The organism is Legionella sainthelensi, from assembly GCF_900637685.1.
Classification (GTDB): domain Bacteria; phylum Pseudomonadota; class Gammaproteobacteria; order Legionellales; family Legionellaceae; genus Legionella; species Legionella sainthelensi.
This window is the reverse complement of the sequence record NZ_LR134388.1, coordinates 2,050,242-2,107,912: the sequence shown is the minus strand read 5'-3', so window position 1 is coordinate 2,107,912 and position 57,671 is coordinate 2,050,242. Positions and strand designations below refer to the sequence as shown.

Sequence of the window (57,671 nt, the reverse complement as noted above, 5' to 3'; positions counted from 1 at the left end):
TAACCGAATCTGCTAATGCTTTTCGGAATCAATTTTACGATACAATTCTTCGTGTTGTCGAGCTTCTCAAATTTTTGCCTGATTATAAAATTGATCCATCACAAGATGCGATTAATAGAGAGCCTCTATATTTTGATAAGAGTATAGGGTCTGGCAATTAGAGAGTAATAAATCCCGTTTAAAAAATAAACCAATCATTGACTTAAAAATCAATTTATATTAGCCATAGAACAAGGATTTCGTGTATAATGTTGCACTTTAACATAACCCCTATGGAGTGCGTAATGACAAAAGAATTAACATTGTCAATTATTAAACCTGATGCAGTAGCTAAATCTGTAATTGGTCAAATTTATACACGTTTTGAAAATGCTGGTCTAAACATCATTGCAGCAAAGATGATGCAACTTTCACGTGAGCAAGCAGAGAATTTTTACGATATTCATCGTGCACGCCCATTTTTTAAAGATTTAGTTGAATTCATGATTTCTGGTCCAGTAATGGTTCAAGTATTACAAGGTGAAAACGCTGTCTTGAAAAATAGAGAAATTATGGGAGCAACTAATCCTAAAGAGGCAGCCCCAGGAACTATTCGAGCTGATTTTGCTGACAGTATTGATGCGAATGCAGTACATGGTTCGGATAGTTTAGAAAATGCAACTCGTGAAATAGCGTTCTTCTTTGAGCCACATGAAATTTGCGAAAGATAAAATTTTAAAGGCATTAAGTGATTGTTTTAAATAGCCGGGGTGAATGAAGCGTAGCCCAGGCTCATTATTTTGATTAAAGTCCAGAGATGTACACTTTCAACCTTTGCTACCTGATCCTTTAATCATATCCTTACTTAGTGCCATTAAATTTGGAGTGAAAAATTGACTGCAAAAAAAGTAAATCTTCTGGATTACAATTATCAACAAATGCGTGAACTATTGAGTAGCTGGGGTGAGCAATCATACCGAGCTCAGCAGATAATACAGTGGATTCATCAAGCAGGCCTAATTGACTTCGCTCAAATGACTAATTTAGGAAAAACTCTCAGAGAAAAATTATCGCAATTGTCTTACATCAAATTACCAGAAATAATCGCCTGTCAAAAATCTAATGATGGAACTCATAAGTGGTTATTAAAACTTGAATGTGGAAATTGTATTGAAACTGTATTTATCCCTGAAGCTAATCGAGGCACTTTATGCGTCTCCTCTCAAGTTGGATGTGCGCTGAATTGCTCTTTTTGTTCTACAGCAAAACAAGGTTTTAATCGAAATCTAACAACAGCCGAAATTATTGGACAGGTTTGGTTGGCTGTTCGTGAACTGTCACAAAGCCATGGAAGTCATGACAAAAGAGTCACTAATGTGGTGATGATGGGGATGGGGGAACCGTTACTTAATTTTGATAATGTTGTTTCGGCAATGGATATTATGATGGATGATTTTGCATATGGATTATCAAAGAGGAGGGTGACTTTAAGTACCTCAGGGGTTTTACCGGATCTAGAACGTTTAAGAGAGGTAAGTCCTGTCGCGTTAGCCGTTTCTCTTCATGCACCTAATGACGAATTGAGAAATGAACTTGTCCCAATTAATAAGAAATATCCATTAGCTCAATTAATGGCTTTGTGTAAAATTTATTTTAAAAATGAACCTAGAAGAAAGGTGACTTTTGAATACGTGATGCTAAAAGGAGTAAACGATCAACCTGAGCATGCAACTCAATTAATTAAGCTATTACGTAATATTCCTGCAAAAGTAAACTTAATCCCTTTTAATCCATTTCCTATGACACAATATGAGCGTTCTCCCCAGGAGACAATTGATGCATTTAGGGAAAAATTAATGGCTCATGGAATTAACACGATTACTCGTAGAACACGAGGTGATGATATTGACGCAGCATGTGGTCAATTAGCAGGGGATGTAAAGGACAGAACAAGGCGCTCTGAAAAATGGCAAAAAATGCATTTTATATCCAAGTCTGACCAAGAACAGCGTACAAATGAATAAAATTCAGAGATATGTAGAAGATTCAGTGCATTGAGGGAAGAATGAATTGTCAACAAACCTTATTATTTATGACAAATCATTTTTAATTTATCAGTAAGCGGTTATAATGCCCAATCATTTTATAACCTTAATGTGGGATATTGTGCTAAAAAGGGTTTATTCCTTGTTGATTATGGTTTGCTTGTTGATGCAAGCCTGTACCCATAATGAAGAAAGTGAAAAACAAAATTTTAAAAAGCCCAATCTTGGCAAGGCTGCATCATACAATGTTCAGCTTGGGCTAGGTTATTTAAAACAAGGAGACAGGCCGCGAGCGAAAAAGAAATTGCTTACTGCATTTGAGCAAGAGCCTGCATCGCCCGATGTAAATTCAGCATTGGCTTATTATTTTGAACAAACTAAAGAATTCGAACAAGCAGAAAAGTATTATTTAAAGGCAATATCTCTAACCGGGAGCGGAGGAGCTCAGCTTAATAATTATGGTGCATTCTTGTGTCGCCAAGGTGATTATAAAAAAGCTGAAAAATACTTTTTAAAAGCAGTCAATGATTTACAATATATTCATACTGCTGGTGCTTATGAAAATGCAGGACTATGTGCGTTATCTGTTCCTGATGATGAAAAGGCAATGTTTTATTTCACAAAGGCATTAAATCAAGATCCTTCACGGAAGGTCTCCTTATATGAATTGCTGAAATTAGAAATTAAAACGGGAAAAGAGCAGACTGCTTTTGCTTTAGTACAGAATCATCCCGATTTAGTTTTAAATGACAAAATACTGTTGTCTTTAGCTAAAGAAATTTCTGAGAAAGTAGGACAGCATCATATTGCTGCACAATATGAGCAAAGCATGAACAATTTAAATTCCTATATTGATAACAGTGGAGTAAATAATGAACACAATAACCACTCTGGATGAAAATATACTAGAAAATGATAGGAATCCAGGAGCGCATCTTGCCTCTATACGAGAACAAAAGGGTTATACTATCGAATATGTTGCGAATAAACTTCATTTAAGAGCTCGTATAATTGAATTAATTGAAAATAATGAGTTTCATTTGTTGCCTGAACCTGTTTTTGTTAAAGGATATTTGCGCGCTTATGCCAAGTTATTGGGCACGTCTCCCGAGCCTTATTTAGCTATATTTAATAAGCAATACCTTATTGAGAGAAAACCAGAACGTGCTTTGTGGCAACAAAGTAAACGCGAGTCTCATAAAGCAGAACATATTATTCGTTGGTTTACTCTTTTATTTGCTTTGGGAGTGATTGTTGCTGTTGGTATTTGGTGGCAAAAAAATAGAGATAATCAACAACTATTTTCGGCAAATAACCCTGCTCCTGTCGATTTATCGTTGAATCAACAAACACCAGTAAACAAAAATTTAGAAATTAAGTTAACAGATATCTCTAAAATGCAATCTTTGCTCAATCCAAAGCCTGAAATGTCTCCATTGGAGAAGAGCAGTGACTGAGCGAATTCAAGCAATCCGTGGAATGAATGACGTCCTCCCTGAAACAACTGCTCTATGGCGTGCCTTAGAAGAAGTGTTTATTAAGGTGCTCACACGCTACGGCTATCAAGAAATACGTTTTCCCATTGTCGAAAATACACAATTGTTTAAACGTACTATCGGTGAGGTCACTGATATTGTTGAAAAGGAAATGTATACTTTTAACGATCTCAATGGCGACAGTATTACCCTTAGACCAGAAGGAACTGCAGGTTGTGTTCGTGCTTGTCTTGAGCACGGTCTTTTACATAATCAGCAACAAAAATTGTGGTATATGGGACCTATGTTTCGTCATGAACGACCTCAGAAGGGACGATATAGACAATTTAATCAACTTGGTGTCGAAGCATTTGGAATGCCAGGCGCACTAATTGAATTAGAATTGATTTCTATTTGCCGTAAGTTCTGGGAGCAGTTGGGTTTTGATGAGTTAGTTCAATTGCAGATCAATACTTTAGGTGAATTATCTGAGCGACATCATTATAAGAAAGTTTTAGTGGAATATTTATTGGATCATAAAGACCGATTGGATGAAGACAGTAACCGAAGATTAGATCGAAATCCATTACGGATTTTGGACAGTAAAAATCCTGAAATGCACAGCTTATTAGCTAATGCACCAAAATTAATTGATGTGTTAGGAGAGAACAGTCGAGCACATTTTCAGTCTTTTTGCGAGGGTTTAGATGCATTGAACATTTCTTATGAAATTAATCCTGTATTAGTGCGTGGACTTGATTATTATGGGCATACAGTATTTGAATGGGTTACAGATAAATTAGGCAGCCAAGCAACTGTTTGTGCTGGAGGTCGTTACGATATACTCGTAGAACAACTAGGTGGTAATCCAACACCTGCAGCTGGTTTTGCATTAGGCATTGAAAGAATTTATTTATTGATGGAAACTTTAAGTCTATTAAAGCTAGATGAGAAAAAAAATACGTTATATATCATTGCCACTAATGATCAGGCAGTGGTTCGTGGACTTAAGATTGCTGAATCAATCCGTAATGTATATCCTAAAGTAGAAGTATTGGTAAATACTGCGGGAGGAAGTTTTAAAAGCCAATTTAAAAAAGCGGATAAAAGTGGTGCACTCTTAGCTTTAATTTTGGGTGACGATGAAATGATCCAGGAACAAATTGGCATTAAAAATTTACGTAGTGGAACAGAGCAAATTACAGTAAATCAAAATATGCTTCATCAAGTTTTAAAAGATTATTTAGAATGAGTGTGGGAGAGTGCTATGTCAGTGTATATGACTGAAGAGGAACAATTAGAATCAATAAAAAAATGGTGGAAGCAATATGGTAATCTAATTACTATTGTATTATCGCTAATACTCTTTGGTGTTGCTGGATACAGGTATCTCCATTGGCATCAAGATAAATTAACCCAACAAGCTTCAATTGCATATGAGCATATGATGGTTGCGCTTTCGAACCACAATATTAAGGCAGTAAGATCTTATGCTAATGAATTAACCCATGAACATAGTGGATCGGTTTATGCTGATGTTGCACATATGACTCTTGCCAAGATTTATGTTTCTAAAAATAAATTAAACAAGGCAAAAGAGGAGCTGCAAAGCGTTGCTTCTAATAGTCAAATGCTGGCTTTAAAGCAAATAGCAAAAATTCGTATAGCACGCATCTACGCAGCAGAAAAATCTTATACTAACGCCTTAAAAGAGCTGAGCAGCATTGATGATAATACCTATTTGCCAGTTATTAATGAATTAAAAGGCGATATTTATGGGGCAACAGGTCAATATCAAGAGGCCATGAATTCTTACAAGTTAGCATTAGACGAAGTAAAAACAAATGGGATGGGTAACTTATTTTTAGAAATGAAAACGAATGAGATCGCAAGCAAATCGCATTCAATGATTTCAGGAGATAAGAAAGTACAGTCTGCATAATGGATCATTATGAGGTTGATAAATTTATATAAGAATTTTGTATTACTTTATTTTGGCGTTCATAGCTTTATAGAAAGAGGAATCCTAAAGTTTCTTTAGTTCCAACTTTTCTCTCTAATCACAAGATTAAACGCTTAGTAGAGAATCAGATTTGAGAACGGGTTGGATTAACTATGTCATCTAAAGATATAAATATGACTTTTTGGTGAGCTATATAAGAATATTTAGGGCATAATTGAGCGATAGAAGTTAACAAATTCGGGTAGTTCAAACTGAGGTTTTATTTTCATGAAAATTAAATATTTTATTTTACTTTTCCTTATTTTGGCACAGGGATGTTCCAAGCTTGATGATTATATGTTAGGCAAAGACAACACCCCTAAACCTAAAGATCTCAAAGAAATTCAAGATAAAGTTAAAGTAGCCAAGAAATGGACCGTCTCTGTGGGGAAGGTGTCTAAAAATAAAGAGTACTTAAGACTTAAGCCAGTAGTTCAAGGTAGCATTATATACATTGCAGATGCCAGTGGGCTGGTTCAGGCAGTGAATAAAAATAACGGTGAAATAAAATGGACTACCTCCCTGAAACATGGTTTAGTAAGTGGCCCTACAATTGCAAATGGATACATTGCTGTGGGTTCGAGTAACTCTTCAGTCGTTGTATTAAATCAGAACAATGGTAAAAAGTTATGGCAGGCCAAGGTTTCCGGTGAAATTTTATCTCCACCTACCATTGCGCACCGCAAAGTAATCGTCAAAACAATTGATGGTAAGGTCTATTCATTTGATGCTGCAAGTGGTAAACAATTATGGACAGCGGAGCATGGTTCACCTAGTTTGATTTTAAAGGCAAGCTCATCTCCAATAGTGATGGGAAATTTGCTGCTCATTGGTTTTTCTGATGGGAAATTAGATGCACTTGATATAGATTCGGGTCGTGTGATCTGGCAACGAAGTATCGTTTATGCTGCTGGATCAAGCGATGTAGAACGTTTAGTCGATATAGATGCAGATCCAATTGTTGAAAACAATGTGGTTTATTTAGCAACTTATCAAGGTTTTATTGGTGCATTATCACTTTCTGATGGACAATTCCTTTGGAAAAAACCAGGATCTGTATACAAGAACATGGTTTTAAGTGGAAATACTTTATATGTTACTGATAGTCATGATGTAATATGGTCGCTTGATAAACATAGTGGTCGAGTAAATTGGAAGCAAACAGGTTTGAAAGCAAGGATATTGACTGAACCTACTTTAATTAATAATGATATTGTTGTAGGTGACAAAACAGGATATCTCCATTTTCTAGACACACAAACTGGTGAAGTATTGGCCCGTGCCAAAATTTCGGGAGGAATAAGTATTTCTCCGACTGTGATAGGAAGCAAGTTATACGTATTAACGGACAATGGAATGCTTAATCAATTATCTGTGAGTTAAACATGATCCCTGTGATTGCACTTGTTGGACGTCCTAATGTTGGTAAGTCTACTTTATTTAATAAACTGACAAAAACACAAGATGCTCTTGTTGCGGATTATCCTGGCTTAACTCGTGACAGACAATATGGCCAAGCACATCATGATGACAAGCATTATATCGTTGTGGACACTGGTGGTATCGGTGTTGACGATATTGCTGTTGATGGTTTAATGTCGAAACAATCTGAAGTAGCATTGCATGAAGCTGATATTGTTTTGTTTTTAGTTGATGGACGCGCTGGTTTAACAGGTATTGATGAAAAAATCGCAAGCAATTTACGAAAATTAAATAAACAGGTGCATCTTGTTGTAAATAAAACTGAAGGTTTAGACGATGATATTGCTTGTGCTGATTTTCAATCTTTAGGTATTACGAGCGTTCATTCGATTTCTTCATCTCATGGTAGTGGTATACGAACTTTATTGGATGATATTTTATCACCTTTTGCTCCTCAATGTGATGATATTGAAGAGGAACATGCGATTAAAATTGCCTTCGCTGGTCGTCCCAATGTTGGAAAATCAACATTAATTAATCGAATTTTAGGCGAAGAAAGAGTTGTTGTTTATGATATGCCAGGAACTACCAGGGATAGCATTGCCATTCCTTTTGCCAGAGATAATCAAAAGTATATTTTAATTGATACTGCGGGAGTGCGCAGAAAATCGCGAATAGATGAAAAAATAGAAAAATTTTCAGTGATTAAAACGCTAAAAGCAATTGAAGAGTCAAATGTATGTTTGCAACTCCTGGATGCTAATGAAGGAATTACCGATCAAGACATGAATTTGCTTGGTTTTATTATTGAATCAGGTAAAGCTTTAGTGATTGCCGTGAACAAATGGGATGGATTGGATGAAGAGCATAAAGAAAAAATTAAAAGCGATTTATCAAGAAGATTACACTTTGCAAATTTCGCTAAAATTAGATTTATTTCTGCACTCCATGGAAGTGGCGTAGGAAATCTGTTTAAAGATATTAATGAAGCTTATACTTCCGCAATCCAATCTTTTTCTACACCAAAATTAACCCGGTTACTGCAAGATCTCAGCATGAAACATACTCCTCCATGTGTGAATGGACGCAGGATTAAGTTGCGTTATGCTCATCTTGGGGGGCATAATCCTCCTGTCATTGTGATTCATGGAAACCAATTGGCTGACTTGCCTGATAGCTATAAACGTTATCTCAATAATGAATTCATTAGGCATCTTGGATTAGTTGGGACTCCTTTGAAACTCGAATTTAAAGGGGGAACGAACCCCTTTGCCGATAAGAAAAATAAGTTATCACAGCGACAAGTTAATAAAAAAAGAAGATTAATGAGTCATGCGAAAAAAAACGCCAAAAAAAAGAAATAGATTGTTTGTAAAAACAATCTATTTCCCTCCAATATTGATTTAGTTACATGAGATAGTTAAGTCACCTTGCTCAATAACCTAAATCAGTCTAATCTTTGAATTAGATAACAAATTTATCATTTATTAAATCTATAGAGCTTAAATAGATTAGGGCATATATTTTTAGATAGCCTCAATTGAACTTAGTTTTCATGCCTTCAGCAGGAGAAGCTTATGGATAACCCGATCTCTGAAAACTTGGAATTATATAATTTCATGAAAGAACTCGATTTATTTAAAATGCTAAATAAAAACGCCTTGTGGCCGCTAGTTAGTTTGGTAACACTTCGTCATTACGAACCGAATGAATTAATTATCGCTGAAAACAGTGATCCGACTGGCATCTTTGTCGTTTATAAAGGTACGGTTCAAGTTTTTAAAAACTTACACGATGGGAATGAGTTGATAATTACTCAATTAGAACCGGGACAAATTATTGGAGAAATTTCTGTAATTGATAAATTAAAAACTACTGCTTCAGTGAGGGCCTTAGAACCAGTGGAGTGTATCTTTATTTCAGAATGGGACTTTACCACTCAAATACATGCTTATCCGGCTATTGGTCTCCAGCTTCTCCCTGTTCTGACTCATAGAATTCGCATTATGTACGAGAAAATAAAATGAAAGAGTCAGATCTCTATCGTAAGCAGGCAGTAGAGTCATTTTATGAGCGTGAAGATTTTCAGCAAAATATTAGAATTATTACACCAAAGTCATGGATTTATTTAATCATCTTTTTCTTGCTGATCGTATCCGGTGCTCTTTGGTTGATATTTGGCCAAATCTCCACTTTAGTTGAAGGACAGGGGATAATTTTTGCTAAAAATGCGGAAATTATTAATGTGATGTCACCTATTTCTGGAGGGTATGTAAAGCAACTTTGGGTTAGCCCTGGAGTTAAAGTAAAAAAGGGACAATTGCTTGCTACTTTAGTAAATCCAAATATGAATGGTGAAGCTAAAGAACTAAGCAATTATATAGAACAACAGAAAATTAAATTGGCCGAGCTGACAACAACTGCAAAATCCGAAATAGATATTCGCTTAAAACAAATTCAAGATTCTATTAATCACACACAAACAATTAATGACAGTTTACAAGAAAAAAGAATCGTCTTGAGTCCTTATTAAAAATTCAGGAAGCTGCTTTTAAAAAGGGAATTTTATCACGTTTGGAGTTAACGGATATACAAGTTGCATACTATGATTCGAAAGAACAAATTACTAAAAATGAAAATACACTTATCGAATTGAATCAAGACAAAAATGACTATATTGAATCATGGAATACAAAAATCCGTGATCTACAGGAAAAATTGGCGCAATCACAATTTAATTTAAAAAAACTGATAGAAAACATTAAGTTAACTGAAACCGTTGTGAGTCCAGAAGATGGAATTGTTTCAAATGAGTATGTGAAGCCAGGTGATTTCTTAACCGAAAAGCAAACACTCATTAATATCATCACTCATAATAAAGATTTAGAGGTTATTGCCTTTTTTAATGCTGATGTTGGTAAAAAAATTGTTGTGGGTATGCAATCTAAAGTTTTCCCTAAACATGTCAATGTACTTGAATATGGTGGAATAGTTGGCAAAGTTACTTTTGTGAGTGAGCTACCTATAAGTCCTGAAGGTCTTGAAAGTATTTTAGAAAATCAAAAAATGGCTGAGGTATTTGAACAAAATGGGCCTGTTTTTAAAGTAAAAATAGAACTAGAACATTCGTCTGATACCCCAACAGGGTATCTTTGGACTACCTCGTCAGGCCCCAAAGAAAAGCTATCAATTGGTACTGTTACGAAGGTGGAGATTGTCGTTAAAAAAGAACATCCTCTTTCTATAATTTTACCAATTTTAAAATCGACAAAAAACTGGGTAATGAATAAAAATGATTAAATTTGATCTTGATCCTGGTTTATTAAATACTCCGCATAAGCGAGTTAAAACTACCACTATTCTACAAATGGATGCTATGGAGTGTGGTGCCGTTTGTCTTGCAATCATTCTTTCTCACTATGGTCTATATATTTCTGCCGAGGAAATGCGTGAAGCCTGTGGTGTTACTCGTGATGGTTCAAAAGCAATCAATATCATCAAAGCCGCTAGATCTCTAGGCATGAATGCTGAAGGTAAACGAATTCAGGAAATAGATACCCTTCGTTATATGCAAACACCATTTATTATTTTCTGGAAATTTGAGCATTTTATGGTAATTGAAGGGATTATAAAAAATAAAGTATATATCAATGATCCGGCTACAGGTCCTAGAGTTATTACTATTGAAGAGTTTGATAAAGGTTTTACTGGTGTGGTTTTGCGCATTACACCCAGTAAAGAGTTTAAAGCTGGAGGTAAAAAAGAAAAAACAGTTCTTGATTTACTGCGTGATCATTTAAAGGGAGACTCAACAGAAATTATTTATATTGTTCTTGTTTCGGCTCTTTTGTCAATTCCGCAAGCATCTTTGGCTTTGTTTATTGAGTTTTTTGTTGACAATATTATTGTTAAACATCAAAAGCAATGGATGCCAGGTTTTATTATTGGCATGACGATCACTTTAATTATTACGATAATCCTTTTGTGGATTCAGCAATATTATGTAGTCCGCTACAAATTAAAATTTTCAATCAAACGAATTCCAGAGTTTTTCAATAAACTTCTGCACTTACCTATGAACTATTATCTGCAAAGGGCTACTGGTGATATTGCAAATAGGGTGCATATTTTTGATGAAATAGCGGCAAAAACAACTGATTTTTTATCCGAATCAATCATTGGGATTTTAAGTATATTAATTTATTCTGCGCTGATTCTCTTAATTAATCAAACCATTGGATTGATTACAATTTTTATTACTATATTAAATTTTTTAGCAATTGTACTTACCAAGAGAAAAATAATAGATCTTGGTCGTCGTTACTCACAAGATCATGCAAAAATATACGGCATTGAATATAGTGGTGTCCAAATGATTGAGACCCTAAAATTTATGAATGGAGAAAATCGTTTTTTTTCTCGATGGTTAAGTTATAAATCTAAGCTCATTGAATCAGAACAAAAAATTGATTTTTATACCGCGCTTATTTCTTTATTACCTAGCGTTTTGTATTTCTTCAATCTAGTTTTTCTGGTTATCTTGGGTCTTCATTTTATTATACAAGGAACGATGACTGTTGGTGGTTTAATTGCGATTTATACTTTATTGCTTCTTTTTTCTGGTCCAGTGATAGAAATTGTGGATAATTTTTTGAAAATCAATGAGCTTAAAGCAGATTTAATTCGAGTTAATGATGTTTTACTGGCGCAACAAAATGATAAGGCAATAGAGGAAAATGATATAAAATCAAATAACTTGGTCGATATAAAAGATCTCTACTTCGGTTATTCAAAACTAGAGGCTCCTATCTTGTCGGAAATTAATATTCATTTGAAAAAGGGCGGTACAGTTGCGATTACAGGTCTTTCAGGTGGTGGAAAATCTTCACTGCTCAATTTGATTTGCGGACTTTTTGAGCCTTGGTCAGGTCAAATTTATCTCAAAGGAAAAAGCATAAAAAATTATACGCCCAAAGAACTGTTTAAGATGGTTTCCTATGTTGACCAACATGTTTTTCTATTTGAAGGAACTATTCGCGATAACCTTACCATGTGGGATAGAAGTATTGATGAAAAAACCATCATTGAGGCTCTAGAGGCTGCCTGTATTTATGATTTAGTTAAATTAAAAGGAGGCCTTGACTACCCTATTCAGGAAGGGGGAAGTAATATAAGTCTTGGACAAGCACAAAGAATTGAATTAGCACGGGCTTTGCTAAAGAAACCTGAATTGATTCTTCTGGATGAGGCAACCTCAGCTCTCGATTCTCTCAGCGAGGCCAAAATCTATGAGAATTTGCGTAAAATGAATTGCAGCTTTCTCATTGTCACTCATCGTTTGAGCGCCATAAAATATTGTGATGAAATTATTGTCATTGAAGATGGAGGCGTTATTGAAAGAGGAGATCATGAACAATTAATGAAGCTCAACGGACGCTATAAGGGATTTATCGAAAGGGATTACTTATTATGAATGATTCAGAACTTGAGGATATTGCCCCCGGATTATTAAAAATTCAGCAAGTATTGGGTCATAAAGATACCAAAACCCATTCCATTTCAGATAATAAAAAATTATTAATTGACGCTTTATTGCATTTAGCTGAATTGATGGAGGTTAGTCTTAAAATACCTAGTGGCGATCTTGGCGACGATCTCGATGATTTAATGGAGAAAATTTCAACTCACTCAGGTATTCGAATACACAAAATGACACTTGAAGAAAAATGGTGGAATCATGATCTCGGTATTTTTCTTGGGTTTATGGATAATTCTCCATGTGTTTTAGTACCTAAAAAAAATGGTGGTTATCAATGTTCTACTCCAACTGAAGTTATTACTTTATCTCCAAATCAATTAAATAAAATAGACACTTATGGTTTTTCATTTATTAAACCGCTTCCTAAAACAGCAACCAAACTCTTAGATATTCTTAAATTTTCATTCAGTACTCTAAAAAACGAATTGCAATCAATTCTATATTTGCAATTAGGATTAAGTCTTATATTGATGAGTTTACCTATATTAATGAGTTACTTTTTTAATAATTTTAGTCAATTTATAGAATCTGGACAGATTACACTTTTAGCAATTCTCTTAATTATCAATACATTAATTTTCTTCTTACTATCAATCAATCAAACGGTTCTCATGTTAAATCTTCGTTTTAAAATACAAAGACGGCTTGAACCAGCGATTTGGGATAGGCTTCTTAAATTAACACCCACTTTTTTTCGCCAATTGAATGCCGGAGACATTGCTTATCGTGCAGGGGTTGTTTCAACCATTCAAGAAATGCTTACCCAATCAACAATTTTATCTCTCTTTAGTGTGATCGTTGCTTTTTTATCTTTTATTTTAATGTGTTATTACAACCTGATGCTTGCAGTTTTGGCGTTAGTAAGTGTTTTTGTAATTAGTTCTGCAATTCTTTTCATTAGCCATCGTTTGCTTATTCATCAGCGCAAAGTCTACGAATATCTGACCAAGCTATCTGGTTTTGTTTTTCAAGTAATCAGTGGCATTATGAAATTTAAGGCATCAGCAAGTGAATATCGAGCGTTTAATATTTGGTCTGATTATTTTTCCAATCTTTTAATTGCAAGATACAAAGCAGATAAGATAAGGATTAGTATACATATTATTCATGGCTCCTTACTCTTGCTCATGACTCTTATTCTCTTCTGTATTTATTTTTACTTCAACAAGCAGATGCAAATTGGTACTTTTATTGCTTTTAATGCAGCATTTTCGCAATTTTTTTCAGCTTTGCTTACGCTGACTACGTTTATTTCGTCAATTTTGATTATCGTGCCTCTTTTTGAACAATCACTAATTATTTTTGAAGCAAAAGTCGAACCGTTGCAGCTTGGAGGTAGCCATATAAAGATAGAAGGAAAAATTCAAATCAAGAATTTATCTTTTCGCTATGAAGACAATCAGCCATTAATTTATAAAAACATTAATTTATTAATTAATCCTGGCGAAGTCATTGGGATCACTGGAAATTCTGGATGTGGTAAATCAACTTTATTCCGAATTTTATTGGGATTAGAAAAACCATTAGATGGTCAAATTTTTTATGATGACATTAATATGGACATGATTAATTTAGCCAATTTGCGACAACAAATCGGGGTTGTTACCCAAAAATCAGTACTTACACCGGGAACAATACTCGAAAACATTATTGGTAATGACAAACATCTCACGAGAAATGATGCATGGAATATTGTTTATCACCTGGGTCTGGAACAAATGATCTCAGCTTTACCTATGGAGATGGATACTTTCATTAATGAGGGCATGCAATCTTTGTCAGGCGGAGAACAACAACGAATTGTTCTTGCACGTGCTTTGATAAAAAAACCAAAAATTTTATTTCTTGATGAAGCAACAAGTGCTCTTGATAATCAAAATCAAACAAAAATTCAAGAGTATTTGGCAAAACTAAACATCACACAGATTGTTATCGCTCATCGTCTCTCCACATTAAAAAGTGCATCACGAATTTTGGTGATCGATGAAGGACGGATTATACAGGAAGGCAATTTTGAGCAATTAATTCAAACCGAGGGATATTTTGCAGAGCTTGCCAAATTCCAATTTCCTGATTTTGAGAATAAAACTCAAAAGACTTGATGTTAGCGTAAAATGTGTATGACAAATTATCTAAATATAGCAAATCTTTAATTGATTATTTAAAAGTATCATTTAAAGTCACTGAAAAATAGGGGCGGCTTTCTTTACAAAAAAAGTATGGGATCGAATCATATATTTTCACATTTTCAAAAAAATACATCTATAGTTAACAATAGCTAGTTTATTTAGGATTGAAAATTAAATATCTGTTAAACAAGGAGATGTATATGGAATATGTACAAGTTGATGATTGCACTCGCGTTTTTGTACAGGATTGGGGCTCTGGTAAACCAATTGTATTTATATCTGGTTGGCCTTTTGACCATCGTTGCTATGAATATCAATTTACTCAGATACCGAAACATGGCTTTCGTTGTATTGGCATCGATATGAGAGGCTATGGAAAATCGGATAAACCTTGGGGCGAGTACAATTATGATGTTTTTGCGGATGATATTTTAAAAGTTTTACGTCATCTTAATTTATATAATGTCACACTGGTAGGTCATTCAATGGGTGGTGCAATATGTATTAACTACTGTGTACGCCATCATAATGAGCGAGTTTCTGGGATGGTATTGCTAGGTGCCGCAGCGCCTATTTGGACGCAGCGCTCAGATTACCCTCATGGTTTAACTATTGATCAATGTAATGAATTGCTCAAATTGTGTTATTCCGATCGACCTCAGTTATTGGAAAATTTTGGAAAGCTCTTTTTTCATAAAGAAGATTCTGTCAGTCCCAAATTTGCGGATTGGATGCAGAATATGGGTATGGAAGCATCTCCCTACGCAACTGCGGAATGCATCATTGCTCTGAGAGATACCGATCAACGTAAAAATTTAGAACAAGTTAAAGTACCAACCGCTATTTTTCATGCTCCTGCCGATAGAGTTTGTCCTTTTGGCTTGGGTGAAGCAATGCATAAGGGCATTAAAGGTTCCAAACTTATCCGTTTTGAAAATAGTGGGCATGGGTTATTTTATGATGAGTGGGAAAAATGCAATGACGAGCTGATGAAGTTTGTTAATGAACAGAACTAATAAGATCATAATGCTTTCCCCCGGGTTATCTGGGGGACAACACTTGGGATAGATCATTAGATGAAATCCAAAACCGTACTAGATCCTGTAGCTCAGACTTTTTTAGACCAAGTGAATAGCCAGCCCGGCCCCAAATTTCATGAGCTTACACCCCAACAAGCACGGGATGCATTTAAGCATCTACAGACATTAGTTTCTGTTAATAAAGAACCGGTAGATACTGAAAAACATGAGCTTCCTGTGGGGCCAAATGGTAAAGTAAGTATACGCATCCTTCGTCCACCTGGTACCCTCGGAGTTTTGCCAGTATTGGTTTATGTACATGGAGGGGGTTGGGTGCGAGGTGATTATAAAATGTACGAACGTATGTTAAGCGCTTTGACGAATGGCTCGGGTGCAGCTCTAATTTTTGTGGAGTTTCAAAGGGCACCAGAAGGACAATATCCAATCCCGATCGAAGAAGTTTATGCTGTGGTCCAATGGATTGCAGAAAATGGGAGTCAACTCAATTTGGATGTTTCACGGTTAGCTATTGCTGGAGAAAGTGCAGGAGGAAATATTGCTGCTGCAGTAACTCTTTTAGCAAAAGAGCGTAAGGGACCAAAAATTGGTTTTCAGCTTCTTCTCTACCCTGTGACAAGTGCAACGTTCACTCAGGCATCCTATCAGGAATTTGCAAATGGTTATTTTCTTTCTGTAGAGGCAATTCAATGTCTTTGGGATTTCTATTGTCCTGATATCACTATACGGAATCAACCGACCGCATCACCACTCATGGCTACTCTTGACCAATTATCCGGGCTACCTCCTACACTTATTATTAGTGCTGAGTGCGATGTAACGCGTGATGAATGTGAGGCTTATGCTCACAAACTTATTGAAGCAGAAGTTCCCGTTTTGTCGGTACGGTTTGAAGCTACTGTCCATGCTTTTCTTATGCTGGATGCACTCGCAGAAACCCAGGCTAGCAGGGGGGCAATGGCTCTTATATTTTATAAACTACGTGATTTTTTTGAGAATTAGAAACCCGGGATAAATTACGGATCTAATAGGTTTTTAATTTTATGCCAAATTACACAATAACTTCAATGTTGTATTGATTCATGCTTATTGCAAATAAATAGACCGAGATATGTATCGTCACACATCACGGTCTTAAGTAGGGACAAAACTAGATCTTCATCAATCTATCCGAAACCTGAACTTGTTTAGCTTGAGCAGTTTTAGTAAGTTCAGCGCTCTTCAGTGCAGTGGCTCGGGCTACTCCAGCTCCTCCTGCTTCTTTGCCAACAGCGGGGGTTAAACTGATTACTAATTTACCAGACTCAACATCCTGTAACGTTTCATCGGATAAGTTTTTTATATTTTCAGCAAATTGATTTACCAACGACTCAATAATGTGTTCGCGTTTCATCTTTTAATACCTCTAATTTCTTGCATCTGGAATAAAACTTCAAGATGCTAACAACTTTAGTCAATTTTTAAATAGTCCAATGACCATTTAAGGTAGATCCGTCTGGCTTCTCACAATAGAAAAAGAAAAGTCATATCCTTAAAATTTTCTCTCAATTAAAAACCCAATGGCAATGCAAAATAAATCCATTATGGTTTATTATGAATCAATCTTCAAATTAAGTTTAGTTCACCCAGTGAATTAATACAAACGCATTCAGCTCTAGATAATTAATTTTTATACCGTGAATTTGTGAATCAGTTATAGGACAAGACACTCAACATATCCATGATGTAGGGTATGTTAATTGCAAGAAGAACCAGATATGGATTATCCACATCTGGTTCAAAAATGGAAGCTCTCCGTCAAGAAAATCTATTTGATTTCTCTTTTTTGTTTAACGGCAAGAGCAGGGCGTGCTGCTTCAGGGAGTTTTCTAGCTGGTTCTACAGCTTTTACTAATGAGGCTCTGCCTCCTGCTTCTTTGCCAACAGAGGGCGTTAAACTGATTACCAATTTGCCAGATTCAACATCCTGTAACGTTTCATCAGATAAGTTTTTTATATTTTCAGCAAATTGATTTACCAATGATTCAATGATGTGTTCGCGTTTCATTTTATGATACCTCATGCTCACTTACATCAAAAATAAGTCAAGATGCTACAAACTTTAGTCCACTTCTGACGAACATAATGGCTCTAATTACTTACCTCAGCGCTTTTGCTCTTTCCGCAATAGCTGGTGACGCTGCTCTTTTTGCCTTTGCAGCATCTAGTGCTGACTCTTTAGTAAGAATATACCCTTTGCCTCCTGCCTCTTTACCAACAGCGGGGCTTAAACTGATTACCAGTTTTCCAGACTCAACATCCTGTAACGTTTCATCGGATAAGTTTTTTATATTTTCAGCAAATTGCTTTACCAATGATTCAATAATGTGTTCACGTTTCATTTTATGATACCTCATACTCACTTACATCAAAAATAAGTCAAGATGCTACAAACTTTAGTCCACTTCTAACGAACATAATGGCTCTAATTACTTACCTCAGTGTTTTTACTCTTTCCGCAATAGCTGGTGACGCTGCTCTTCTTGGTTCAGCAATACCCTTTGCAGCAGCTAGCGCTGGCTCTTTAGCAATAGGTCCCTTGCCTCCTGCTTCTTTACCAACAGCGGGGGTTAAACTGATTACTAATTTACCAGACTCAACATCCTGTAACGTTTCATCGGATAAATTTTTTATGTTTTCAGCAAATTGATTTACCAACGATTCAATAATGTGTTCGCGTTTCATCTTTTAATACCTCTAATCTGTTGCATCAAGAACAAACTTTCAAGATGCCTCTTTACTTTAGTCTACTTCTGAGCAATATCATGGCCTTAACAGAGTAACCTTTTTGGTTTCTAGGAGTAGAAGAGACATGCCCTATACTCTTCTTTAGTAATTAACAACCATTTTATGGTTAAAGTCTGACCATATTCAAGTTAAGTTTAGTTCACCAAGCGAACTAATACAAACAAACCATATTTTAAAATGAGTCTACCTTTTATGGTTCTAAGTTGAAAAAGATCACCTGTAATAAGTAATGAGTCTTAATATTAGAAATAATAAATCGATGTTTCTCGCCGATTTATATTAAGTTACAGTCGTAAAGTGAGTACATCACATGGAGCGTGATTTACAGTAGCATGCGCTGTGCTTCCTAAAAAAGTGTGGAGTGTAGAAGAGTGACTGCCTAAAATAATGAGCTGACAATTTAATTCTTTTACTTTATTGAAAATATGTTCTTTGACGGAGCCTACTTCAACAAACTGTTGCTCAATGGGAATATTAAAATTCTCACCTATCAAAGCTAAAACAGTTTGTGCGTCATCTTTGGCAGGATTTGCCAGCTCTGTAAATCCTAGTCCTTGGGCAAGTTGGAAGCTTGCAGGTAATTCAATGACATGCAATAAAAAGAGTTTGGCATTAAATTGTTGTGCGATAGTAATTGCTTTTGCTGTGAGATGATTATGTTCTTTAAGCAAATCCGTAGCAAATAAAATATTTTTATACATGACAACCTCACAAATGAACTGTTATTGTAAATTGTAGTTGATTCTACACTATAATTACCTATTTTATTTCATAAATTGAAAAAAATTGGCGAGAAAGAGCTTAATGCCAACTTAGCTCCAAGGTATAGAAACCTCATTAATTTTGTTCAGCAAACAGGTGCCTAAGCTGCAATTTTATATAGGTTTGGGGTTTATTTCGTTTAAGGGAATTAACACAAAATCCCTCAACTGGATGTATGGATGAGGAATAATGAGCTTTTTTGATTGGATAATTCGTTTTTCATAATACAGAATATCAATATCAATTATTCTTGGTCCCCAACGTTTTTTGCGAACGCGACCTTGCTTTTTCTCAATTTGCTTGCAGGCGCTAAGTAATTGTAAAGGTGATAAGCGAGTGCTTATTTCAATAACTGCGTTACAGAAGATTTGTTGGCTCTTTAATCCCCAGGCCTTGCTCCAGTAAAATGATGAAATTTTAGTTACTGCTGTTAGCCGTAATGCTCTAATGGATTGGATTGCTTTGCGAAGTTGGCGTTCGGGGCTCTTCTGATTTGAGCCTAGACCTAAATAACATGTGTTCATTGACCATCACTTGTTCTGGGTTTTCGACGTCGCTTTTTACGTTTAGGAAAGTCGGGTGTAATTTGTGCAACCATTTTTGCTTGTTCTTCTTCATTGGCATCCTGAAAAGATGTCCACCATTGCGCTAACTCCATGGATTCATCTCCAGCTAACGAGCGTAGGGCCATAAAGTCATAAGATGCTCTAAAACGCGGATGTTGTAGAAGATTAAATGCCCTTCCTCCTAGCCGTTTTGCAAAACGGTATTGTAATAACCAGATTTCTCGAATAATTTGACTGTAACGTTTGGGAATAGAAATAATTCGGTTTTGTTCTGAAATGACAAAAGACATAGCTTGTTCTATAGAGGGCAGCGGGTCAATGCCTGTACTCTGTAATTGTTTTGATTGCTCAACCATTGGAAACCATAATAAAACGGCAAACAAAAATGCAGGAGTAACTGGTTTTTCTTCACGAATACGGGTGTCAGTATTTTCAAGCGCAATTGCTAATAATGCATTTATTGGGTAAGCACTACCTAATAATTTATGCGTTTGCGGAAATAGATGTTCAAATAAACCATACTGCATGAGTAATTTTTGTACTGTTTCTGCATTGCCACATTGGTACAATTTAGTCATTTCATCAAATAAACGAGAACTGGATACATGGGTGATGAGATGATTAATTTCTGGAAAGGGGGCTGCAGTTTCTGAGGCCAGTTTAAAATTTAATTTGGCACTGAATCGAATAGCACGTAACATTCGTACAGGATCTTCTTGATAACGTTTGATTGGATCACCAATCATTCGAATCAATCTTTCTTCTACGTCTTTAACTCCACCCGTAAAGTCAATAATAGATGAATCGTTAATGTTATAGTAAAGTGAATTAATGGTGAAATCTCGTCTCCATGCATCTTCATCAAGAGAACCGTAAGCATTATCGCGAACTAACATTCCACGTTCATTTGTTACTTGATTTTCATCAAGAGCTACATGGCCTCTAAAGGTCGCCACTTCGATGATTTCGCGGTGAAAGAGTATATGAACCAACTTGAAGCGACGACCAATAATTCGACCATTTCGAAACAAGCTTTTGACTTGATTCGGTGTTGCATTGGTTGCGACATCAAAATCTTTTGGTGCTTTATGAAGTAATAAATCCCTAACACTACCACCCACAATATATGCTTGAAATCCTGCACCTATTAAACGATTAAGCACTTTAAGCGCATTACTGCTAATATCTGTTTTGGATATGTTATGTTTATTTCTTGGTATTATATAAGCAGAATCAACAGGTGCAATATGAGCCCTATTTCTCTTTAACAGCTTTTTAATAAACTTGATGATCTCAGTATCTCACAAAGATTGACGAAACATGCCTATTATAACCAAGCAAATAAATAAAGTGAATCATTTACCTTTATAAATCTTAGGCTAAGATTATATCATAGACCAAATTTTGATATCAGAGGATTTAATGGATTTTCTAGGTGTTATTACGAGTTTAATTGTATTAATTATATTAGAAATTGTTTTAGGGATTGATAATTTAGTCGTTTTATCTATTTTATCAGAAAAACTTCCTGTGCATCAGAGAAAAAAAGCAAGGCGTTGGGGTCTGACATTTTCTTGGGTTACTCGTCTGATGTTGCTCGCTCTAGCTGTGAATATGATCAAATTAACTAAACCATTATTCACAATCGATCAATTTTCTTTTTCGTTGCGTGACTTATTTCTTATGCTTGGCGGAGCATTTTTAATTTGGAAAGCAACGGACGAGATTCATAATGATTTTACAGAAGAACCCTTAGAGCCTAAAAAGAATATGCATTCCTTTAAAGCAACATTTGGCATGGTTATCTTACAAATTGCAATAATGGATATTATATTTTCTTTAGACAGTGTACTCACTGCAGTGGGTTTAACGTCACGATTTTGGGTAATGGCTGTTGCAATTACATGCGCGATCCTCATCATGATTTTTGCCAGTGAAATTGTGAGTGCTTTTATTCAAAAGTACCCAACACTTAAAATGCTCGCACTAAGCTATTTGATTTTAATAGGAATGATACTCGTAGCAGATGGTTTTTCTTTCCATGTGCCTCGAGGATATGTATATTTCGCGATGGGATTCTCCTTAGCAGTTGAGTCTTTGAATTTATTAAAGCACTCAAGTCAAAAAAATAAAAAAACATCGGGAAAATAAGTATGCTGTATGTTAAAGCGTTTCATATTATTGCCATGGTTGCCTGGTTTGCAGGCCTATTCTATTTACCACGATTATTTGTCTATCATGCAGACACGCATGATGCGATTAGCCTTAATCGATTTAAAATAATGGAAAGGAGACTTTATTATGGTATCACTTGGCCTGCTGCTCTTTTAACCACCATATTCGGTTTATGGCTTCTCAGTTATAATCCAGGATATTACCTTAAAGCAGCTTGGATGCACGCTAAGTTGGGTTTAGTAGTTGTTTTGTGGACCTATCATTTGTTATGCGGCCATTATTACAAAGCATTTGCTGAAGATAAAAATAAAAAAAGCACGCGCTTTTTTCGTATTTATAATGAATTGCCCACTTTATTATTGATAGGTATTGTTATTTTAGTCGTGGTAAAACCATAAACTTCATAATTTATTTTTAATGAATAAATCCGTAAACATGCTCATTTTTGGCATAAAGCTAAAAATGGCACGTTTACGACATTTCTTTCTATTCAATTTCTACCATTTCAAAATCTTCTTTACCCGCACCGCAATCTGGGCAGAACCAATTCTCAGGAACATCATCCCATAGCGTGCCAGGTGCAATCCCATCTTCTGGCCATCCTTCAGCTTCATCATAAATAAAGCCACAAATCACACAAATGTATTTTTTATATTCTTGCATAATGACACTCGGTTAAAAGGGTGTAATTTATCTACTGTAAGCTTAGATGTAAAGTCAATCTGTGTATTTTGCAATTATTCAGAATAGTTGTACCATACACTCCAAAATTTATGGAGGTATTTATGTCGCGTTCAATAGACTTATTTCACCAAGCTCAGACGCTTATTCCTGGTGGTGTGAACTCACCTGTTCGTGCCTTTAAGGGGGTCGGAGGAGAGCCTATTTTCTTTAAACAGGGAAAAGGGGCGTATCTTGTTGATGTTGATGATCGAAATTATATCGACTATGTAGGATCTTGGGGACCATTAATACTCGGGCATTGCCATCCTAAAGTCATTGAGGCAGTAAACAAGGTGCTTTACAGTGGAATGAGTTTTGGAGCACCCACTGAACTTGAAGTAGAATTGGCTGAAAAAATTATTTCTTTAATTCCTTCAATTGAAAAAATACGTATGGTGAACTCAGGGACTGAAGCCACAATGACAGCTATTCGGTTAGCAAGAGGATTCACTGAGAAAAATAAATTTATTAAATTTAATGGCTGTTATCATGGGCACAGTGATGGCTTGCTGGTAAAGGCGGGTTCTGGTCTGCTGACATTAGGTATTCCTTCAACACCAGGAATTCCACAAAGTGTTACTGAGCATACTTTGACTGCAGATTTTAATAATTTAGAACAAGTTGCCCAATTATTCGAAAGTTTCCCAGAAGATATTGCTGCCGTCATTCTTGAACCAGTAGCAGGAAATATGGGATTTGTTTTGCCGGAGCCAAAATTTTTACAGGGTTTGCGTCAATTATGTGATCAGTATAAAACGCTACTAATATTTGATGAAGTTATGACTGGATTTAGAGTGGGGCTAACTGGTGCACAAGGCATATTTAATATAACCCCTGATTTAACTACTTTAGGGAAAGTAATCGGTGGTGGGATGCCTGTAGGCGCTTTAGGCGGTAGAGCTGACATTATGTCATTTTTAGCTCCAGAGGGTCCTGTCTATCAAGCAGGTACTCTTTCTGGGAATCCACTTGCTATGGCAGCTGGTCTTGCTACGTTATCAGAAGTTGAAAAGCCAGATTTTTTTGCTGAATTAAGTCGTACAACCCAAGCATTAACCAGTGCTTTAGCCTCCGTTGCAGAGGCATTAACTATTCCATTTTTTACTGAATCGCTAGGTGGCATGTTTGGTTTTTGTTTTACAGAAAAAACGTATATTGCCAATTATGCGGACGTAGCTGCATCAAATGAGGCTCTATTTAAAAAGTTTTACCATGGCATGTTGGAAAAAGGAGTTTACTTCGCTCCTTCAATGTATGAAGCTGGATTTGTTTCGAGTGCCCATGGAGAAAAGGAAATTCGTAAAACACAAGCGGCGGCTGAAGAGGTGCTAAGCCAACTAAAAAGATAATGGTATATTTTTTAGATGCGAAATGAGCATGGTTCTCTAATTACGGTTTTGTTTTATGTTACTTGACAAGAGAGAACATTCCCCTTAAATCAAACCGCCATCCTGGGCGTTGTTTCGGATGGCGACGTAGCTTAATGGCAGTGAGCAGAGAGGTAATAAGATTGTAAAATTTATTTTTAAAATACTAGACAGTAATTTTCCCACATGTCATATTCATAGATGTTCTTGAGCTAACAAGGAAAGTCATGACGTCAACAATGACAAATAAAAAGGAATTCCTAAAAGCAATGCCACAAGGGATTATCCCTTTGTTTTTTATTCAGATAGTATCTACTTTAAGTTTTAGTGTACTTTATTCAACTTTGGTTTTATTCATGATGGGGAAGCTTGGATTGCAAGCAAGCGCTGCCAATAGCATCATGGGTGTTTTTATTGCTTTTAACTACGGTTTACATCTGCTCGGTGGTTTTTGGGGTGGTCGTTTGTTATCTAATCGAGCTTTATTTTGCGCAGGTATGGTGGCGCAAATCATCGGTTGTGTTTTGTTATCATTTAGCGATTTAACCTTCCTATATTATGGTTTGGCTGCATTTTTAACAGGTTCTGGTTTGAACGTCACTTGTTTGAATTGTATGCTTACCCAGCGTTTTTCTCCTGAGGATACTCGCCGTGAAACGGCATTTCTTATGAATTATGCAGGGATGAATATTGGTTTTTTTGTTGGCTTTAGTTTAAGTGGCCTATTCCAGCTGACTCAAAATTATGAACGACTTTTCTTGCTCAGTAGTTTGGGTAATTTAGTTGCATTAATTATTTGTTTGTACTGTTGGCAGCAATTAGCGGATAAAGAAACACTCTTTTCAAAAAAAGATAAATATAACCAGAAAAAATCTATTCTGTGGGGTATTTTTCTGATTTTGTTACTTCCATTCTTCCTGGGACAAATGTTGCAGTATGCAGACTGGGCTAAAAAATTAGTATTAATTACAGGTGTTGTGATGTTAGGAGTCATACTCTATCTTGCAAAACAACAACCCACTAAAGAAGCTAGAGATAAAATGGTTGCTTTTGCTGTATTGATGATCGTGGGAACAATTTTTTGGATGCTCTATCAAATAGCGCCTATGGGACTTACTGTTTTTATTGATCATAATGTACAGCGCGAGTACGCGGGTTGGATTATTCCACCGCAATGGTTTCAAAATATTAATACAGTCGCTATCGTTATTGGTGGTCCATTATTGGGTTTATTGTTGCATAAAATGCGTAATAATGGGGTGCAAATTAATATTCCCACCCAGTTTGCGTTAGCATTACTCTTCATCGGGATTGCCTTTGCTATATTACCTATTGGGATCGCTTATGCTAATTATGAGGGCTTAGTTAGCCCAAGTTGGATTATTTTTAGTTATGTTTTACAAAGTATTGGTGAACTTTTAATTTCACCGATTGGATATGCTATGATAGGCTATTTAGCCCCCACATCATTGCAAGGGGTAATGATGGGAATGTGGATGTTAAATTCTGGTGTTGGTGCGACTTTATCCAGCTATAGTTCGAACTTGATGATTGCTGGACAAAATAGTGTTTCGCCGGTACTTACAAATAGTGGTTATAGCCATGTGTTTTTAATGTTAGGTTTATTTGCTATAGGTTCTTCTTTCGTGCTTTTCATTTTAATTCCAAAATTACGGGAATTACTTCAAGAAAAAAAGCTCGTTGAGTTACAAGAATCTAAAGGAATAACTACAAATCGAGTAGTTGTATGTGAGTAATTTATTTGTACCTATTAAAAAAGCAGAGCTTGATTGGTCTGGGGCTCTGCCTATTTCAGCTCAATATAATGACATATACCATTCTTCTGATGGAGGAATAGAGCAAAGCCTTTATGTGTTTGTTCATGGAAACAATCTGATTCAGCGTTGGCAATCATTTCCTAAGAATACTCAGCGAGTTTTTACCATCGGCGAGACTGGTTTTGGAATTGGTCTAAATTTTCTTTTAAGTTGGTATTTATGGGAGCAATATGCTCCATCCTCATGTCGACTTCATTTCATCTCTTGTGAAAAACATCCACTTTCTCTTGATGATTTGATAAAAAGTCTAGCTTTTTGGCCTCAATTGATAAAACAAGCAGAGCAGCTTATCGCAAATTACCCCATTTTAACTCCGGGATATCATCATCTTTCATTTTGTGAAGGTCGAGTTACCTTGACATTAATGCTTGGTGATGCGTTTGAATGCTATGAACAATTATTGATTTGTGGTGAATCGAGACTCGAACATGAGTTAAGAGCTTCTTATATCGATGCATGGTATCTTGATGGTTTTGCGCCAGCAAAAAATAGAAGTATGTGGTCTGATTCTTTAATAAGAGCCATAGCTATGTTATCGAAAGAGAATACTACTTTCGCAACTTATACTGCCGCAGGCTCCGTAAAAAAAAGTTTGAGTGATTATGGGTTTATGATTGAAAAAAGAAAAGGATTTGGATCAAAGCGACATATGTTATGTGGTTGTTTTATTCGGCCCCCAGAACCAATAACTACAAAACGACATACACCTTGGCATACAGGGAAACCCGAAAAATTTTTTAATAAATCGGCAGTTATTATAGGTGCAGGTTTGGCTGGCTGTTTTACTGCTTTCTCTCTAGCAAAAAAAGGGTGGAAAGTAACCGTTATTGATGAATTAAACGAAGTAGGAAATGGGGGATCAGCAAATCAACAAGCTGTTTTATTTCCCAAGTTATCTGCTTATAGTGCTCCCCTTACTCAATTTATGTTAACAGCATTTTTATATGCCGTACGCACATATCAGCGTATTTTACATCAAACCAAAATTGGTGAATTAAATGGAGCTCTATTGCTTGCATATAATGAAAAGGAAAAAGCGGCACAAAATAGTTTACGCACGTGGCTTTTCCATTATCCTGAATTAGGCATGTTAATCGAAAAAGAACAAGCATCGGAGTTAGCAGGATTGTCATTGCCAAACTCTGGACTATTTATCCCTTTATCAGGTTGGATAAATTCACCTGCTTTATGCCAGTTTTTAGTGAATACAAAAGGGGTTTCCCTCATAACAAATACCGCGGTAACCGATTTAAAATTTGATAAGTGCTGGATCGTTAATAATTTGGAAACAGAGGTGCTGATTTTAGCGAATGGACATCAAATAAATTCTTTTAAACAAACTGCATATCTACCCATAAAATCTATTCGGGGTCAAATGACAGCCATTTCTTCGACTCAAGAAAGTGCCCAGTTAAAAGTACCTCTATGCGCTGATGGACATGTACTGCCTGCACTAAATGATGTGCATCAAATTGGTGCTACTTATGAGTTAAATTCTTCCATAGCTAAAATCAAATATGAGGACGATCAAACTAATTTGACAAAGCTTAAGCAACTTTCCCCTAATAATTTATGGTCTGATACTGTAATAGGTCACTGGTCTGGAATTAGAGCATCAACACCTGATTATCTTCCTATAGTTGGAAAAATTGCTGATGCTGATAAATTTCTTAAGCAGTATGTACGATTAGAAAAAAATGCGAAATGCTGGATTCCACAAGCAGGGCCTTATTATCCTGGGCTATATGCTTGTGCTGGATTTGGTTCGCGAGGGCTTACCTCTATTCCTTTATGTGCAGAATGGTTAGCTTCTCAAATTAATAATGAACTAAGCTTTTTACCAAGAAGCTTACATTACGCTTTATCCCCAGTACGATTTTTACGTAAAAATATAATTCGAACCAAGGTTAAAATCGATTGAGATGCAGGTCTCATTAGCGCATAATACTATGCTTTCAAGATCAAGGAGTGACAGTTAATGGCCAATTCTAAAGGCAAATATTTCAAACAAATAATCAAAGAGAACAAACCCTTGCCTGTATTAGGTACAGTAAATGCTTATTCTGCGATGCTTGCTCAATTTGCAGGCGCTCAAGCAATCTACCTTTCTGGGGCTGGAGTTGCGAATGCATCTTACGGTTTGCCTGATCTGGGGATGACTAATTTATCACAAGTTCTTGAAGATGCCCGTAGAATTACCGAAGCTTGTTCTTTGCCTTTACTCGTAGATGTAGATACAGGATGGGGACATGCTTTTAATATTGCACAAACAGTAAAATTGATGGAAAAAACTGGAGTTGCTGCCATCCATATCGAAGATCAAGTACTCGCAAAACGATGTGGACATAGACCTAATAAAGCGATCGTATCCATGAAAGAAATGGGTGATAGAATTAAATCAGCCGTGGATGCTCGTCAAGATCCTGATTTTGTGATTATGGCAAGAACAGATGCCTATGCTGTTGATGGAATGAATGCGGCAATTGAGCGCGCATTATTTTTTATCGAATTGGGTGCGGATATGATATTTCCTGAAGCTATGACTCGCTTGGATGAATATCAAATGTTCACTCAAAAGGTTCAAGTGCCTGTCCTGGCAAATATTACGGAGTTTGGTAAAACTCCTTTATTTAGTCGAGAAGAGCTTAAAGGTGTTGGTGTCTCTTTAATTTTATATCCTTTGAGTGCATTTAGAGCCATGTCTCAAGCTGCCTTGAATACCTATCGTGTGATCCTAAGTGATGGAACGCAAAAATCCATGCTTGATAAGATGCAAACCCGAGAAGAGTTATATGAGGTACTCGGATATTATCAATATGAACAAAAACTGGACCAATTGATGGAGGAAGAGAATGAGTGTTAAAAGCGGCGGCTTAGCCGGTGTTGTTGCTGGTCAATCAGCAATTTGTACAGTTGGGCTAGCAGGGAAAGGCCTTAATTATAGAGGTTACTCAATTGATGATTTAGCGGAATATGCTACTTTTGAAGAAGTCGCGTATTTATTACTTTATGGAAAATTACCTACTCAAAATGAGTTAACTGAATATACCGCAAGATTGGTTAGTCTTAGGGCTTTGCCTGAAAATTTAAAAAAGGTACTTAAGCTGATTCCCAAAAATACGCATCCAATGGATGTATTAAGAACGGGATGTTCTTTTTTAGGAAATATTGAACCAGAAGAACAATTCTCACAAGAACACCAAATTGCAGATCGCTTGTTAGCTGTGTTTCCAGGAATGATGTGCTATTGGTATGCGTGGCACTTTCAAGACAAAGAAATATCTGGTTTAAGTGAGGAACAAACAACAGGAGCGCATTTTCTTACATTACTGCATGGTAAAAAACCAAGCAAAATAGAAGCTCAGATGATGAATGTTTCTTTGATTTTATATGCGGAGCATGAATTTAATGCGTCCACCTTCGCGGCACGTGTAACTGCGGCAACTCTTGCTGATTTTTATTCGGCAATCACTAGTGCTATAGGCACATTACGTGGTCCTCTGCATGGTGGCGCTAACGAAGCAGCAATGGCCCTTATAGAACGATTTAAGAGTCCTGATGAAGCAGAAACTGAATTGAAAAAAATGCTACTCAACAAAGCACTCATTATGGGATTTGGTCACAGGGTATATACAACGAGTGATCCTCGCTCTGATATTATTAAAAAATGGTCATTTCGTTTAGGTGAGGAGAAAAATAATCTCCAGTTGTATTATATTTCAGAAAAAATCGAAGAAGTGATGTGGAATGAGAAAAAATTATTTCCCAACTTGGATTTCTATAGTGCATCAGCGTATCATTATTGTGGCATTCCTACTTTCTTATTCACTCCAATTTTTGTAATGTCTCGTATTACAGGATGGGCTGCGCATGTATTTGAACAAAGAGCAAATAATAAACTTATAAGGCCTACTTCTGAGTATACCGGACCAGAACCTCAACAGTTTACTCCAATAGAGAAAAGAGGGTCATAGTTTGATCAGCTTATATGGAATGCTGATGTAGCAGGGCGCAGGCGAAAGTGTAACCTTGGATTTTCGTTCAAAGAGTGTTGCGCTGCGCACAAACTATGGAATTAAATATTCAACAGAATAGTCATATATTAAGAGGATAATATGCGCGGTTATGTCGAGGATAATATTAAGCCTGATTATGATCAGGTGATGATTGATATTGCAGATTATGTATTAAACAAAAAAATTGACAGTATTTTAGCTTATGAAACAGCACGATTATGTTTAATGGATACTCTTGGCTGCGGTATCCTTGCTTTAAATTTTTCTGAATGCACAAAGCTGCTAGGACCAGTTGTTCCCGGTGCAACACTCCCTGGTGGGGCTCGTGTTCCTGGCACAACTTATGAATTAGATCCTGTCCAAGCTGCTTTTAACATTGGAAGCATGATTCGTTGGCTTGATTTTAATGACACTTGGCTTGCTGCTGAATGGGGACATCCTTCTGATAATCTAGGTGCCATACTCGCAGTTGCTGACTATATGTGCAGAGAAAATTGCGCTAAAGGTAATGCGCCCATATTAATGCAAGATGTACTGACTGCTATGATTAAAGCACATGAAATCCAAGGTTGTTTGGCTCTTGAAAATAGTTTTAATCGTGTTGGTTTGGATCATGTATTTCTAGTGAAAATTGCAAGTGCTGCTGTTGCAGCGCAACTTCTAGGCGCCGACAGAGATATGATGTTGAGAACATTGTCTCAAGTTTTTGTTGATGGTCAAAGTCTACGAACTTATAGACATGCACCCAATGCGGGGTCACGAAAATCCTGGGCAGCAGGAGATGCAACCTCAAGAGCTGTAAGGCTAGCTTTAATTGCTAAAGCCGGAGAAATGGGTTATCCCAGCGCCTTAACTGTACCGACATGGGGATTTTATGATGTATTATTTGGTAAAAAACCATTTAAGTTTCAACGTCCTTATGACAGCTATGTGATGGAAAATGTTTTATTTAAGCTCTCCTATCCAGCTGAGTTTCATGCACAAACTGCTGTGGAATGTGCGGTGAAGCTGCATCCAATTGTAACACATCGATTTGATGATATAGCTAGAATTGATCTAGTGACGCATGAATCTGCAATTCGCATTATTAGCAAACAAGGTGCTTTACATAATCCTGCGGATAGAGATCATTGCTTGCAATATATGGTGGCTATAGGCTTATTATTTGGGGATTTAAAAGCAGAACATTATGAAGACAACGTGGCAGCTGATCCTCGAATCGATGTTTTGCGTGCTAAAATGCATGTAACCGAAAACGAACTTTTTTCTCGTGAGTATCATGATCCAGAGAAACGCTCAATCGCGAATAGTATTAAATTAATTTTTAAAGATGGTAGTGAAAGTGATCTAATCACCGTTGAGTATCCGATTGGTCATAAGCGTCGACGTGATGAGGGTATTCCCGTTTTATTAACCAAATTTAAAAGGAATTTAAGTACCCAATTTACTGCGGATCGTGTAGAAAAAATTGCTCAGATCATGAATGATACAAATACGCTTGCTGCGATGAAAGTTGATGATTTTATGCAATTATGGAGTATTGCATAATCTGCCTTCTGTCGTAGCACGGGGTGTTGGCATCAAATGGTGTAAATAGGTATTGTTCATAACTTCTGCGTGCCCGAAATTTGTGAGATGGCCAAAACACTCATATTGGGTACGTATGTGACTAGATACATGCACATACCAGTTAGAGTGTTGCGGCACGTACATTATTTATGAAGCAGGATCTCAAATTTAAAAACTCGTTTCACCTACCTTGTCTGTCCTAGGAAACTTTATCTGATTTGCTTATCCTTAATATATGGTTATAATTTAACCATATAGAGTTATTTATGGATCAAATTAACAATGAGCTTAAAAAGAGTTTCCTCTGGTTCTGTATTATATGCTGCGATGATCTTTAGTTATTCTCCCATGTTGTTCTCTATGCCTGTCACTACAGAGTTTATGAATACTGATTCTATGCAAGATGAAAAAATTGTTTCTGTTTATCTACTTATTGATACACCGGAACAATTGCAGAACTATGTGAATGATTTAACTAAAATTCAAAAACCTAATTTTAATCGTGTTCTTTTCTCATTTGTTAGACCAACATTGCTTGATTATCAATCTGAGAACCTTGCGACTACTGGTATATTAGGCTATTACACGGATCATGATGGAAAAGGAGCACAAGCTTTTCAAGCATTAAAAGCTGCAATTAAATTATCTAAAGAGAAACATATCCAAACCTTTTTATCAGTAGGTGGTTGGAATTACAGTTGTAATTTTGATGTAGACAAAGAGGTATGTGGTCCTCCTCCTTCACCTGATAAAAATAGTTTTTATGATTGGTTTCCTGATCCCACTGATCCCTCTCAGGCCTCTGTAGCAAAAACTTCTTATGCTAATTTAGTTAAACTAGCTAATGATCTGGGTGTAGACGGGATTGATTTTGACTATGAGGAATTTTGGCATGCTGACAAGTTTGCAATTAATTGGAGTCCAAGCGCCAGCGGTGAATGGTCAGTAGATATTGCGAACACTGTTATGAAAGAAGGAGGACCGAGCTATAATAATTTAATGAAATACGCTACTGGTTCAGGCTCTTCTTTCGTTATGCCCAAAACTGTGGAAAAGGTAGATGCTATTTTACATGCAATTACCGATGCTCCTGGCGCAAAATATCTTAAATTTGCTACAGCAGCCCCCCCTGTTGGCGCTCGTCCTATTACTGGTTTTGTATTTAACGATAAATTACCCGATATTTACACAAAAGGTGGTCTTTGGTGGAAAGGGAATTTAAAAGGATTATGGTATAGCTTGGCTAGCTATGATGAAGCAATTGTTTCTCGTTTTGATAGTTTAGGATTAATGACTTATGATCTTTGTGGCGATAATCAAACTTTATGCGCTCCATATGCAAACGGACCTTTAGATTTACCAGGGCAGGTTAGTGCCTATATGAAAGACTATATGAACTGGCTTAAATCAAAAGATATAAGTAAGCCCATTTTAACAATCGATAATATTGGCAAAGTCACTTTTTTACCCGCAAAATATAATATTAAATCCAAAATTCAATTTGGTTTTGAAGTGAATCAACCGGCTTACCCTAAAAATATTAATGGTCAATTACAGCTTACAAATCAATTAGTCGATCAAATACTTCAACAACAAAAAGATAGTGATGGAGTAATTATTTGGCAGATGTATTCTAAGCAAAATACGGCAGTACCCGATGCAACTACCGTAAAATATACTATCAATCAAAGCTGTAAAACTTTTTTAGGTAATGACAGCCGATACGATTGCAATGCAGATTTCCCCAGTAAGTAGCCAAATCGATCTATTTGATGAAATGTAACACAAGAAAATTAGATTTTACGCTGTATCCCTGAAGCAGCAAGGATTTTAGTTGATATTTCCTCAATAGAATATTTGGTCGAATTAATATATGGGATTTTTTCTTTTTGATACATTGCTTCAACTTCACTTACCTCCAGTCTACATTGTTCAGGAGAAGCATATTTACTATTGGGTCTGCGTTCCGCTCTGATTTGTTGTAAACGTTGGGGCTCAATGGTTAATCCAAAAAGTTTATTTTTATAGGGCCTTAATATTTCAGGCAACTTAAAACCAATCATTTCTTCTTCGGTGAATGGATAATTCGCAGCTAAAACTCCGTACTGTAGGGCCATATAGAGACAGCTTGGTGTTTTTCCGCAACGTGAAACTCCAATAAGAATAATATCCGCTTTATCATATCCACGAGGTTTAATGCCATCATCATGAGACAATGCAAAATCGATTGCTTCAAGTCTGTGTAAATAAAGTTTGCTATTTACTACGCCATGAGTCCTTCCAACGGTATAAGAAGATTTTTCGTGAAGTTCTTCTTCCATAGGTCCAATAAAAGTACTAAACAAATCGAATACACAAGCATTCGCTTTCTTTAAATAAGCTCTTATTTCAGGATCAATCAAAGTCATAAATACTAATGGTTTAACTCCCTGCTCATTACACGCTTTATCAATCTGCAAAACAACTTGTTCTGCTTTTTTTAAGGAATCAACATAAGGAATAGTAAGTCGTTCGAATTTTATATTTTCGAATTGAGTGATTAGACTATGACCTAAGGTTTCAGCGGTGATTCCCGTACCATCTGAAATCATAAAAACATAACGTTTCATGTGATGCCTTTTATTAAAAGTAAATGAGTATAATCCATTTTAAAATGAATTAGTTAATATAACTAGTAAGTGTACTTATTTGCATCTATCTGCTATCTTACACTTAATGGGGAGTAAATGTTTTAAGGTAAATATGGAACAGGATCGATTTAGTCATAATCAAAAGCTTTATATCGTAGGGATGGTCTGCTTATTGCTTAGCCTGGGCTTATTTGTTTTTAGTTTATACATTATCCCGTTTTTTATTTGGGATCTCAACTATAACGTTCCATATTTCATTTTAGCGCTGATGAATTTATTTCAAGAGGAATATAACTACAGTGTTGAGGAGAGTAAAGTAATTGTTTGGTTGATCTTTTTTATCCCCAGTATTGTTACTGGTCTAATTTCATACGTAGTCTCAAATTACATTGATAATCAGATATACAAAGCAGAGCAAAAAAACGAGGAGAATCAAGGAAATATTTATAAGCAAGAAAAAAGAATAATGAGACGAGAATCAGTAGCTTTTTCATTAAAAATTCTAAGCTTAATGATTCTTTTTATTTTTCTTATTTTCTTATTTCAATATCTTATTCAATCTTAACACAAGATGGTAGGACTCATTATGGCTTATTTAAAACGTTGGCAAATCAGACGAATTGTTAAGAAAATAAAAGCAATGCAGGCTAATCGGGTAAATAACCAACCTGGTGATGAAGTACTCAAAAAAGAAATTTCATATTATTATGAACTAGCTTCTATTTATCATAAGTTGATTGGCAAAAAGAAATTTCCTTTTGCTCAGGTAATGTATATGGAGTGCTACAGAGCGGCTGCCTCTCTTGATGATCCAGAAGCTAATTATCAATTGGGTCAAATAATTCTTGAAGAGGCAAAATTCAGACAAAATTTGGAAAATGAAGGGATTTTTAAAAGTGAACCGAATCTGAAAAGATGTAATCAACTTTTCGAAGAAGCACATGCTTATTTGACCGCTGCAATTACACTTGGCCATGTTGTTGCCAAGCGTTTACGAGGACTCTGTTATATTAATGGCTGGGGATTAGAAGTTGATAAAAAGACAGGATTTGAGCTAGTTGTTGCAAGCATTGAACAAGAGGGTGCTTGGGACAGAGTTCCACAAATTTTTGCAGCTATAGGACTCAATAAGCCAGAGTTTTTTTCGCAAATTATGCAACGGAAAAAGTCATAAGTTCTAAGGGTTTTTGGCATGAGAGGATAAATTGTCAATGTGCCAAATGAAAGAGGATATTTTCAATGAAAATTGCAGTATGCAGCGATGAGCTTTATCCTGTAAATGATTTTGTCGTTCAACAACTAGAGCATTTAGGCCATCGGGTTATTCCATTTGGGGCTCTTAAATCTCGGCACACAGAATCATGGGTTGAAACTGCTCGAGTTGCTGCTGAAGCGATTAAAAACGGAATATGTGATGAAGGAGTTTTCTTTTGTTGGACGGGTACAGGGATTTCTATAGTTGCTAATAAGGTCCCAGGAATAAGAGCTGCTTTATGTACAGATGCTCAAACAACACGAGGAGCAAGAATTTGGAATAGAGCAAATGTCTTGGCCTTATCGAATCGGTTGTTAACTCTGGACTTAGCGAATGAGATCTTGGATGCTTGGTTTAATACTCCGTTAAATGAAAGTAATTGCGATATCATTGAAGAAATTGAGTTAATAGAGCGTAAGTATCGTTGAAAAGAGCAAATAAGAGTACATTATCCCAAATCAAATTTAACTGTTTGACTTAGTCTTTTGCATCTATATATACACAATAAATTTCTGTGTTACACTGTAACTTCATCAACTTAAAATTAGGCATCAGCCAGAGTCGTCAGCTTATATGATGCATAGTCCTACTGGTTGCCAGTAAGCAGGCTACTTTTTTGATAAATAAAACTTACTTAAGTTGGTACTAAAAAAGAAAGAGCTTAATTTATAGCCTAGATGAAGTAGTAGGTCTGGGATTTTCTGCTAATTTCTAGCTTTAGCGTTATCGCATTACCATTAAGTAAAGGGAATTGTCATCGCACTTTAATGTTTTTGCAATAAAAGGATGCCATTATGCTCAAACGTGATATTTCAGCAACTAATATTCTTATTGCTTCTGCCGGAGGAATGATAGGATCCGGATGGTTGTTTAGTCCGTTTATTAGTGCACAAATGGCGGGCAGTAATGCATTGATTTCTTGGATTATTGCCACTATTTTTATGCTTTTTATCGCATTGCCACTATGTGAGCTGGGAACTATGTTTCCAATTTCTGGAGGTATGTCTAACTATCCAACTTTTACGCATGGGAAAGAGGTTGGTTTTTTATTCGCATGGACATCATGGCTGTCTTATGTTGTTATGACTCCAATAGAAATACAGGCGATTTTACAGTATTCAAGTCATTTTTTTCCCATATTAATTGTTAATGACCCATCGACTTTTAAGCTGTCAGGATATGGTTATATAGCTGCTATAGCAATTATGCTTTTTGTAGTCATGTTAAATTCGTATGGTATTAAATTTCTTGCTGAATGTAATAAATACGCAAGCATTATTAAATTTATTTTACCGACCATTGCTATTGTTTCATTACTTCAAGTCTCTCCTTCATTTAGTAATGTAGCAATCAATTTATCGGAAAAAGAAAGTTGGGTGAATATCTTTACTGCATTGTCTGCGGGTGGAATTGCATTTGCCTTTACTGGATTTCAAAATGGATTAATCCTCGCAGGAGAGGTTAAAAATCCGCAGCGTAATATACCCATAGCTATTTTAGGAGCGGTATTAATTGGTTTTGTTTTGTATTTTATGTTGGAGCTTAGTTTTATTGCTGCCGTTCCCCAGAAATATTTAACCCATGGGTGGCATGCCCTTAGCTATCCTGGAGATAGCGGACCATTAGTCGGTTTAACATTGCTATTAGGGCTTGGTGTTGTTGCAACTTTATTGATGATCGATGCTGCTTTTTCTCCTTTTGGAACAACGCTGGTTTATACTGCAGCAACCTCTCGGATTTTATATGGAATGGCAATAAACGCTCATTTGCCCAAAATATTTTTAAAAGTAAACCGTCACAAGATTCCTTATGTGACTCTATATGCAAATTTATTAGTAGGCATGTTTTCTTTCTTGCCTTTTCCTGGTTGGCAAAAACTAGTTGCCTTTCTGTCTTCTGCGAGTATTTTATCTTACAGCATAGGACCCATATGTCTTTTAGCAATGCGTAAATTACAACCGCAAACCCCTAGACCGTTTAGATTATCTGGTGCGTTAATTTGTTCACATCTTGCTTTTTATTTTTGTAATTTGATGCTGTATTGGTGTGGATTTTCGATTATATGGAAGCTTGATATTGCCTTGTTTATTGGCATTCTGATTTATTGTGTTTATCATCGCCAAAATTCTTTGGATAATAGTTCTGCTTTATATTGGTTTTTATCTTATATGGTAACTGTCTTTGTTGTATCCTATTTTGGTGCTTTTGGAGGCATAGGGATTTTAAAATTTCCTTTTGATTTATTTACTCTGTTACCCATAAGTATTTTTATCCTTTATTCTTCACAAAGACTATTAAGTCCTGATCGCCATGAGCATGTATTTTCTATGACTGAGGAACCGGCAGCTGTTTTAGAAGACAAGATGCTTACATAAATGGAGTTGATGAAGAATGCACACATGCTTTTCTTCGCTGCTAAGTTTTTCTAATTCACCTCGATACATATTTTGCAACAATGGCAAATAGTGATTAAAATTGTGATTTTCCAATCCAATATACAAATGTTCTATGAAATTTAAACGGTCTAGTGGTGTTAAGTGATTTGTATATTGAGAAAAAAGTGTATTTAATGCTGTTTTCTTAAATGGATTTAATTGCTGAAGCAACTGGTTTACTTCTTTTAATAATTCATTGCATCGGTGATAGTTGTTAAATGATAGAAATTTTTCTTGTCCCTTGATAATTTCCTGTGCTAACTCTTGATTTGCAAAGCCATCAAAGCGATTTGGATTATCCAAAATAACTGGTGTTAGTTTATTTTCTAAAAGCAATTTATTGAGAAGCAAGATACAAAATGTTCGACAGTTTGCATCAGTAAAAGGATGTAATATTTCAAGCTTTTGAACAAGTTCGGCAATTATTTTTATTTTATCTGTGCTATCTTTAGCTTTTTCTATTTTAGACTGATAGTCTGTAATAAGATCTGACATGATTTTTTTTAATTGATAATTATTTACGCCTTCAGATCGGAGAACAATTTTATTTTCATTTGAGATAAGATGCTGCAACTGTTCGAAATCAAAATTTTTAAGATCAATTGTTTCATCTTGTTCATATAGTGATTGAGCTACTCTTTTAAGTGATAAAATAGTTCCATATTTCTCATTTGTACTATTTATATAATCAATGATTTCTGATAGACCCTTTTTAGTTATGTTTGCTTTGCTTTCCAGTACTTTCTTTAGTGGACTATCGCAAGAATAAACACACAATAGACCAAAATTTACAGCGATGTTGTTTCGGATGTTCAGCATAGGCACGGGTTTGGGAGGATCTAGATCAATTACTTCATCTTGATTTGCTGTTGTGCTTAATTGAACAAATTTTTTGTTATGGGCTTCGATATTTATTTTTACATTTTTAATGCATTCATCATGAAGCTCTTCTATAAAATCACTTGTTAATGGCTGGTTCAGCGTTGCAGCGATATAATCTAATCCGTTCATCATCGCTACTAAATATCCTGGTTCACCTTTATTGCCTACATCAAAAGTAAATGGACCTGTTTCTTGTCGATTTCCATCAATTGCAAAACGCCATAAATGGGCTGCATGAAATTCAGGAATCAACTGTAAATAATCACACCCTGGTGCTTTCTCAAGTTTCTCATTTATACCTTGTTTCTTATTTATCTGGATTAGTTTGAACATACTAATTTTCCAACCAACAAATTTTTTTCATTATCATTAATTAAATACTATCCAATAAGTGCAATATAAATCCAATAGAATGTTCTTATATATTATATGAAATTGATAAATATATTATTATTAACAATAAGTTAGTTTTTATTTTCATTATTTATCAAGGATTGAATTTTCAACTACACTACAAACAATCGATTGTATGAAAAGTAAGACAAAAAAGGATAAATTGATGCATAACAATTCATTGCATGCTAATGTGGAAATCCGAGAATGGATTGTTCACTACTACTGGGTTCCAGTAAAAACTTTACAAAGGGGGCTTGCACTTAAGTCTTGAATCGGTAAAGCTATGCTTTATGTATTTCATTAGGATGAACTGAGTGCGCTATTCTAACTATTTATGGTTTTTAGGAGCTTTTTTCTTTAACCAAGTTGCAAACTCACACACTCTTGCAGAAAAAATAGATGAGATTATTAAACAACAATTACCTCATGCTACTATTGGTGTGCTTGTAAAAGATGCACAGACGGGTAAAGTAATATATAGCAGAAACGCAGATAAATTATTATCTCCTGCCAGTAGCATGAAGCTATTTACGGCTGCTGCTGCATTGTACCAGTTAAAGCCTGATTTTCGTTTTGCAACAACACTTTTTCAAAAAAATCAAAATTATTACATTACATTCACTGGCTCACCTTCTTTTACTCAAAATAATTTAACTGAACTATTGTTAAGTTTTAAAAAAAATCATGTAAGTACCATTAATGGCAATATCATTATTGATAGTTCCCAATACCAGGCTCCAAATTATCCAAGTGGCACTTCATATGATGATCTCGGATGGTATTATGCTGCTCCAGATACAGCAGTAATATTAAATGAAAATAAAGCATCATTTGAGTTAATCAGTGCACAGGAGCTTGGAAAACCCGCTCAAATTAAAGAAAAAACAATGTCAAAAGCTCTAAAACTCATCAATCAAGTAACGACAGTGAGTAAATCAGAAGAGAAAGGGCATTGTAGTTTAAATCTTGAAATTATACCTGACAACACCATTCGATTATTTGGTTGCATGGTTCAAGAAAAAAATCCAAAGCTTATTGAACTGGCAATTCCCGATCCTGTATTGTTAGTCAAGCAAAACATTAAAAAAGTGCTGGATAAAACCGGTATTGTCCTGAAGGGAGAAATAATCACTGGTATTTCTCCTACTGATGCCCAAGTAGTTATAAGTTTTTATTCAAAGACTTTAGATAAGTTAATTACTCATATGTTGCAACAATCAGATAATCTTTATGCAAATAGCCTTACTAAAAAACTGGGGTATTCATTAACCGGGAAAGGAACTCATAAAGAAGGTGCTTATGCAATAAAAAGGTACTCTCTGCACATACTCATCTTGATATGTCTCAGATTGAACTCGTTGATGGTGAAGGCACTCGCTATAATTTAGTCACTGCAGAGCAAATGGTTCAATTACTTTCTGATCTATATGATGACAAAGGTATGCAATCTATTCTTTTACATGCATTACCACAAGCCGGTGTTTCCGGAACGTTAAAAGAGAGAATGAAAAAAACGATATTGGATAAAAAAGTATATGCAAAAACGGGCTCAATGCATGATATTTCGTCTTTATCTGGTTTTATGGTAAATCCAAATGAGAAAACATATATTTTCTCTATTATTATCAATGGAGTAAACAAACCTTTGGAAAAAGCTAAGGCGCTTGAGGAAAAAATACTGTTAGCTGTAGATGAGTTCAGTTTAGAAGACTCTAATGATTAAATACCACCTTTATCTTGCTCGTTAAATACTTGATGGGGTTGTTTGCTCTAGAACTTTGCACTGCTCAGAAACTGTAAAATCAGGAGCTATTTTTACGATATTGCTGGACTGAAAATTCTGCCAATTTATTTTTTGATACAGTGGGCGATTAAAATTGAATGAATAACAAAATGATTTAATTTTATTTCCATATAAATCTGTAGTAAGCACATACGCGATGATATGAATTTGATCTTTTTTATTGTTTGAATGATAAAGATTTTTAATCACTTGAGTTACATAAGGTATTGAAGCCATAGCTACTAGTTGTGTTTCATAGAAGCTTATTTCCGTATTTGTGAGATTTCTGTCTATTATCCCTTTTTGCTGTAGTTTGGAAATATTTTTTAATATCTTATTTTGATCAATATATACAAAAAGATCGGATTTTGAAAAATTGTGTGTAATCCCTATGTATTGGCTATAATTTGTTGGTTCTTTTGCCTCAACAGAAGATAAAAATATTAGAAAAATTATCGAACTAAATGTATTTAGAAATCGCATTATTTTGTCCTTAAATAGTGCGTTGTGGTAATTATAATACAAATAAAGCATATTTTTTGAAAAATTCCGAGTAATCTTGGCTTGTAATAAATAATAAAATTTGGATAATCAATAAAATAATATAACAAGATGGAAATAATGATGCATACTGAAAAACTATTTTCATACGGAACCTTATGCTATGAAGCAGTGCAGTTAAACAATTTTGGACGAAAATTATATGGAGTAGAGGATTGCCTTCCAGGGTTTGGTCTATCTAAAATAAAGATAAAAGAAGCTAGCGTTATTGCTACAAGCGGTGAAGATGAACATCCTGTAATTTCTTTTACAGGAAGGTCTACAGACAGTGTAGGGGGACTGGTTTTTGATGTAAGCAAAGAGGAGCTAGAAAGAGCAGATGCGTATGAAGTAGAAGATTATAAACGAATTCAAGTAAAATTGGCTTCAGGTATTTTGGCATGGGTGTATGTCCATGTTGAAAGCAAGTAGAGGATATAAAGGCCCTAATATATCTTAATTAAACTCCTCATTTGAATTGGTACAGGCTTAATCTGCCAAAATTACTTGAAAAAGTGGGAGTTTTTGATAGAAGTGTGAACTTGAAACAAAAACAAGAGAAAAAATCACAAGAGAGTTAATGCAGTTAGAATTGTTCGCTAATGCTATTAATTTAACAAATTAGGCTTAGCTCTGGAACGCGCACTCTGATGTAAAATTTAAAATAGCAGCTTGAGTAATCTCCTATTCACTGTATTGGAGGTTAAACATGATATGTGAGCGATAAATAGTCTCCTCTCAGTGAGAAGTTATCACTGTTAATTCCTACAATATGTTGTTCTATCGGCAATACTTCCCCCTGAATCATATCAAATGCATCAGAGTAGCTTATAACCTGATAACCTCCTTCTAATGTCAGACTGCTGGCATTATTAAAGGCATATTTGAAGTTTGCCCCTATTCTTCCGGTAATTGCATTACTGATGCGATAAATATTTGGCGATTTAAATGCAGCATTGATACCAAATGCATTAACAGTTAAATAAGAAGACGCATTCACACTGCTTGCCAGAGATGCAACATCAAAATGGCCAATAATACCTAATCCATGACCTAATGCGTATAGTGCATCAAAACAAATTTCCGGGCCAACCCCTTCAAAATGGCTTTTTACAGCGCCAGGGGTATCAAAAGTTAAATTATGCTCCAGACTTGCGTAGCGTAAACCAATAGAAGGTTTGAAATTAAAGTTAGTTACGTATGAGCCGAAAGTATGCGCCAACCATATATCGTATTGATTCAGGTTATATTTAAGTTGTGAATGAATTACAAGATCGATGCTGGCAAGATCTGGCAATATTACATCAGGAAAAAAAATTGCTGCAAAGGAATAAGGATCACCATTAGATCCACCGACGTTGAAAGAAGTATTATTAAAATGAAGATAATCGAATTCAAGGCTATTGGCAGAGTTCCCGAAGTCATACCCAACTTTTGCACCGATGCCATCACTATTGGAGGGGGTAAACGGATCGTTTTTAGAAGTTATCTGTCCATGGTTGTGTCACTAAACCAATACCTCTTTCACCAGGTTTAGCATAAATGCCTGTTACACCTACATAAAAACCATTCTGAATACTATTTGTGCAAAGAAGAGCACATGGTTTTTCCTTTTCTAAGGCAAGTGCTACAGGAGATGCTGAAATCCCAATTAAGGCTAATATTCCAATATATTTTACCATAAATAATTTAATCCTTATAAAAAACTCCATTAACTCTAGGGAAACTACTTCAGCTTAAATTCAGGACGAAAAAAAGTATCAGATACTTTTTATACCGTCAATATTTCATTTTCAATGTCTTGGAAATGCTGATCCAACTGACGAAATAAAGAGAGAGCCTTATTCTGCAAAAAACGCATTAGTTTTTTTACACTAAATGACTCATGATAATCCATAGACAAAGTTAAAGATATGTTTTACACGTAAGGTTAAGGATAATATTGGCGAGACTGAGCGCTCTATCTCACCTCATAAATTAAGCGATTAAACATGAAGTTAGCTTATCAGAAGCTCAGTAATAATGGCTCAATTCATTTAGAGGATGTAAAGTTCTGAGCTTGTCGCTATAAATCAGCAGTTGATTCTGGAGGTATTTATGCTCTATTTGATAAGCCCTGTCGCAACTCCACCCATTAGAACCGCGTTGATGTAGTTGGTGGTATTTGGCTAATGAGCACGCTTCAAAGAACATTTAAAATCACTTGGAGCTATTGATAGCATTAGCGAACGGTTATGATTTTATTTCAACTTATTAAGTCTCAATGAGACTTAATAAGTGATGTTTTAATGAGCCGCTCGATGCTCATCTTTAACCCATCTCATCAAAAAAGCACCAATAATTTGATACAGAGGCAGAACAGCTAAAGCAATATGGTAGCTAGATAATGAAAAGTCATGTGTCATACCCGAATTGCTGCTAAAGACATCGAGTAACTTCCCTATGGCAGGCTCAGAAATAGCATCTAAAAAGGCATCACTTGCATTAATCAATGAGGTAACTGTACCGGCAAGATAGAGAGGGTTTGACTCTTTTCCAATGACAAATACTATTGGAAAGGCACCCAAACTAAAGCCGAAGAGAAAAAGCAATGTGCTGAGTAACCAAAGAGGCATAGGATGTGCGAAAATAACGAGGCTAATAGATAGGGCAGAAACTAGAGTGCTATAAAACATAAATGCACAGCGATTTTTAATTCGATGGACAAATAGAGCAAATAAAGGACATGCGATTGCTAATCCTACAAACACTAAAGAAATAAGAGAAGGGGCAACTAATTCATCCAACTGATATGCTTTTTGCAAAAAAGGATTTCCCCATAATCCACAGAAGATTACTACCGGAGAGAACGCTAAACCACTGTAACCAGTTAATAGCCAATTTTGTTTGTTTTTTAGAATTAATAATATATCCCGCCATAAGTGTTGGTTTTTGGGTGTTTGTTTTATTTCAGATTCTATGGGTTTAATTACACCAGGAGGCTGATCTTTAACAATAAATAAAAAAAGGAACGCTAGAATAACTCCTAACCAAGCAACATCAACTAAACTTGCCCTCCATCCAACTTGACTCACAAGCCAAGCGAGCGGCATTTGTCCGCAAACAGCGCCAATCATTCCCGATGCAACGAGCAAAGAAGTAAGCAAGGCATAATATTTTTTAGAAAACCATACAGCAGCTAATTTAAAATATGTAATAGATGCAAAAGACACGCCAACCCCAGTTAACGCTCGTCCCCATATAGCAGTATTTAATTCCTGTGCTTGGGAAAAGATAAAAATGCCCAAAGCGCAGCAAAAAATTGCTCCTGTTGTAATCCATCGGGTACCGTATTGATCAAGAATGATCCCTACAAATAAGGGTACGATAAGATACGTCCAAAAATATACTCCTGATAAAACTCCAAGCCCTAATCCTTGTAAATGAAAGATTTCCATAAGTTGTTGGGGCATGACGCTTGGAAAATTCTGAAGAATGTATTTATAAAATAAAAATGCGGAACATAAACTTACAATTAGAACAGCACGACAGGTAATTTTGTTGTGTGTTTTATCTATATCATGGGGGGTTCCCATAGTGACTCTCCTCAGGGTAGTTAGCGTTTGTTGCACATGATTATTTAGCCTTCCCCTAGAGAGGCTTAATAATCAAAACACGCGACTCTAGGGCGAGGAGAGAAAGACCACGACCACCACCACTACAGTAGAAATAATAGAATAGACTGCATGCAACAACTTAGTCGCACTATTTGAACGTAATTTATGTTGCAGTCGGTGGTTCATGTTAAAACAGAGTGAATAATAAATTATTAGTTTTAATATATTAACAATTTGCATTTGATCTTGTCAAATAATTATTAAATATATTAATCACAATAAACGGCATCATGAAGAATTATTTCCTAACATTGTCTAAATTTATTTCAAAGCCAAGATTTATCGATTAGTTAGTCATTTGGGTATAAAATTGGGCATCATCTAAAAATAGAATGGTAGCTATGAATTTTTGCTTCTTTTTTTTTGCAGTCTTTTTTTATACATCATCATTAATAGCTGCGGCTAGTGATCAGGTAACTGAGCTTCCAGGTTTTGGACCAGTTAAGGAGAAACAATATGCCGGATATTTTGCTGTTAACCAATCATCAGCTTTATTTTACTGGTTTGTAGAAAAGAAAAAGCCTTCATCTGACTCACCCATAGTATTATGGTTAAATGGAGGGCCTGGAGCATCGAGTTTATATGGTTTTTTTATGGAAAATGGCCCTTATGAAATAAATTCAGCATATCAGTTACAGGAAAGAATGTGTTCATGGACACATATTGTTAATTATTTGGTCATTGATCAGCCCGTAGACGTTGGTTATTCATATGGTTCCTCTTCAAACTATATGGATGAATCTCAAGCTATGGATCAATTACACGATGCAGTCATTTATTTTTTTAAGAAACATCCTGACTTAGTTAACAAACCTCTTTATCTGACTGGAGAGTCCTATGCGGGAAAATATTTACCCCAATTAGCGACGCGCCTGTTAAAGCACCAAGAGATAAAATTACAGGGACTCATGTTAGGCGATCCATGGATTAATCCGAGACTGCAGCAAAAGGCAAATATTGAATATGCTTATTATCATGGATTAATTGATAAACAGGCTCAAATTAAATTGAAATCAATGTACAAACAATGCATCAATGAAATTGACAAACATAGCCCAACAACCCCAAAAGCAAATCAGATTTGCGAGCAAATGCAGTCCTTTATTAAAAAGAAAAGCGGTGGATTAAATCTTGCCAACATTTATACGGGTAGAGAGCCTGATGATACAAATATGGTGAACTATTTAAATAATAAGTTAGTCCGTAAGGCATTGCATGTTCCATCACATGCCCCTGCATTTAAAACATTTAGTGATTCTGCAGCCAAAAAGCTCGAAGTAGGGGAGCAAGACTCGGTAGCTTCGTTATATCCCCAATTGTTATCATCGGGTATTCGCATCTTAATATACAATGGGCTTGAAGATGGAAAAGATTCGAATTTTCTTAGTACAGAATTATTGCTTTCAGCATTAGATTGGCCTTACAAAGATGATTTTGCGCATGCTATTACATGTGTATGGAAAAATAATAATCAAATTAATGGATATGCAAAAACAGCACATGGATTAACTCAAGTGAAAATTCGCGGAGCAGGCCATTTAGCGCCTATTGATCAGCCTGAGCGAGTTTTAAATATACTGCGAAGTTTTATAAAGAATGAACCTTTATGTTAATAATTGATTCTGCTCAGTAGGGAAGATAAGCATTCACGTTTCTTGCATTGAAAGGAAGAATTTGGCAGATCTTGAGTGAAAATCCAGCTATCGCTAAGAGGCAAGCATCTCTCCAAATAGATACTCATGAAAAGTTATTAATCTATAATAGGGGTGGATTTTAACCCTCCTTGAAAATGGAGGGCTAATCATCTTGATAGTAATGGTTACTTGGGTTTAAAAGATAAAGTTGGCTCTAATTCTGGTTCTATAACATCCGGTATTAAATTTTGGGCTCTATCTAACCAACCACGTCTAAGCTTTGGCGACATAATTTTACCAGGACATACTTCGTCAATCAGTTTATGTAGTTCGTTTTGGCGGTCTAATGGAATAACACTTTCAAGTACACGAGTTACCTTATTGATATCTTCCTCCCTAGGTGCTGGAGCTTTAGTAGGCACTAGGCGTTTCAAGTTATTCATCATAAAAGAATAACTGCATGAAGCAGGGGTATGCTTTGGTTTAGGACAAAATTTTGGAGAGAGGTTGTCTGATTCCATGTTAATTTGTACTGAACCAGGTTTGGGTGACATGCCTAGAGGCGTGTGTCCCCGAGTTTGAGTTAACAATGCTCTTTGAGCTTTATTACTTGATAAGGCATGAAGGACCTGTACTTTGCTGGCTTTTACGTCTTGAATTTGCTCAATAAAGCCTTTTCTAAGATTTTTATAATGGTGTTTGCGTTCTTGATGATTTTCAACATCGTGTTGCATGCACTCACGCCGATGAACAGGAACTACTCGAACTTCATGTTTTAATTTATCGTAGTTAAGTTGAGCTTGTAACCAATCTTCTTCACTTAAATTATCTGGATCCATTTCTTCAGTACAGATAGCATAGCAATCCCCTCGTTTTTGAAAACGTGATTTATGACTTGGATCAACAACAAAGTGAGCTTGACTGAAGTCATTAACTTCTTCCAATTCAGCATTAAGAAGTATTTTTTCCTTTCTTAATACTTGCAAAACATGGAGAAGGCCTTGTTCTTGTAATTTCAAACCTTCTAGTTCATGTAACAAATAATCTGAAGGTTGATTGTCATGTAGATTTTGGCACTCATTTAATCGTTCACGTACGTGTTCAAGTAGGTGCTCGAATACATGCTCAGCACATTGTGGTGGCTTTTTTAATTGTGTGTGATGGAATGCAAGCTGATGTTCCAGCATTTTTATTTTTCGATGTAGCGCAGGGTGTCTGGTTTGGGGGTCGGGACTGCTCTCATTATTTTGTTGTTTTAACTCATTTAGTTGTGTAGTTAATGATTCTATTTGCTGATGAGTATGAGCAACATAATGATCCATGGGTTGATCGTTGAGTATGGGTAATTGAAGGTACGTATTTAGTTGTTCTATATGATCCGTAAGATGGGCATGCTTCTCATTCATAAGCACTGCTTCATTTTCAAGTAGGAGCAATTGATTATCTACTTCAGCTAATTTTTGTTCAAGATCACCAAGCTTTTTATCTAAAGCAGTAATAGCTTCTGAATATGCTTTAATATTTGCATCAAGTACATCAACTGAACTTGTTTTCCCAGATTTAGTTTGTTCGCTCTGTTTTGTTTCTTTTAATTTTTGTTCAATTTGTTGTTGGGTAATTTCAGAAGCTTGCTTTGCAAGAGCTTTATCTTTAGCCATTAATCCCATAAGCAGAAAAACTAAATGTCGTTGTTTAGCAAGGAGTTCTTCTCGATATTGTTCTGCTTTGTGTTGGTTTAACTCTTCAATTTTAATTAATTCTTGGCTTATCAATGCAAGTGTTGTTTTTCCTTCAGGGGATCTTAAAAACTCAACCACTTGCAGTGGATTTTGAAATCCAAAACGGTTCAAAAATTGAGTTGAAAAATATTCATCTGTTTTCTTACTGTATTTGTGGCTTTTTTCTATAGTTGCAAACAAGTGTTCAAAGTTGTTTGGGGTGAAATTCAGCGTTACAGATACTGGTGATGAGTATGTAGGCACAGGAAAAACTCCATATTAATGTCTGTACAAATTATAACCTTTTTTAGTTTTTTAGTAAAGTATATATTCTTGAAAGCTAAATAATAAATCAATAAGTTAATTCAATTAGTGATAAAATGAAACAGAAAAATGCCAGTACTGTAGAAATAAAATGTTCAATCATGATTTATATCAAAGAGTAATTACTGCTGCTCCTGTAAATCGCCCATGCCTAAGATCATCAAGTGCTTCATTCACTTTAATTAACGGGTAGGTATGAATTTCTGTTTTAACAGGTACTTGTGGTGCTAATTGTAAAAACTCTTTGCCATCATTTCGCGTAAGATTGGCGACCGAACAGAGTGTACGTTCCCCCCAAAGAAGTTGGTAAGGAAAACTAGGGATATCACTCATATGTATTCCAGCACAAACAACCGTACCACCTTTTTGTGTATTACGTAGCGCTTGGGGTACGAGTTCACCTATGGGAGCAAAAATAATCGCTGCATCGAGTAGGTGTGGTGGATTTTGTTTTGAATCCCCAGCCCAGGTAGCTCCTAATTGATAGGCAAAATTTTGTGCTTTATTATCTCCAATAGCCGTAAAAGCATAGACTTTACGACCTTGTTTATTAGCTACTTGAATAATAATATGTGCTGCTGCACCAAAACCATACAGTCCTAAATGCTTCGCATCCAAAGTTTTTAATAAAGCACGATAGCCAATTAATCCGGCACAAAAAAGTGGTGCAGCTTGATAATCGGAATATCCCTCCGGTATTGGAAAACAAAAGCGATGGTTCGCCACACAATATTGAGCAAATCCGCCATCAATTTGATACCCGGTAAAGCGGGCATGATCACACAAATTTTCACGTCCTGACAAGCAAAATGAGCACGTTTCGCAACTGCCACCCAACCATGGAACACCAATTCGTTGTCCAATATGAAACGATCTGACAGACGACCCTAATTGTTCAACTGTGCCCACAATTTGATGACCTGGAACTAGAGGAAGCTTGGGATCCGTTAATTCTCCATCAATAACATGCAAATCAGTGCGACAAATACCACAAGCGTGGATTTTAATTAAAAGCTCATTAGGTTGAGGCTCTGGTTTTGTAATTTTTTTTAGAACCAGTTGTTGGCCTATACGCTCCATAATCATTGCATACATAATCACATCCTTTTTTTCTTGTATTCATTAAATGTAGCTTAAAAAATTAGGTTATAAGAACACTTGACAAAAAGACTTAGTAGCTCAAACATTAATAGTTGTGAATAGTTAGGTAATACAATAATAAAAGAGGAGTCAAAGAATGAAACAGCATTCCCCAGGATTTTTGGCCTTAGTCAATGATTCTAAAAGACGCATTAAGGAAATAACCCCTCAAGCATTAAAAGAAAAAATCGATCGCCAAGAACCTATGCTCATTATTGATGTGCGTGAATCTGATGAATGGGAAACAGGTTATATTCCCACTGCAATTCATTTGAGTAAAGGGATTATTGAACGTGATATTGAAAAGAAAATTCCTGATTTAAATACGGAAATCGTAGTGTATTGCAGTGGTGGTTTTCGCTGTGCTTTGGTTGCTGACAGTTTACAAAAGATCGGATATACACAAGTTTATTCTCTGGATACTGGATTACAAGGTTGGCTTGATGCAGGTTATTCACTGCAAAAATAGTCCGCATTGGCATCCTCCAATATAAAATAGTATTGATATTTCTTTAAGTTTTAAAATAAAGCGTCACTGTATAAACGTGCTGCCAAAACCAACCACCATCGTGCGTGGTTGTAATCATAAAAGAAGTTACTGTTTTTTCATTTAAGACACCATTTTTTTGATACAGTGAAGAAAACTCTACTGTATTCTCAATGAGAGGAGAAAGAAGAAAATTCGATTTTGCCATGCTTGCAATCAAACGATACTGTCTTATAGTTCCATTTTTTAAATGTAAGATTATCTCTAGTTGATTTGGTTTGAAGAGGATTGTTGCTAGTTTTCCCCAAATAGTTGGCTGTATTTCTATTGTTGCAAAGACAGGCTTTTTTTGTTCTGGTAAAATAACAAGCTCCCCAAAGGCATGGCGTTCACTACTCAGTAATGATTCTTTTGGATGAAAAATAGTTTTTCTTTTGTCTAAAAACAAATAACCATTATGTACCCTTGTGGGTTTATAATGATTGAGCAATAGAGGCCAGCTTGCTCCGTCCTCTAACGAGGGTACTCTTCCATCAATTGGTTCAATTTTAAAAATAATATTGTCTGGGCTTTGTCCTTCTTGTAAATGTTTTTTATTATCTTCAGCCAAGCTTTGGGTAAAGACCGAATAGCTTTGAAAAATTGGTCGAGGGGACCAGCGATTTTGGGAGGAGATGAGGTAAGATTGATTGTATGAATAAATATCTGTGGTTCCTTGAAGCAATGGAAAGTTTGCTTGCTCACGTAAGAAATTCATAGTAAATGCAAAATTTTTTTCTAGCCATTGAGAGTCTTGGATTCTGCTTTTTAAACCATGAGATGTTGCTGAATAGGACGATTTAAAATTATCAAAAATAGAAATTTTTGTGTAATGTCCATTAATATAATTCCAGCTACCTAATGATATAAATAGAATAAGATAAGTGCCACCCGAGTGAAATAGAAAAGGTAAAAAAAGTCCTGCTAATAAAACGGATGTTCCTGGGATGAATGCATGACCCACATGGCGAGTAAATCCTGTTTTAAACGAAACAAATAAAAAAGCAGAAAAAATACAGATCAAAAATAATTTGGCTCCTCCTGGTTGTACTTCCTTATGGCATAAAATAAGCAGGAAAATTGAGCTTGAGGTTATTAAATACAGTACAATTTCATTCGCATTCCCAAACGTAGACATCGCTTCACTAAAACCGGATGCTATAGAAATGCTGCTGACTAAATAGTTCGGTAAATAAATTATAGATTGGCCTGCTGCAAGCCAAAATAAAACAAGTGAGGCAAGCAATGAAGCCAAACACGATAAGGCGTAATGGAGCTGTGTATTGACAAGAAAAAATATCAAGCACAAGCCAGCTACGGCGAGGCAAACAATAAGCATTGAGCCTTTTATTAATGCCAATAACCCAAAGGGAGCGAAAAGAAACGCTGTTAAAAGCATGCGGGTGTTTTTTGAATTGGGTATCGCTTTGGGGCAATACATCATTTTATAACTGATTAGCCCAACAAGTAGTGCATAAGAAAAAAATAATGAATCTCGCGCATAAAGCATTCCAAAGAGAGGGATACAAAAAATGAGCGTCCAGTACCATCTGCTGTTCTGCATTAAAAATAACAAAGCTATCCAATAGGAAATTGCTAAATATAGGCTTCCAACATTCATCATTATATTGGTGGCAGGGTGGTAAGCTTTAGTATAGATCGACGAATATGGACCTAGAGTAAATATGATTTCTTTTCCAAAGGCCAGTCCTTGCGCGATTGCTTGATTTAATCCTAATGCCCATGAGGAATCAATGCCCGATGCGGGTAGCTTGGGAGAGAAAGGGACAACGGTACTCATCGTAACAAGAAGCAAGATAAGTTTACTGAGAAGAGTAAGTATTTGATTTAAATTTTCGAGCACTTGATTTTGGGAAGTACGCGATCCAAGCATATAAAGCTCCAATTTTTTCAGCGTAGTGTAGCGTAACTCATGCGATGCTGTAATAACATTTTTATCTTGTTTTAGAAAAGAAGGGTTGCTCCGAGAGAAACTGTATTTGAGATATCAGGGACGGTACTTGTATCTTCGATGAGTTTAAATATCCCATAATCATGCTCATTTTCATACTCTATAAATATGCTTAAACCAGGCATAAGACGATAGTAGGGTCTTACGGTATATCTCATTTGATTCAGGCCGCTGCCAATTTCAGCCTGAGTCACGGTTTTAGTGGCTATAATACTCCGAACCCCAGTTTTTATTAAAAAATTATTTGTAATTTGGGTATCGCGTGCGAGCTCAATATCAAATTTAACGCTACCTCCATAAAAATAGGTTCGTATGTCTGTCTCAATAAAAAAGGGCATTAAGCCTTCGATGCCAATGCCAGCTTGCCAATAAGGTTTTGATGCGGGTTGATTGAAATAATTCACTCCACCCTTAAGAGCCCAAAACTGACTGATTAAATGCCAATAAAAGATATCAATGTCTGCATTTTCGATAGCCCCTTTGTAAATTTCTGCATCATTTGTGAATAATTCCAGTTTATTATAATCAGGTCCGTACATACCTTTGTAAGTGAGGCGTTGGGCATTATGTATAGGATCAGCACCAACATCCAGATAAGTTGACATCCAAAATCCAGCATTATGCGCCATAGGATGTTTGACCAAAGATAAATTTATAGGCTTGATTGCTTCATCAACCTGCACGATAGGCCTGTTCTGATATCTGGTATCTTTATCAATGTTTTCTGGTTTTAATTTACTATTAGTAATCGCTATTAGGGATGAATATTGAAAGATCCGGGACATGCCTGACATCATGTGATACAACATATGGCAATGGAAGAACCATTGGCCACTAGCATCCGTATCTACATCAGCAGTGATTGTCGCTCCTGGCGGAATATCAAGCGTATGCATCAGAGGGTCAAAGTAGTTTTTTCCCGTACGTAAAATAAACCAATGACCATGGAGATGCATAGGATGATGCATCATTGATGTATTGGTAAACACAAAACGATAACGTTTTCCTGGTTTGAGTGGAATGGGTTTTGCCTTATATCCTGGTGTGCCATTAATAAACCAAATATATTGCCCCATATAGCCAAATAACTCTAAATTAATGATTCCTTCAACAGGTTTATTGGGGTCATTAGTTGGGACAGCGGCGAATAAATCGCGATATTTAATATCTAATGAAGTCATGAATGGAATGTTAGCTGGCACTATTGTGTCATTAAATCGTGTTGGTTCAGTAGGCATTTTCATGGAGTGATCCATCTTCATAGAGTGATGTGGATTTTTTGAAGACATTAAAAGATGTTTTTTTTGTTTATTACTGGGTAAGTATCCATGATACATGCCTCCCATCATGATGTTCATCATTTCTTGAGTAACAGGTATAGGCTCGGGGAAGGGGTTTACTTCAGTGTTAATGCGTTGCCTTGTATTTGTTTTTAATGCACCGAACACAGCCCCCACTGTATCTTTTGATTCCGCATAAATAATATAAGGCTTATCTTTTTCTATTTTTACTAAAACGTCATAAGTTTCAGCAGGTGAAATGGTCAAATTGTCAACAAAATAGGGTTTGACATCATTTCCTTGTATGTGTACCACTTTCATAGAAGTATCAGGTATTTTGATGCGGAAGATAGTGCTGCTCCCCGCATCAATGAAGCGAAGACGAACAATATCACCTACTTTAACTGATGCTGTCCAGGGATTGGCATTAGTATGACCATTCAGTAAAAATGCATCATAAGCTACATCGCTGATATCATAAATGCTCATGCGCATTTGTTGCATCGTTTTATAATCTTCCAGAAGCTGGAAGCGCTCTTCTTTAGTGGCTTTTTTATAATCGTGAATAAATTTTGCCAGAGAAGGCTGAAGTGGAAAGCGAGAAGCATAATAATCACCAGCTTTTTTCAGGTTAGCTTGTACCTTATCAGGTTGGCTATTAATCCAATCGGATAACACAATGACATAATCTTTAGTGTATGTATAATCAGATGGTTTTATGGGATCTACAATAAAAGCACCATATAATCCTTGTTGCTCTTGCAAACCAGCATGCGCATGGTACCAATAAGTTCCAGATTGTTTTAGTTTAAATTGATACCGGAAAGTTCCACCAGGAAGAATTTCAGTTTGCGATACACCTTCAACACCATCCATTTGCCATGGAACTAACAACCCATGCCAATGTATTGCTGTACCTTTATCTAAATGGTTAGAAACATTGATGGTGACATGATCTCCTTCCTTAAAATGGAGTGTAGGTGCAGGAACTTGCTGATTTACAGCAATTGCTTGTTTGAATTTTTTGGCAAAATATACTGTTTTATAACCTACCTCCAAATTGATTACTCGATTTGCTGCGATTGTAGAAGATATTAAAAAAAGAAAATAAAAAAAGAGCTCAAAAGAATAAAAGAGAGTCTCTTAACAGATGAAGTATGAGCATTGATTCTCATCAATTATCCTTTGTAACAATTTTTTATAACAGCAATGTTATTTTCTTTAATGCCTTTATTATATTAAGGAATTTCTAAATGAGTAAATGAGAGATTTCAATTGGGTGCACTATTTAATAAATTGAATTGATTATTCATCACCGGCAAAAGCTTTATTGTTTTAAATTTTAAATGGGCTCTATTTGTCGTTAAATTTTTAATTTAATTGGTTTCTTATTTACAAATAAATTGAACGCTGGGTGCATAAATTGAAATTTAAGTGATATAATTGTCTCTTTTTGAAACATACTAAGGATGTGTCTTTTTATGGCTTTAAATACTGATGTACTGGTGGTGGGTGCAGGTCCCATAGGGCTTATCAATGCATGGGGAATAAAGTATCTGAATCCTAAGCTCAATATTGTAGTACTTGAGAAATATGCGGAATATCAAAGAAGCCATACTTTGGTTATGGATGCAAAACAGCTTGAAGCTATAATGAAAGCAACCCATAGCGAAAACCATCCTGTATTAGTTCAATTATTAAAGCAATTAAAAAGGGATCCTCACATACGCACTAATACCTTACAGCAAATTTTGACTCAACTAGCAAAAAGCAGTGGTGTTGAGATTCTGACAGAACAAGAAGTTAAAGCAGAAACTATCAAAGAAAAATTAGCAAAGGAATATCCTCATGTGCGTCTCATTATTGGTGCGGATGGTACACACAGTGTAGTGAGTCGCTCGTTATTTTCAGATAATAATCAGGTAAAACATGAGTATGATTATGTTTTACAGCTTCGATTTGACATCAATGGTGAAGAAAAAGCCCCTGGAATTCAGACCCAACACTTTTATCAGCAAATGGCTCGAAAAGGATTGATTGCTAATGAGTATGTAGGGCATTTTGAAAATGGAAAAACGCCTGTAACCATGCAAATGATGATTTCAAAGGAAGATTTTATTGCATTGCAAAAGGCCACCTCAAAAAATCCTATAAAGCCTTTTTCAACATCAGCGCCTACTCAACCTGACACTCCGAAGTTACCATCTCATATTCAGTCATTTATTACATCTTATCTTCAATATAAAGTTCAAGACACATCCAATATAGGACAAAGAATTGATAACGAATCAATACGTATTAGTGTAAATGAAGCTCCTGCTACCCATGCGAAACAGGTAGTTAATACTCAGGGTAACGCTCGTGTTGTTTTGGAAGGTGATTCAGCTCTTGGTTTATCCTATTTTAAAGGTTTAAATGCAGGTTTGCAGGCAAGTGCCCGATTTTTAGCAACAATGTCTTCATCGATCAAAAATTCATTTCGCAATACTGATACAATGGATGAGTTACTTCATAAATACCAAACGTGGTTTTTAAAAGATTTCACGCCTAAAAAAGTTAAAGAAGTAGGTAATTACAGCTTCTGGCGAGTAAGAAGCTTCATGAATGCGATGCGTGCAGTACGATTTATAAAATTAGCATCGGTAGCTGATCATGATGATGACTTAGAGCCCGCAATTAAAGATTACTTTAAGCATTTTACTCGTGATCCGTTAGCAAAAGCAGTGAATCCTAAATGGAATCCCTTTCCACATCGTGAATATCCCCTTGTTAAGTTTGGTCAATTGAATTACATACCTTTAAAACATACTGCAAAAAAAATTGGTAAAATTTTTGTTGACTATTTTAACCCCTATAAAAGTACCCATCAAATAGGTCAAGATTTCAAACAACCTTTAGTTGGAATTGGTGATTTTTTTACGGGCTTGATTAAAACCGGAATTGGTATTTTTACACTGAATCAGTGGTCTTTAATAGATGGATTATTTAACATGGTGCGAGGTGTCGTCGAGCTAGCTACAACACCATTGACCTGGTTTATAAAACCTATTACTCGAGGGCTTGCAACCTTAATTCATGGTGGTTTTAAAAAAATCGAAGAAAATGGAGGAATGCGGCATTTGGCTCAATATGGACAAACATATCTAGCTCAGAAAGAGGATGATGACTTAGCATCAGACAAGACAATTTATGAGTTGCTCGCGGTATGTAATGATATGCATCGAAAATTTGATAAGTCAGTTTCACAGGGTCAACTGACTGATTTAGAAATAGAAGAATATTATCGCTATGCAGCAATTCGCTCCGATAATACTTTAAATCGACAAAAATTAGCACGATACTTTTCCCTGTTTACTCTTGCAAGCGAAGAAAAAAGAGAGATAAATAATCAAGAAAGAGTACAAATAACCACTTCGTGTACGCTTTAAAAAGTTAGCACGAATAATTGATGGTACTGTGAGCTGATTTTGAGATGGATTCTCTGCTCACGGAACCATATAAAAAACGATTAACTCTTAATAGGTATTATCTTTAAATAGTTATTGTATTTTCAAAACTGGATGCGTAGATAATAGTTAAGTATCAACTCGCTTCATCAAGCAGTTTACCTCACGAGCATATGCAAGTCTTGATTAAGTTCATGATTGAAGCCATTAGATGCGTGAGACAAAATTTCAATGTTAAGAGAAACCACCATTTTATTTCATGCAATTTAAATTTTTCATAGATTCGCTTGTAATCGTGTAATTTCTGTAATTGCACTCCAGTCCTTATGTTCCATATGATGTGCCAAAGCAATAATAAACTTATCTTTAATTATATTTGCAATTTCAGGAACAACTCCGGCCTGAGCAAAAGCTTGTTGGAATAAATTTAAATCTTTAAATCCTCCCTTAATATCAAAATTTACATCATCAAAATCACGTTGACTAATTTTATCTACATAAAGCTGAAATGCGGGATGAGCGAATACAGTATGAAATAGTGTGTTCAGAATAGAGGGGTTAACGTTGCTTTTCTCCGCAAAAGTATAGAGTTCCCCCATAGTTTCTATTGCAGTGACCAAGAA

Annotated in this window: 52 protein-coding genes and 1 pseudogene (2 of these 53 cut by a window edge); 34 read left to right on the top strand and 19 right to left on the bottom strand. The window is 35.8% G+C overall.

The features are described from left to right. From EL220_RS09275 to EL220_RS09205, 16 genes are all read left to right on the top strand, one after another. Nucleotides 1-161: the end of a hypothetical protein gene (locus EL220_RS09275; protein ID WP_027269792.1), read on the top strand. It extends 727 nt beyond the left edge of the window; the window shows 161 of its 888 coding nt (coding positions 728-888); its start codon lies off the left edge, out of view; the stop codon is at nucleotides 159-161. Nucleotides 162-284: 123 nt separating this feature from the next. Next, nucleotides 285-710, top strand: a complete 426-nt coding sequence (ndk, locus tag EL220_RS09270; protein ID WP_027269793.1) for a nucleoside-diphosphate kinase — start codon at nucleotides 285-287, stop codon at nucleotides 708-710. 162 nt (nucleotides 711-872) lie between these two features. Continuing rightward, nucleotides 873-2,003, top strand: a complete 1,131-nt coding sequence (rlmN, locus tag EL220_RS09265) for a dual-specificity RNA methyltransferase RlmN (protein WP_027269794.1) — start codon at nucleotides 873-875, stop codon at nucleotides 2,001-2,003. A 142-nt stretch (nucleotides 2,004-2,145) separates the two neighbouring features. Beyond that, entirely contained in the window at nucleotides 2,146-2,922 is a 777-nt protein-coding gene (gene pilW / locus EL220_RS09260) for a type IV pilus biogenesis/stability protein PilW (protein ID WP_027269795.1), read from the top strand. Continuing rightward, nucleotides 2,897-3,481, top strand: coding sequence for a helix-turn-helix domain-containing protein (locus tag EL220_RS09255; RefSeq protein WP_027269796.1), 585 nt, complete (start codon nucleotides 2,897-2,899; stop codon nucleotides 3,479-3,481). The genes pilW and EL220_RS09255 overlap by 26 nt, the downstream gene beginning before the upstream one ends. Nucleotides 3,482-3,503: 22 nt before the next feature. Next, a complete protein-coding gene (hisS, locus tag EL220_RS09250) occupies nucleotides 3,504-4,751 on the top strand; it encodes a histidine--tRNA ligase (RefSeq protein ID WP_222836618.1) in 1,248 nt (415 codons plus the stop codon). 15 nt (nucleotides 4,752-4,766) lie between these two features. Continuing rightward, nucleotides 4,767-5,441, top strand: coding sequence for a YfgM family protein (locus tag EL220_RS09245; RefSeq protein WP_027269798.1), 675 nt, complete (start codon nucleotides 4,767-4,769; stop codon nucleotides 5,439-5,441). Nucleotides 5,442-5,729: 288 nt separating this feature from the next. Then, on the top strand, nucleotides 5,730-6,884 hold the full coding sequence (bamB, locus tag EL220_RS09240) for an outer membrane protein assembly factor BamB (RefSeq protein ID WP_027269799.1): 1,155 nt from the start codon (nucleotides 5,730-5,732) through the stop codon (nucleotides 6,882-6,884). A 2-nt stretch (nucleotides 6,885-6,886) separates the two neighbouring features. Further along, nucleotides 6,887-8,287 carry a ribosome biogenesis GTPase Der gene (der, locus tag EL220_RS09235; protein WP_027269800.1) on the top strand — a complete coding sequence of 467 codons (1,401 nt, stop codon included), beginning with the start codon at nucleotides 6,887-6,889 and terminating at the stop codon, nucleotides 8,285-8,287. A 213-nt stretch (nucleotides 8,288-8,500) separates the two neighbouring features. Then, on the top strand, nucleotides 8,501-8,950 hold the full coding sequence (locus tag EL220_RS09230; RefSeq protein WP_027269801.1) for a Crp/Fnr family transcriptional regulator: 450 nt from the start codon (nucleotides 8,501-8,503) through the stop codon (nucleotides 8,948-8,950). Next, nucleotides 8,947-9,456 (top strand): biotin/lipoyl-binding protein, encoded by a 510-nt coding sequence (locus EL220_RS18900; protein WP_232002361.1) that lies wholly within the window; start codon nucleotides 8,947-8,949, stop codon nucleotides 9,454-9,456. Before EL220_RS09230 ends, EL220_RS18900 begins: the two co-directional genes overlap by 4 nt. A gap of 41 nt (nucleotides 9,457-9,497) precedes the next feature. Beyond that, nucleotides 9,498-10,223: an HlyD family efflux transporter periplasmic adaptor subunit gene (locus EL220_RS09225; RefSeq protein WP_232002360.1), complete on the top strand. Its 726-nt coding sequence runs from the start codon at nucleotides 9,498-9,500 to the stop codon at nucleotides 10,221-10,223. Next, on the top strand, nucleotides 10,216-12,396 hold the full coding sequence (locus EL220_RS09220) for a cysteine peptidase family C39 domain-containing protein (RefSeq protein WP_027269803.1): 2,181 nt from the start codon (nucleotides 10,216-10,218) through the stop codon (nucleotides 12,394-12,396). The genes EL220_RS09225 and EL220_RS09220 overlap by 8 nt, the downstream gene beginning before the upstream one ends. Beyond that, nucleotides 12,393-14,564 (top strand): ATP-binding cassette domain-containing protein, encoded by a 2,172-nt coding sequence (locus tag EL220_RS09215; RefSeq protein ID WP_027269804.1) that lies wholly within the window; start codon nucleotides 12,393-12,395, stop codon nucleotides 14,562-14,564. The genes EL220_RS09220 and EL220_RS09215 overlap by 4 nt, the downstream gene beginning before the upstream one ends. A 227-nt stretch (nucleotides 14,565-14,791) precedes the next feature. Next, nucleotides 14,792-15,607: an alpha/beta fold hydrolase gene (locus tag EL220_RS09210; RefSeq protein WP_027269805.1), complete on the top strand. Its 816-nt coding sequence runs from the start codon at nucleotides 14,792-14,794 to the stop codon at nucleotides 15,605-15,607. Nucleotides 15,608-15,667: 60 nt separating this feature from the next. Continuing rightward, the gene (locus EL220_RS09205) at nucleotides 15,668-16,630 is read left to right on the top strand and encodes an alpha/beta hydrolase (RefSeq protein ID WP_027269806.1); all 963 of its coding nucleotides are present in this window, start codon (nucleotides 15,668-15,670) and stop codon (nucleotides 16,628-16,630) included. Between the two features lie 148 nt (nucleotides 16,631-16,778). On the opposite strand, the gene EL220_RS09200 is transcribed toward EL220_RS09205, so the two are convergent. From EL220_RS09200 to pcnB, 7 genes are all read right to left on the bottom strand, one after another. Continuing rightward, nucleotides 16,779-17,021, bottom strand: a complete 243-nt coding sequence (locus tag EL220_RS09200) for a hypothetical protein (protein ID WP_027269807.1) — start codon at nucleotides 17,019-17,021, stop codon at nucleotides 16,779-16,781. Between the two features lie 414 nt (nucleotides 17,022-17,435). Beyond that, nucleotides 17,436-17,675 carry a hypothetical protein gene (locus EL220_RS09195; RefSeq protein WP_035905619.1) on the bottom strand — a complete coding sequence of 80 codons (240 nt, stop codon included), beginning with the start codon at nucleotides 17,673-17,675 and terminating at the stop codon, nucleotides 17,436-17,438. A gap of 91 nt (nucleotides 17,676-17,766) precedes the next feature. Then, nucleotides 17,767-18,009: a hypothetical protein gene (locus EL220_RS09190; RefSeq protein WP_035905622.1), complete on the bottom strand. Its 243-nt coding sequence runs from the start codon at nucleotides 18,007-18,009 to the stop codon at nucleotides 17,767-17,769. 91 nt (nucleotides 18,010-18,100) lie between these two features. Beyond that, nucleotides 18,101-18,352 carry a hypothetical protein gene (locus EL220_RS09185; protein ID WP_035905624.1) on the bottom strand — a complete coding sequence of 84 codons (252 nt, stop codon included), beginning with the start codon at nucleotides 18,350-18,352 and terminating at the stop codon, nucleotides 18,101-18,103. 347 nt (nucleotides 18,353-18,699) lie between these two features. Continuing rightward, complete coding sequence (locus EL220_RS09180) at nucleotides 18,700-19,116, bottom strand: universal stress protein (protein WP_027269808.1); 417 nt, start codon at nucleotides 19,114-19,116, stop codon at nucleotides 18,700-18,702. 174 nt (nucleotides 19,117-19,290) lie between these two features. Further along, nucleotides 19,291-19,701 carry a 2-amino-4-hydroxy-6-hydroxymethyldihydropteridine diphosphokinase gene (folK, locus tag EL220_RS09175; protein ID WP_027269809.1) on the bottom strand — a complete coding sequence of 137 codons (411 nt, stop codon included), beginning with the start codon at nucleotides 19,699-19,701 and terminating at the stop codon, nucleotides 19,291-19,293. Further along, complete coding sequence (gene pcnB / locus EL220_RS09170; protein WP_051544691.1) at nucleotides 19,698-21,014, bottom strand: polynucleotide adenylyltransferase PcnB; 1,317 nt, start codon at nucleotides 21,012-21,014, stop codon at nucleotides 19,698-19,700. The genes folK and pcnB overlap by 4 nt, the downstream gene beginning before the upstream one ends. A 151-nt stretch (nucleotides 21,015-21,165) precedes the next feature. Here pcnB and EL220_RS09165 point away from each other — a divergent pair, with 151 nt between their 5' ends. Together EL220_RS09165 and hemJ are read left to right on the top strand one after the other, a co-directional pair. Further along, nucleotides 21,166-21,894 (top strand): TerC family protein, encoded by a 729-nt coding sequence (locus EL220_RS09165; RefSeq protein WP_027269811.1) that lies wholly within the window; start codon nucleotides 21,166-21,168, stop codon nucleotides 21,892-21,894. Nucleotides 21,895-21,896: 2 nt separating this feature from the next. Further along, a complete protein-coding gene (gene hemJ, locus EL220_RS09160) occupies nucleotides 21,897-22,316 on the top strand; it encodes a protoporphyrinogen oxidase HemJ (protein ID WP_027269812.1) in 420 nt (139 codons plus the stop codon). An 88-nt stretch (nucleotides 22,317-22,404) separates the two neighbouring features. On the opposite strand, the gene EL220_RS09155 is transcribed toward hemJ, so the two are convergent. Further along, nucleotides 22,405-22,581, bottom strand: coding sequence for a rubredoxin (locus EL220_RS09155; RefSeq protein WP_027269813.1), 177 nt, complete (start codon nucleotides 22,579-22,581; stop codon nucleotides 22,405-22,407). A gap of 122 nt (nucleotides 22,582-22,703) precedes the next feature. On the opposite strand from EL220_RS09155, the gene hemL reads away from it, so the two are divergent. The 7 genes from hemL to EL220_RS09120 all read left to right on the top strand — a co-directional run bounded on the left by hemL (nucleotide 22,704) and on the right by EL220_RS09120 (nucleotide 33,186). Further along, nucleotides 22,704-23,990, top strand: a complete 1,287-nt coding sequence (gene hemL, locus EL220_RS09150; protein ID WP_027269814.1) for a glutamate-1-semialdehyde 2,1-aminomutase — start codon at nucleotides 22,704-22,706, stop codon at nucleotides 23,988-23,990. 287 nt (nucleotides 23,991-24,277) lie between these two features. Continuing rightward, nucleotides 24,278-25,765, top strand: a complete 1,488-nt coding sequence (locus EL220_RS09145) for a peptide MFS transporter (protein WP_187326687.1) — start codon at nucleotides 24,278-24,280, stop codon at nucleotides 25,763-25,765. Beyond that, nucleotides 25,758-27,767 carry a bifunctional tRNA (5-methylaminomethyl-2-thiouridine)(34)-methyltransferase MnmC2/FAD-dependent 5-carboxymethylaminomethyl-2-thiouridine(34) oxidoreductase MnmC1 gene (mnmC, locus tag EL220_RS09140; RefSeq protein WP_027269816.1) on the top strand — a complete coding sequence of 670 codons (2,010 nt, stop codon included), beginning with the start codon at nucleotides 25,758-25,760 and terminating at the stop codon, nucleotides 27,765-27,767. Before EL220_RS09145 ends, mnmC begins: the two co-directional genes overlap by 8 nt. 57 nt (nucleotides 27,768-27,824) lie before the next feature. Further along, nucleotides 27,825-28,709: a methylisocitrate lyase gene (prpB, locus tag EL220_RS09135; protein ID WP_027269817.1), complete on the top strand. Its 885-nt coding sequence runs from the start codon at nucleotides 27,825-27,827 to the stop codon at nucleotides 28,707-28,709. After that, nucleotides 28,699-29,820 (top strand): bifunctional 2-methylcitrate synthase/citrate synthase, encoded by a 1,122-nt coding sequence (gene prpC, locus EL220_RS09130; protein WP_027269818.1) that lies wholly within the window; start codon nucleotides 28,699-28,701, stop codon nucleotides 29,818-29,820. Before prpB ends, prpC begins: the two co-directional genes overlap by 11 nt. Nucleotides 29,821-29,961: 141 nt before the next feature. Further along, nucleotides 29,962-31,410: a bifunctional 2-methylcitrate dehydratase/aconitate hydratase gene (locus tag EL220_RS09125; RefSeq protein WP_027269819.1), complete on the top strand. Its 1,449-nt coding sequence runs from the start codon at nucleotides 29,962-29,964 to the stop codon at nucleotides 31,408-31,410. 303 nt (nucleotides 31,411-31,713) lie between these two features. Beyond that, entirely contained in the window at nucleotides 31,714-33,186 is a 1,473-nt protein-coding gene (locus tag EL220_RS09120; RefSeq protein WP_027269820.1) for a glycoside hydrolase family 18 protein, read from the top strand. Between the two features lie 38 nt (nucleotides 33,187-33,224). On the opposite strand, the gene ppsR is transcribed toward EL220_RS09120, so the two are convergent. After that, nucleotides 33,225-34,040 carry a posphoenolpyruvate synthetase regulatory kinase/phosphorylase PpsR gene (ppsR, locus tag EL220_RS09115; protein ID WP_027269821.1) on the bottom strand — a complete coding sequence of 272 codons (816 nt, stop codon included), beginning with the start codon at nucleotides 34,038-34,040 and terminating at the stop codon, nucleotides 33,225-33,227. Between the two features lie 133 nt (nucleotides 34,041-34,173). Here ppsR and EL220_RS09110 point away from each other — a divergent pair, with 133 nt between their 5' ends. The 4 genes from EL220_RS09110 (at nucleotide 34,174) to EL220_RS09095 (ending at nucleotide 37,691) form a co-directional block, all read left to right on the top strand. Further along, entirely contained in the window at nucleotides 34,174-34,626 is a 453-nt protein-coding gene (locus tag EL220_RS09110) for a hypothetical protein (RefSeq protein ID WP_027269822.1), read from the top strand. Nucleotides 34,627-34,647: 21 nt separating this feature from the next. Continuing rightward, nucleotides 34,648-35,235: an SEL1-like repeat protein gene (locus tag EL220_RS09105; protein WP_027269823.1), complete on the top strand. Its 588-nt coding sequence runs from the start codon at nucleotides 34,648-34,650 to the stop codon at nucleotides 35,233-35,235. A gap of 65 nt (nucleotides 35,236-35,300) precedes the next feature. Beyond that, complete coding sequence (locus EL220_RS09100; protein ID WP_027269824.1) at nucleotides 35,301-35,744, top strand: RpiB/LacA/LacB family sugar-phosphate isomerase; 444 nt, start codon at nucleotides 35,301-35,303, stop codon at nucleotides 35,742-35,744. A 366-nt stretch (nucleotides 35,745-36,110) separates the two neighbouring features. After that, on the top strand, nucleotides 36,111-37,691 hold the full coding sequence (locus EL220_RS09095) for an APC family permease (RefSeq protein WP_027269825.1): 1,581 nt from the start codon (nucleotides 36,111-36,113) through the stop codon (nucleotides 37,689-37,691). Here the strand turns inward: EL220_RS09095 and EL220_RS09090 are convergent. Continuing rightward, nucleotides 37,668-38,966: a Fic family protein gene (locus EL220_RS09090; protein WP_027269826.1), complete on the bottom strand. Its 1,299-nt coding sequence runs from the start codon at nucleotides 38,964-38,966 to the stop codon at nucleotides 37,668-37,670. The genes EL220_RS09095 and EL220_RS09090 overlap by 24 nt on opposite strands. Before the next feature lie 377 nt (nucleotides 38,967-39,343). On the opposite strand from EL220_RS09090, the pseudogene dacB reads away from it, so the two are divergent. Continuing rightward, nucleotides 39,344-40,752 (top strand): annotated as a pseudogene (gene dacB / locus EL220_RS09085) (D-alanyl-D-alanine carboxypeptidase/D-alanyl-D-alanine endopeptidase). Nucleotides 40,753-40,773: 21 nt separating this feature from the next. Here the strand turns inward: dacB and EL220_RS09080 are convergent. Beyond that, nucleotides 40,774-41,295, bottom strand: coding sequence for a hypothetical protein (locus EL220_RS09080; protein WP_027269828.1), 522 nt, complete (start codon nucleotides 41,293-41,295; stop codon nucleotides 40,774-40,776). Nucleotides 41,296-41,436: 141 nt separating this feature from the next. Here EL220_RS09080 and EL220_RS09075 point away from each other — a divergent pair, with 141 nt between their 5' ends. Then, nucleotides 41,437-41,784 carry a gamma-glutamylcyclotransferase family protein gene (locus EL220_RS09075; RefSeq protein ID WP_027269829.1) on the top strand — a complete coding sequence of 116 codons (348 nt, stop codon included), beginning with the start codon at nucleotides 41,437-41,439 and terminating at the stop codon, nucleotides 41,782-41,784. 271 nt (nucleotides 41,785-42,055) lie between these two features. Here the strand turns inward: EL220_RS09075 and EL220_RS09070 are convergent, their stop codons facing one another. From EL220_RS09070 to EL220_RS09060, 3 genes are all read right to left on the bottom strand, one after another. Further along, nucleotides 42,056-42,796 carry an Lpg1974 family pore-forming outer membrane protein gene (locus EL220_RS09070; RefSeq protein ID WP_232002745.1) on the bottom strand — a complete coding sequence of 247 codons (741 nt, stop codon included), beginning with the start codon at nucleotides 42,794-42,796 and terminating at the stop codon, nucleotides 42,056-42,058. 34 nt (nucleotides 42,797-42,830) lie between these two features. Then, complete coding sequence (locus EL220_RS09065; RefSeq protein WP_027269831.1) at nucleotides 42,831-43,034, bottom strand: hypothetical protein; 204 nt, start codon at nucleotides 43,032-43,034, stop codon at nucleotides 42,831-42,833. Between the two features lie 603 nt (nucleotides 43,035-43,637). After that, the gene (locus EL220_RS09060) at nucleotides 43,638-44,927 is read right to left on the bottom strand and encodes an MFS transporter (RefSeq protein WP_027269832.1); all 1,290 of its coding nucleotides are present in this window, start codon (nucleotides 44,925-44,927) and stop codon (nucleotides 43,638-43,640) included. A gap of 422 nt (nucleotides 44,928-45,349) precedes the next feature. Between EL220_RS09060 and EL220_RS09055 the strand changes: the two genes are divergently transcribed. Then, nucleotides 45,350-46,621: a S10 family serine carboxypeptidase-like protein gene (locus EL220_RS09055; protein WP_051544693.1), complete on the top strand. Its 1,272-nt coding sequence runs from the start codon at nucleotides 45,350-45,352 to the stop codon at nucleotides 46,619-46,621. A 206-nt stretch (nucleotides 46,622-46,827) separates the two neighbouring features. On the opposite strand, the gene EL220_RS09050 is transcribed toward EL220_RS09055, so the two are convergent. Both EL220_RS09050 and EL220_RS09045 read right to left on the bottom strand, forming a co-directional pair. After that, complete coding sequence (locus EL220_RS09050; protein ID WP_027269834.1) at nucleotides 46,828-48,624, bottom strand: FlxA-like family protein; 1,797 nt, start codon at nucleotides 48,622-48,624, stop codon at nucleotides 46,828-46,830. Nucleotides 48,625-48,795: 171 nt separating this feature from the next. Next, the gene (locus tag EL220_RS09045) at nucleotides 48,796-49,779 is read right to left on the bottom strand and encodes a zinc-dependent alcohol dehydrogenase family protein (protein WP_027269835.1); all 984 of its coding nucleotides are present in this window, start codon (nucleotides 49,777-49,779) and stop codon (nucleotides 48,796-48,798) included. Between the two features lie 142 nt (nucleotides 49,780-49,921). On the opposite strand from EL220_RS09045, the gene EL220_RS09040 reads away from it, so the two are divergent. Beyond that, nucleotides 49,922-50,293: a rhodanese-like domain-containing protein gene (locus EL220_RS09040; RefSeq protein ID WP_027269836.1), complete on the top strand. Its 372-nt coding sequence runs from the start codon at nucleotides 49,922-49,924 to the stop codon at nucleotides 50,291-50,293. 43 nt (nucleotides 50,294-50,336) lie between these two features. Here the strand turns inward: EL220_RS09040 and EL220_RS09035 are convergent, their stop codons facing one another. Next, nucleotides 50,337-52,244 (bottom strand): hypothetical protein, encoded by a 1,908-nt coding sequence (locus EL220_RS09035; RefSeq protein WP_027269837.1) that lies wholly within the window; start codon nucleotides 52,242-52,244, stop codon nucleotides 50,337-50,339. Between the two features lie 71 nt (nucleotides 52,245-52,315). Further along, on the bottom strand, nucleotides 52,316-54,661 hold the full coding sequence (locus tag EL220_RS09030; protein WP_232002722.1) for a multicopper oxidase domain-containing protein: 2,346 nt from the start codon (nucleotides 54,659-54,661) through the stop codon (nucleotides 52,316-52,318). Between the two features lie 422 nt (nucleotides 54,662-55,083). Between EL220_RS09030 and EL220_RS09025 the strand changes: the two genes are divergently transcribed. Then, entirely contained in the window at nucleotides 55,084-57,030 is a 1,947-nt protein-coding gene (locus EL220_RS09025) for an FAD-dependent oxidoreductase (RefSeq protein WP_027269839.1), read from the top strand. 293 nt (nucleotides 57,031-57,323) lie between these two features. Here the strand turns inward: EL220_RS09025 and EL220_RS09020 are convergent, their stop codons facing one another. Further along, nucleotides 57,324-57,671, bottom strand: the end of a protein-coding gene (locus EL220_RS09020; protein WP_027269840.1) for an NAD(P)-dependent oxidoreductase. Its footprint extends 519 nt past the window's final position; only the last 348 of its 867 coding nucleotides appear in the window; its start codon lies beyond the right edge, outside the window; the stop codon is at nucleotides 57,324-57,326.

What these genes read in the sequence shown, in the direction of transcription:
- EL220_RS09045 (WP_027269835.1), bottom strand. Translation starts at nt 49,779, where the DNA reads ATGTATGCAATGATTATGGAGCGTATAGGCCAACAACTGGTTCTAAAA.
- EL220_RS09245 (WP_027269798.1), top strand. Translation starts at nt 4,767, where the DNA reads ATGTCAGTGTATATGACTGAAGAGGAACAATTAGAATCAATAAAAAAA.
- EL220_RS09220 (WP_027269803.1), top strand. Translation starts at nt 10,216, where the DNA reads ATGATTAAATTTGATCTTGATCCTGGTTTATTAAATACTCCGCATAAG.
- EL220_RS09195 (WP_035905619.1), bottom strand. Translation starts at nt 17,675, where the DNA reads ATGAAACGCGAACACATCATTGAATCATTGGTAAATCAATTTGCTGAA.
- hemL (WP_027269814.1), top strand. Translation starts at nt 22,704, where the DNA reads ATGTCGCGTTCAATAGACTTATTTCACCAAGCTCAGACGCTTATTCCT.
- EL220_RS09185 (WP_035905624.1), bottom strand. Translation starts at nt 18,352, where the DNA reads ATGAAACGCGAACACATTATTGAATCGTTGGTAAATCAATTTGCTGAA.
- EL220_RS09075 (WP_027269829.1), top strand. Translation starts at nt 41,437, where the DNA reads ATGCATACTGAAAAACTATTTTCATACGGAACCTTATGCTATGAAGCA.
- EL220_RS09145 (WP_187326687.1), top strand. Translation starts at nt 24,278, where the DNA reads ATGCCACAAGGGATTATCCCTTTGTTTTTTATTCAGATAGTATCTACT.
- EL220_RS09080 (WP_027269828.1), bottom strand. Translation starts at nt 41,295, where the DNA reads ATGCGATTTCTAAATACATTTAGTTCGATAATTTTTCTAATATTTTTA.
- EL220_RS09125 (WP_027269819.1), top strand. Translation starts at nt 29,962, where the DNA reads ATGCGCGGTTATGTCGAGGATAATATTAAGCCTGATTATGATCAGGTG.
- EL220_RS09100 (WP_027269824.1), top strand. Translation starts at nt 35,301, where the DNA reads ATGAAAATTGCAGTATGCAGCGATGAGCTTTATCCTGTAAATGATTTT.
- prpC (WP_027269818.1), top strand. Translation starts at nt 28,699, where the DNA reads ATGAGTGTTAAAAGCGGCGGCTTAGCCGGTGTTGTTGCTGGTCAATCA.
- EL220_RS09025 (WP_027269839.1), top strand. Translation starts at nt 55,084, where the DNA reads ATGGCTTTAAATACTGATGTACTGGTGGTGGGTGCAGGTCCCATAGGG.
- EL220_RS09035 (WP_027269837.1), bottom strand. Translation starts at nt 52,244, where the DNA reads ATGCTTGGATCGCGTACTTCCCAAAATCAAGTGCTCGAAAATTTAAAT.
- EL220_RS09120 (WP_027269820.1), top strand. Translation starts at nt 31,714, where the DNA reads ATGAGCTTAAAAAGAGTTTCCTCTGGTTCTGTATTATATGCTGCGATG.
- EL220_RS09060 (WP_027269832.1), bottom strand. Translation starts at nt 44,927, where the DNA reads ATGGGAACCCCCCATGATATAGATAAAACACACAACAAAATTACCTGT.
- EL220_RS09190 (WP_035905622.1), bottom strand. Translation starts at nt 18,009, where the DNA reads ATGAAACGTGAACACATTATTGAATCATTGGTAAAGCAATTTGCTGAA.
- EL220_RS09095 (WP_027269825.1), top strand. Translation starts at nt 36,111, where the DNA reads ATGCTCAAACGTGATATTTCAGCAACTAATATTCTTATTGCTTCTGCC.
- EL220_RS09255 (WP_027269796.1), top strand. Translation starts at nt 2,897, where the DNA reads ATGAACACAATAACCACTCTGGATGAAAATATACTAGAAAATGATAGG.
- hisS (WP_222836618.1), top strand. Translation starts at nt 3,504, where the DNA reads ATGAATGACGTCCTCCCTGAAACAACTGCTCTATGGCGTGCCTTAGAA.
- ppsR (WP_027269821.1), bottom strand. Translation starts at nt 34,040, where the DNA reads ATGAAACGTTATGTTTTTATGATTTCAGATGGTACGGGAATCACCGCT.
- EL220_RS09210 (WP_027269805.1), top strand. Translation starts at nt 14,792, where the DNA reads ATGGAATATGTACAAGTTGATGATTGCACTCGCGTTTTTGTACAGGAT.
- EL220_RS09205 (WP_027269806.1), top strand. Translation starts at nt 15,668, where the DNA reads ATGAAATCCAAAACCGTACTAGATCCTGTAGCTCAGACTTTTTTAGAC.
- EL220_RS09040 (WP_027269836.1), top strand. Translation starts at nt 49,922, where the DNA reads ATGAAACAGCATTCCCCAGGATTTTTGGCCTTAGTCAATGATTCTAAA.
- EL220_RS09230 (WP_027269801.1), top strand. Translation starts at nt 8,501, where the DNA reads ATGGATAACCCGATCTCTGAAAACTTGGAATTATATAATTTCATGAAA.
- bamB (WP_027269799.1), top strand. Translation starts at nt 5,730, where the DNA reads ATGAAAATTAAATATTTTATTTTACTTTTCCTTATTTTGGCACAGGGA.
- der (WP_027269800.1), top strand. Translation starts at nt 6,887, where the DNA reads ATGATCCCTGTGATTGCACTTGTTGGACGTCCTAATGTTGGTAAGTCT.
- EL220_RS09105 (WP_027269823.1), top strand. Translation starts at nt 34,648, where the DNA reads ATGGCTTATTTAAAACGTTGGCAAATCAGACGAATTGTTAAGAAAATA.
- prpB (WP_027269817.1), top strand. Translation starts at nt 27,825, where the DNA reads ATGGCCAATTCTAAAGGCAAATATTTCAAACAAATAATCAAAGAGAAC.
- EL220_RS18900 (WP_232002361.1), top strand. Translation starts at nt 8,947, where the DNA reads ATGAAAGAGTCAGATCTCTATCGTAAGCAGGCAGTAGAGTCATTTTAT.
- EL220_RS09090 (WP_027269826.1), bottom strand. Translation starts at nt 38,966, where the DNA reads ATGTTCAAACTAATCCAGATAAATAAGAAACAAGGTATAAATGAGAAA.
- EL220_RS09165 (WP_027269811.1), top strand. Translation starts at nt 21,166, where the DNA reads ATGGATTTTCTAGGTGTTATTACGAGTTTAATTGTATTAATTATATTA.
- hemJ (WP_027269812.1), top strand. Translation starts at nt 21,897, where the DNA reads ATGCTGTATGTTAAAGCGTTTCATATTATTGCCATGGTTGCCTGGTTT.
- folK (WP_027269809.1), bottom strand. Translation starts at nt 19,701, where the DNA reads ATGAACACATGTTATTTAGGTCTAGGCTCAAATCAGAAGAGCCCCGAA.
- EL220_RS09200 (WP_027269807.1), bottom strand. Translation starts at nt 17,021, where the DNA reads ATGAAACGCGAACACATTATTGAGTCGTTGGTAAATCAATTTGCTGAA.
- ndk (WP_027269793.1), top strand. Translation starts at nt 285, where the DNA reads ATGACAAAAGAATTAACATTGTCAATTATTAAACCTGATGCAGTAGCT.
- EL220_RS09065 (WP_027269831.1), bottom strand. Translation starts at nt 43,034, where the DNA reads ATGGTAAAATATATTGGAATATTAGCCTTAATTGGGATTTCAGCATCT.
- EL220_RS09215 (WP_027269804.1), top strand. Translation starts at nt 12,393, where the DNA reads ATGAATGATTCAGAACTTGAGGATATTGCCCCCGGATTATTAAAAATT.
- EL220_RS09180 (WP_027269808.1), bottom strand. Translation starts at nt 19,116, where the DNA reads ATGTATAAAAATATTTTATTTGCTACGGATTTGCTTAAAGAACATAAT.
- EL220_RS09110 (WP_027269822.1), top strand. Translation starts at nt 34,174, where the DNA reads ATGGAACAGGATCGATTTAGTCATAATCAAAAGCTTTATATCGTAGGG.
- EL220_RS09055 (WP_051544693.1), top strand. Translation starts at nt 45,350, where the DNA reads ATGAATTTTTGCTTCTTTTTTTTTGCAGTCTTTTTTTATACATCATCA.
- EL220_RS09155 (WP_027269813.1), bottom strand. Translation starts at nt 22,581, where the DNA reads ATGCAAGAATATAAAAAATACATTTGTGTGATTTGTGGCTTTATTTAT.